At 60.5% G+C, this 45,720-nt stretch carries 32 protein-coding genes; 15 read left to right on the plus strand and 17 right to left on the minus strand.

Going from position 1 to position 45,720, the window contains the following annotated elements; genetic code table 11:
- Positions 1-113 precede the first annotated feature (113 nt).
- Entirely contained in the window at positions 114-1,784 is a 1,671-nt protein-coding gene (gene ggt, locus NPS29_RS22800; protein ID WP_274135306.1) for a gamma-glutamyltransferase, read from the plus strand.
- Positions 1,785-1,980: 196 nt separating this feature from the next.
- Here ggt and NPS29_RS22805 read toward each other — a convergent pair whose 3' ends face one another.
- Positions 1,981-3,564, minus strand: coding sequence for a peptide chain release factor 3 (locus tag NPS29_RS22805; protein ID WP_274135308.1), 1,584 nt, complete (start codon positions 3,562-3,564; stop codon positions 1,981-1,983).
- A 333-nt stretch (positions 3,565-3,897) separates the two neighbouring features.
- On the opposite strand from NPS29_RS22805, the gene NPS29_RS22810 reads away from it, so the two are divergent.
- The 5 genes from NPS29_RS22810 (at position 3,898) to NPS29_RS22830 (ending at position 9,081) form a co-directional block, all read left to right on the plus strand.
- Complete coding sequence (locus NPS29_RS22810) at positions 3,898-4,611, plus strand: ABC transporter permease (RefSeq protein WP_274135310.1); 714 nt, start codon at positions 3,898-3,900, stop codon at positions 4,609-4,611.
- 24 nt (positions 4,612-4,635) lie between these two features.
- Positions 4,636-5,604, plus strand: coding sequence for a glycine betaine ABC transporter substrate-binding protein (locus NPS29_RS22815; RefSeq protein ID WP_274135312.1), 969 nt, complete (start codon positions 4,636-4,638; stop codon positions 5,602-5,604).
- Positions 5,601-6,254: an ABC transporter permease gene (locus NPS29_RS22820; protein ID WP_274135314.1), complete on the plus strand. Its 654-nt coding sequence runs from the start codon at positions 5,601-5,603 to the stop codon at positions 6,252-6,254. The genes NPS29_RS22815 and NPS29_RS22820 overlap by 4 nt, the downstream gene beginning before the upstream one ends.
- Before the next feature lie 11 nt (positions 6,255-6,265).
- The gene (locus tag NPS29_RS22825; protein WP_274135351.1) at positions 6,266-7,435 is read left to right on the plus strand and encodes a betaine/proline/choline family ABC transporter ATP-binding protein; all 1,170 of its coding nucleotides are present in this window, start codon (positions 6,266-6,268) and stop codon (positions 7,433-7,435) included.
- A gap of 482 nt (positions 7,436-7,917) precedes the next feature.
- A complete protein-coding gene (locus tag NPS29_RS22830) occupies positions 7,918-9,081 on the plus strand; it encodes a type III PLP-dependent enzyme (protein ID WP_274135315.1) in 1,164 nt (387 codons plus the stop codon).
- 66 nt (positions 9,082-9,147) lie between these two features.
- On the opposite strand, the gene NPS29_RS22835 is transcribed toward NPS29_RS22830, so the two are convergent.
- From NPS29_RS22835 to NPS29_RS22855, 5 genes are all read right to left on the minus strand, one after another.
- Positions 9,148-9,954 (minus strand): hypothetical protein, encoded by an 807-nt coding sequence (locus NPS29_RS22835; protein WP_274135316.1) that lies wholly within the window; start codon positions 9,952-9,954, stop codon positions 9,148-9,150.
- 93 nt (positions 9,955-10,047) lie between these two features.
- Positions 10,048-11,046: an alpha-xenorhabdolysin family binary toxin subunit B gene (locus NPS29_RS22840; protein ID WP_274135318.1), complete on the minus strand. Its 999-nt coding sequence runs from the start codon at positions 11,044-11,046 to the stop codon at positions 10,048-10,050.
- Positions 11,046-12,239 carry an alpha-xenorhabdolysin family binary toxin subunit A gene (locus NPS29_RS22845; RefSeq protein WP_274135320.1) on the minus strand — a complete coding sequence of 398 codons (1,194 nt, stop codon included), beginning with the start codon at positions 12,237-12,239 and terminating at the stop codon, positions 11,046-11,048. The genes NPS29_RS22840 and NPS29_RS22845 overlap by 1 nt, the downstream gene beginning before the upstream one ends.
- A gap of 272 nt (positions 12,240-12,511) precedes the next feature.
- The gene (locus NPS29_RS22850; protein ID WP_274135321.1) at positions 12,512-13,309 is read right to left on the minus strand and encodes a tetratricopeptide repeat protein; all 798 of its coding nucleotides are present in this window, start codon (positions 13,307-13,309) and stop codon (positions 12,512-12,514) included.
- A 3-nt stretch (positions 13,310-13,312) separates the two neighbouring features.
- Positions 13,313-13,993: a Fe2+-dependent dioxygenase gene (locus tag NPS29_RS22855; RefSeq protein ID WP_274135322.1), complete on the minus strand. Its 681-nt coding sequence runs from the start codon at positions 13,991-13,993 to the stop codon at positions 13,313-13,315.
- 199 nt (positions 13,994-14,192) lie between these two features.
- Between NPS29_RS22855 and NPS29_RS22860 the strand changes: the two genes are divergently transcribed.
- Together NPS29_RS22860 and NPS29_RS22865 are read left to right on the plus strand one after the other, a co-directional pair.
- Positions 14,193-16,523 (plus strand): TonB-dependent receptor, encoded by a 2,331-nt coding sequence (locus tag NPS29_RS22860; RefSeq protein WP_274135324.1) that lies wholly within the window; start codon positions 14,193-14,195, stop codon positions 16,521-16,523.
- A 383-nt stretch (positions 16,524-16,906) separates the two neighbouring features.
- A complete protein-coding gene (locus NPS29_RS22865) occupies positions 16,907-19,471 on the plus strand; it encodes a sulfite reductase flavoprotein subunit alpha (RefSeq protein ID WP_274135352.1) in 2,565 nt (854 codons plus the stop codon).
- 611 nt (positions 19,472-20,082) lie between these two features.
- On the opposite strand, the gene NPS29_RS22870 is transcribed toward NPS29_RS22865, so the two are convergent.
- The 11 genes from NPS29_RS22870 to NPS29_RS22920 form a co-directional block, all read right to left on the minus strand.
- Positions 20,083-21,057, minus strand: coding sequence for a peptide ABC transporter ATP-binding protein (locus NPS29_RS22870; RefSeq protein ID WP_274135326.1), 975 nt, complete (start codon positions 21,055-21,057; stop codon positions 20,083-20,085).
- Entirely contained in the window at positions 21,057-22,025 is a 969-nt protein-coding gene (locus NPS29_RS22875) for an ABC transporter ATP-binding protein (protein ID WP_274135328.1), read from the minus strand. The genes NPS29_RS22870 and NPS29_RS22875 overlap by 1 nt, the downstream gene beginning before the upstream one ends.
- Before the next feature lie 10 nt (positions 22,026-22,035).
- Positions 22,036-22,947 (minus strand): ABC transporter permease subunit, encoded by a 912-nt coding sequence (locus NPS29_RS22880; protein ID WP_274135330.1) that lies wholly within the window; start codon positions 22,945-22,947, stop codon positions 22,036-22,038.
- A gap of 10 nt (positions 22,948-22,957) precedes the next feature.
- Positions 22,958-23,968: an ABC transporter permease subunit gene (locus NPS29_RS22885; protein WP_081565634.1), complete on the minus strand. Its 1,011-nt coding sequence runs from the start codon at positions 23,966-23,968 to the stop codon at positions 22,958-22,960.
- Between the two features lie 74 nt (positions 23,969-24,042).
- On the minus strand, positions 24,043-25,650 hold the full coding sequence (locus NPS29_RS22890; protein ID WP_274135333.1) for an ABC transporter substrate-binding protein: 1,608 nt from the start codon (positions 25,648-25,650) through the stop codon (positions 24,043-24,045).
- An 89-nt stretch (positions 25,651-25,739) separates the two neighbouring features.
- The gene (locus NPS29_RS22895; RefSeq protein WP_274135335.1) at positions 25,740-27,122 is read right to left on the minus strand and encodes an OprD family porin; all 1,383 of its coding nucleotides are present in this window, start codon (positions 27,120-27,122) and stop codon (positions 25,740-25,742) included.
- Positions 27,123-27,275: 153 nt separating this feature from the next.
- Entirely contained in the window at positions 27,276-28,874 is a 1,599-nt protein-coding gene (locus NPS29_RS22900) for an ABC transporter substrate-binding protein (RefSeq protein WP_274135337.1), read from the minus strand.
- 338 nt (positions 28,875-29,212) lie between these two features.
- Complete coding sequence (locus tag NPS29_RS22905) at positions 29,213-30,841, minus strand: ABC transporter substrate-binding protein (RefSeq protein WP_274135339.1); 1,629 nt, start codon at positions 30,839-30,841, stop codon at positions 29,213-29,215.
- Positions 30,842-31,125: 284 nt separating this feature from the next.
- A complete protein-coding gene (locus NPS29_RS22910) occupies positions 31,126-32,724 on the minus strand; it encodes an ABC transporter substrate-binding protein (protein WP_274135340.1) in 1,599 nt (532 codons plus the stop codon).
- Between the two features lie 113 nt (positions 32,725-32,837).
- Positions 32,838-35,021: an HET-C-related protein gene (locus NPS29_RS22915; RefSeq protein WP_274135342.1), complete on the minus strand. Its 2,184-nt coding sequence runs from the start codon at positions 35,019-35,021 to the stop codon at positions 32,838-32,840.
- A gap of 245 nt (positions 35,022-35,266) precedes the next feature.
- A complete protein-coding gene (locus NPS29_RS22920) occupies positions 35,267-35,983 on the minus strand; it encodes an SIMPL domain-containing protein (protein WP_274135343.1) in 717 nt (238 codons plus the stop codon).
- Between the two features lie 744 nt (positions 35,984-36,727).
- On the opposite strand from NPS29_RS22920, the gene NPS29_RS22925 reads away from it, so the two are divergent.
- The 7 genes from NPS29_RS22925 to garD all read left to right on the plus strand — a co-directional run bounded on the left by NPS29_RS22925 (position 36,728) and on the right by garD (position 45,644).
- Positions 36,728-37,987 (plus strand): ATP-binding protein, encoded by a 1,260-nt coding sequence (locus NPS29_RS22925; protein WP_274135344.1) that lies wholly within the window; start codon positions 36,728-36,730, stop codon positions 37,985-37,987.
- Complete coding sequence (locus NPS29_RS22930; RefSeq protein ID WP_274135345.1) at positions 37,984-38,544, plus strand: response regulator transcription factor; 561 nt, start codon at positions 37,984-37,986, stop codon at positions 38,542-38,544. The genes NPS29_RS22925 and NPS29_RS22930 overlap by 4 nt, the downstream gene beginning before the upstream one ends.
- Positions 38,545-38,688: 144 nt before the next feature.
- Positions 38,689-40,425, plus strand: coding sequence for an ABC transporter ATP-binding protein/permease (locus tag NPS29_RS22935; RefSeq protein ID WP_274135346.1), 1,737 nt, complete (start codon positions 38,689-38,691; stop codon positions 40,423-40,425).
- 107 nt (positions 40,426-40,532) lie between these two features.
- The gene (locus tag NPS29_RS22940; protein WP_274135347.1) at positions 40,533-41,282 is read left to right on the plus strand and encodes a FadR/GntR family transcriptional regulator; all 750 of its coding nucleotides are present in this window, start codon (positions 40,533-40,535) and stop codon (positions 41,280-41,282) included.
- A 239-nt stretch (positions 41,283-41,521) separates the two neighbouring features.
- Positions 41,522-42,433: a 5-dehydro-4-deoxyglucarate dehydratase gene (kdgD, locus tag NPS29_RS22945; RefSeq protein ID WP_274135348.1), complete on the plus strand. Its 912-nt coding sequence runs from the start codon at positions 41,522-41,524 to the stop codon at positions 42,431-42,433.
- Between the two features lie 256 nt (positions 42,434-42,689).
- On the plus strand, positions 42,690-44,063 hold the full coding sequence (locus NPS29_RS22950; RefSeq protein WP_274135349.1) for an MFS transporter: 1,374 nt from the start codon (positions 42,690-42,692) through the stop codon (positions 44,061-44,063).
- A 27-nt stretch (positions 44,064-44,090) separates the two neighbouring features.
- A complete protein-coding gene (gene garD / locus NPS29_RS22955; RefSeq protein ID WP_274135350.1) occupies positions 44,091-45,644 on the plus strand; it encodes a galactarate dehydratase in 1,554 nt (517 codons plus the stop codon).
- Positions 45,645-45,720 lie beyond the last annotated feature (76 nt).

The raw sequence follows: 45,720 nt of genomic DNA on the forward strand, positions 1-45,720 counted from the left end.
CACATTTCTCGATACACAGCGGCCACCTTCGGGTGGCCGTTTGCGTTAGTCTCGTCAGCATTCAGACAGCCTCCACAGACCAGTCTATTGCATCCCGCAATCAAGGAAGCCCTATGCGCGTCGTGACCCTCAAGACCCTCGCCTTATCGGTAGTCTTTGCCGTCAGTTCCCCGGTTTACGCGGCCATCGTCCTGGAAGGCGGCGCCGTTGCAGCGCCCGATCAGTACGGCGCGCAGGTCGCTGCGCAAATCCTCAAGAAAGGCGGTAACGCTGTCGATGCCGCCGTGGCTACCGCCTTCACCCTGGCCGTGACGTACCCGGAGGCGGGCAATATCGGCGGTGGTGGCTTCATGACCCTATTCATGAACGGTCGGCCCTATTTCATCGACTACCGCGAAACCGCTCCCAAAGCCGCGACCCGCGACATGTACCTGGATGAGAAGGGCGAGGTGATTCCCGGCATGAGCCTGGTGGGCGCTCGCGCTTCGGGCGTGCCGGGCACGGTGCTGGGCTTGTGGGAGGCGCACCGCAAATTCGGCAAGTTGCCCTGGGCCGAACTGCTGACACCGGCCATCGGTTACGCGAAGAACGGTTTCAAGGTCGCCGACAAACAGAACATGTACGGCACCGAGGCCCTCAAGCAGCTCGAGGGCAAGACCAACTTCGCCGATTACTTCGGCACCATGAAAGCCGGCGAACTGTTCCGTCAGCCGGAGCTGGCCCAGACCCTGGAGCGCATCGCCGACAAAGGCGCCAGCGAGTTCTATCAGGGTCAGACTGCCGACCTGCTGGTGGCCCAGATGCAACACGACAACGGCTTGATCACCAAACAGGACCTGGCCGACTACAAGGCCGTGTGGCGCAAGCCGTTGCACGTGAACTTCAACGGCAACACCCTGTACACCGCACCGCTACCCAGTTCCGGCGGCGTGGCGCTGGCGCAACTGATCGGCATCAAGCAGCAACTGGCCGAGGATTTCAAAGGCGTGCCCCTGAACTCGGCGCGTTACGTGCACTTGCTCGCCGAGATCGAGAAGCGGGTGTTTGCCGATCGCGCCAACTATCTGGGCGATCCGGATTTCTCCAAGGCACCAGTGAGCGAACTGACCGATCAGGTCTACCTGGCCCAGCGCGCCCATGAGATAAACCCGACGGCGATTTCCCCGACCGAAAACATCAAGCCCGGGCTCGAATCGCACCAGACCACCCACTTCTCCATCGTCGATGCCAAGGGCAACGCGGTCAGCAACACCTACACCCTGAACTGGGACTACGGCAGTGGCGTGGTGGTCAAGGGCGCGGGCTTCTTGATGAACGACGAGATGGATGACTTCAGTTCCAAACCCGGCGTGGCCAACGCCTTTGGTGTAGTGGGAGGCGATGCCAATGCCATCCAGCCGGGCAAGCGAATGCTTTCATCCATGAGCCCAAGCCTTGTGACCCGCGACGGCGCGGTGACGCTGGTGCTGGGCACGCCGGGTGGCTCGCGGATTTTCACCACGGTGTTTCAGGTGCTCAACAATCTGTATGACTTCAACATGCCGCTCAAGGACGCGGTGGCGGCGCAGCGCGTGCATCACCAGTTGCTGCCCAAGGACACGATCTTCACCGAGCGCTTCGCGCCGATGTCTGCGCAGGTAGCCGACGAGTTGAAGGCGATGGGCTACACGATCAAGGATCAGAACTGGGCGATGGGCAATGTGCAGGCGATCAGGATCAACGGCACGAAGGTCGAAACCGCAGCGGATCCGCGGGGGAGGGGTGTGGGGATGGTGGTGAAGTAACTATCGTTTCGCCTTGAGGGCAACGGCGTTGGTCACCCATTTTGTGACACTAGCCTGGTACCTGTAGGAGTGAGCTTGCTCGCGATGGCGTCCGTTCAGGCAAATTGATGTCGACTGATACACCGCAATCGCGAGCAAGCTCACTCCTACAGGATTGTGTTCGCCGCAAGTTGGCGGCGAACAGCACTAACGCATCTTAATGATGCTCACGCGTCGCGCGGAATTTGATGTCCGGCCAGCGTTCTTCCATCAGGCTCAGGTTCACCCGCGTAGGCGCCAGGTAGGTCAGGTGACCGCCGCCGTCCACTGCCAGGTTTTCCACGGCCTTGTTCTCGAATTCCTCGAGCTTCTTCTTGTCCGCCGAGTCGATCCAGCGGGCAGACCACACGGTGATCGGCTCGTAGGCGCATTCGACCTTGTACTCTTCCTTCAGGCGGCTGGCGACCACATCGAACTGCAGCACACCGACGGCGCCCAGGATGATGTCGTTGCTGCGCTGCGGGAAGAACACCTGGGTGGCGCCTTCTTCGGCCAGCTGTTGCAGGCCCTGACGCAGCTGTTTGGACTTGAGCGGGTCCTTCAGGCGCACGCGACGGAACAGTTCCGGCGCAAAGTGCGGAATGCCGGTGAAACCCAGGGCTTCGCCTTCGGTGAAGGTGTCGCCGATCTGGATCGTGCCGTGGTTGTGCAGGCCGATGATGTCGCCGGCGTAGGCTTCTTCCAGTTGCTCGCGCTCGCTGGAGAAGAACGTCAGGGCGTCACCGATGCGCACGTCCTTGCCGGTGCGCACATGGCGCATCTTCATGCCTTTTTCGTACTTGCCCGAGCAGATGCGCATGAACGCGATACGGTCGCGGTGCTTGGGGTCCATGTTCGCCTGGATCTTGAAGATGAAGCCCGAGAACTTCTCTTCCACCGGCTCCACGCTGCGCTCGTGGGTGGCGCGTGCCAGCGGCAGCGGCGCCCAGTCGACGACGGCGTCGAGTACATGGTCGACCCCGAAGTTGCCCAGTGCGGTACCGAAGAACACCGGGGTCATCTGGCCGTCGAGGAATTCCTGCTGGTTGAATTCATGGCAGGCGCCCTGCACCAGTTCGAGCTGGTCGATGAAGCGATCGTACTCGTCACCCAGGTGGGCGCGGGCTTCGTCGGAATCCAGCTTCTGGATGATCTTGGTTTCGGTGCGCTCGTGACCGTGCCCCGGGGTGTAGACGATGATGTAGTCGCCTGCCAGGTGGTACACGCCTTTGAAGTCGCGGTAGCAGCCGATGGGCCAGGTGATCGGCGCGGCCTTGATCTTGAGCACCGCTTCGATTTCGTCGAGCAGTTCGATCGGGTCGCGAATGTCGCGGTCCAGCTTGTTGATGAAGCTGACGATCGGCGTGTCGCGCAGGCGGCAGACGTCCATCAGGGCGATGGTCCGCGGCTCGACGCCCTTACCACCGTCGAGGACCATCAGCGCCGAGTCGACCGCAGTCAGGGTGCGGTAGGTGTCTTCGGAGAAGTCTTCGTGGCCCGGGGTGTCGAGCAGGTTGATCATGTGTTCGCGATAGGGGAACTGCATGACCGACGTGGTAATGGAAATACCACGCTGCTTCTCCATCTCCATCCAGTCGGACGTCGCATGGCGGTCGGATTTGCGGGATTTCACCGTGCCGGCCACGGAAATGGCCTTGCCCATGAGCAAGAGCTTTTCGGTGATGGTGGTCTTACCGGCGTCGGGGTGAGAAATAATGGCGAAAGTGCGGCGTTTCGCGACTTCGGCGGCCTGTCTGGTCATGGGAAATCGCCTGAGAGGTGATTCAAAAAAGGGCGGCGATTATAGCCCAAACCAATCCAATATCCGAACCGTTCAGTCGATCAAGGGTGGCCAAATACCATCTTACGTGGGAACCTTTGCGGTTGTGGAGACGTCCACTTCCTGGCAATGCAAACTGCCAAGGGTTGCAAAATCAGCAAGTTAGCTTGACGAAGCTGCGCTCATGGCTCGTGAAATCGCCCAGGTTAACCCTTAACCGGCGACCCACCCGCTGCTCTTCGCGAACGCTGGCAGATGGCCTGAAAAGGACCGTCACGTGCCAGACGTACGCCGACTGAAATAAGGAGTCCGCCCGTGGCTAATCGCTATGGCAAGGGGCTGATGGGAGGTGTGATCGTCATCGCACTCCTGGCCCTGCTGGTCCAATGGATCGGCATCGACACGCTCAAGCAGTATCAGGATGATCTGCTGTTTTATCTGCAAGCCCACGTGATGCTGGTACTGGCATCGATGCTGGCGGCACTGGTGGTCGGAATCCCGACCGGCATTGTGCTCAGCCGACCGAACATGGTTGGCCGCGCCGAACGCTTCATGCAGATCTTCAATATCGGTAACACCGTTCCTCCTCTCGCGGTACTGGCCATTGCTCTGGGCGTCCTGGGCATCGGCAGTGGGCCTGCGATCTTCGCTTTGTTCCTCGCCTCTCTGTTGCCCATCGTGCGCAACACCTACGAAGGCCTCAAAAACGTTCAGGGTTCCCTCAAGGAAGCTGCCACGGGCATCGGCATGACACCGCGTCAGGTGTTGTGGCGCGTCGAGCTGCCCAATGCCGTGCCGATCATGATCGGCGGCGTGCGGGTGGCGCTGGCGATCAACGTCGGCACCGCGCCGCTGGCCTTCCTGATCGGCGCCAACAGCCTTGGCAGCCTGATCTTCCCTGGCATCGCCCTGAACAATCAGCCTCAGCTTGTGCTGGGTGCCGCGTGTACCGCGCTGCTGGCCCTGTTGCTCGATGGCGCCGTGACCCTGGCGAGTCGTGTCTGGCTGGAACGTGGCCTGGCTCGCTAACGGGCCGCAGAGAAAGGAATTCAGATGAAAAAGTTATGCACATTAATACTGGGCGCAGGCCTGATGTTGTCTGGCGTTGTCCAGGCGGCTGACGCTGCGGCCGAGCGCCCGGTGCTGCGAATCGGCGCACGGGTCTTTACCGAACAGACGATTCTGGCCGAGCTGACCGCGCAATACCTGCGCGACAAGGGCTATCAGGTACAGATCACTGGCGGCCTGGGCAGCAACCTGGCACGCAGCGCCCAGGAATCCGGCCAACTGGACATGCTCTGGGAATACACCGGGGTGTCGCTGGTGGCCTACAACCATGTCGACGAAAAACTCGACAGCGACCAGACCTACCAGCGGGTCAAGGAGCTGGACGCGAAGAAGGGCCTGGTCTGGCTGTCGCCGTCCAAATTCAACAACACCTATGCGCTGGCGGTGCCGGACAACGTCGCGAAGAAATACCCGCAGATCAACAACGTCTCCGACCTGACAACCTTGCTCAAGGATGAGGCCAAGGAGGGTCATATCGTCGCGCTCGACACCGAGTTCGCCAACCGTTCGGACGGTCTGGTGGGCATGGTCAAGCACTACGACATGAACCTGAGCCGTGAAAACACTCGTCAGATGGACGCAGGGCTGGTCTACACCGCACTGCGCAACGGGCAGGTCTTCGCAGGGCTGGTGTACACCACCGACGGCCGCCTGAACGCTTTCAAACTCAAGGTGCTGGCCGACGACAAGCACTACTTCCCGGACTACACCGCAGCGCCGGTGGTTCGCAAGGAGTACCTGGACAAGCACCCGCAACTGGCCGAGCAACTCAAGCCACTGGCCGCGCTGCTGGATAACCAGACCATGATCGACCTGAATGCGCGCATCGACGTCAATCATGAAAGTCCTACCGTCGTGGCGGCAGATTTCCTGCGCAGCCATCCGATCAATCCTTCCGCCGAGAGCGTGCCGATCAAGCAGACGCCGGTGGAGAAACAGGAGGAGAAACTATGAGCTTCTTGAGCGCTTTCTCCCATCTGGACTGGAACCAGGTCTTTCACCTGACCCTGCAACACATCACGCTGGTGGGCATCGCGGTGTCGCTGGCGATTCTGATTGGCGTGCCGCTGGGCATCTTCATGACGCGCTTCCCGGCGCTCGCAGGTCCCCTGCAGGCCAGCGCCACCGTGCTGCTGACCATCCCGTCGATTGCCCTGTTCGGGTTGCTGCTGCCGTTCTACTCCAAATTCGGCCAGGGCCTTGGGCCGCTGCCGGCAATCACCGCGGTGTTTCTGTATTCGCTGCTGCCGATCATGCGTAACACCTACCTGGCGTTGACCGGTGTCGAGCCCGGCATTCGTGAAGCGGCCCGTGGCATCGGCATGACCTTCGGCCAGCGCCTGCGCATGGTCGAGTTGCCGATTGCCGTGCCGGTGATCCTCGCCGGTGTTCGTACCGCCGTGGTCATGAACATCGGCGTCATGACCATCGCCGCCACCATTGGTGCCGGTGGCCTCGGTGTGCTCATCCTCGCTTCCATCAGCCGCAGCGACATGTCGATGCTGATCGTCGGCGCCGTACTGGTCAGCATCCTGGCCATCTTCGCCGACCTGCTTCTGCAATGGCTGCAACGCTCGCTGACTCCAAAAGGACTGCTCAAATGACTGGCAAAACCATGATCGAACTGCAAGACCTCACCAAGACTTTCCAGAGCAACGGCAAGGAAGTGAAGGCCGTCGATTCCGTGAGCCTGACCGTGAATGAAGGCGAAATCTGCGTGTTCCTGGGACCATCGGGTTGCGGCAAGAGCACCACGCTGAAAATGATCAACCGCCTGATCATGCCGACCTCGGGCAAGGTGCTGATCAACGGTGAAGACACCACGCAACTGGACGAAGTGACCCTGCGCCGCAACATCGGCTACGTGATCCAGCAGATCGGCCTGTTCCCCAACATGACCATCGAGGAAAACATCGTCGTGGTGCCCAAGCTGCTGGGCTGGGACAAGAAGCGCTGCCACGACCGGGCCCGCGAGCTGATGAGCATGATCAAGCTCGAGCCCAAGCAGTACCTGCATCGCTACCCGCGCGAGCTGTCCGGTGGGCAGCAACAGCGCATTGGGGTGATTCGTGCGCTGGCCGCCGAGGCGCCGTTGCTGTTGATGGATGAGCCTTTCGGCGCGGTGGACCCGATCAACCGCGAGATGATCCAGAACGAGTTCTTCGAGATGCAGCGGGCGCTGAACAAGACCGTGATCATGGTCAGCCACGACATCGACGAGGCCATCAAACTGGGCGACAAGATCGCGATCTTCCGCGCCGGCAAACTGTTGCAGATCGACCACCCGGACACCCTGCTGGCCCATCCGGCGGACGAGTTCGTCAGCAACTTCGTCGGCCAGGACAGCACCCTCAAGCGCCTGTTGCTGGTCAAGGCCGAAGACGCCGCCGACAACGCGCCGTCGGTCAGCCCCGAAACCCCGGTGGCCGATGCGCTGGAAGTGATGGACGAAAACGACCGCCGCTACGTGGTTGTCACCGACGCCGACAACAAGGCCAAAGGCTACGTGCGCCGCCGCGACCTGCACCGCCAGAGCGGCACCTGCGAGCAGTACCTGCGCCCGTTCAACGCCACCGCCGCCTACGACGAACACCTGCGCATCCTGCTGTCGCGGATGTACGAGTTCAACCGCGCCTGGCTGCCGGTGCTCGATGCCGAGAATGTGTTCCTGGGCGAGGTGACGCAGGAGTCGATTGCGGCTTACCTGAGTTCCGGGCAGTCGCGGGGCAAGAAGACCAGTATCGTTTCGCCAGCGGAAGTGGCGGAGCAGGCGGCTTCGGTTTGAACTGACGGAAGGAAACAGGCCCCTGTGGGAGTGAGCTTGCTCACGAAGGCTGATTGTCAGACCTATACATCTGATTCGGATGTACTGGCCTCTTCGTGAGCAAGCTCACTCCCACAGGACTGTGCGTCTCTAACAGAACGCATATCCTGATCCAGGGGAACATCGTCCTGTCACATCGGTCGGTTACTACAGGGTGATTGAACAGATGCTGATGCCCGTCTGGAAAAAACGGGCAGAAAAGCGACATTTTTTGTTGATCTTGAACCCCTCAGGTCCTACAGTTCGCGCCGAACGTCCATGCTGGAAACGATCCATCCGGCTCAAGTACTGACGACGAGACAGCAAGGCCAAGGGAACCCGCGTCCCATGGCCTTTTTGCTTTCGGTCAACGGCCTTGGGAAGTAGGCGAACCAAAGTGGGGATACGGAGGACGTTCATTTGCACCCATTGTTTTTTACCGTTTGCCAACAGGAGTCCCCCGCATGTCGATTCAGGTCGAAGACTATTTCGAGAAAAACACCTTCGCTAAAATGAAGGCGTTCGCCGACAAGCAAGAAACCCCGTTCGTGCTCATCGACACCGCGATGATCAGCCAGGCCTACGATGACCTGCGCGCAGGTTTCGAATTCGCCAAGGTGTACTACGCGGTCAAGGCCAACCCGGCCGTCGAAATCATCGACCTGCTCAAGGAAAAAGGCTCGAGCTTCGACATCGCCTCGATCTACGAGCTGGACAAGGTGCTGGGCCGTGGCGTTGGCCCGGATCGCATCAGCTACGGCAACACCATCAAGAAATCCAAGGACATCCGTTACTTCTTCGACAAGGGCGTGCGTCTGTACGCGACCGACTCCGAAGCCGACCTGCGCAACATCGCCAAGGCCGCGCCGGGCTCGAAAGTCTACGTGCGTATCCTCACCGAAGGCTCGACCACGGCTGACTGGCCTCTGTCGCGCAAATTCGGCTGCCAGACCGACATGGCCATGGACCTGCTGATCCTGGCCCGTGACCTGGGCCTGGTGCCTTACGGCATCTCCTTCCACGTAGGTTCGCAACAGCGCGACATCTCCGTGTGGGACGCCGCGATCGCCAAAGTGAAGGTGATTTTCGAGCGCCTGAAGGAAGAAGACGGCATCGAACTCAAGCTGATCAACATGGGTGGCGGCTTCCCGGCCAACTACATCACCCGTACCAACAGCCTTGAAACCTACGCCGAGGAAATCATCCGCTTCCTCAAGGAAGACTTCGGTGACGACTTGCCGGAAATCATTCTGGAGCCGGGCCGTTCGTTGATCGCCAACGCCGGTATTCTGGTCAGCGAAGTGGTACTGGTTGCGCGCAAGTCCCGCACCGCCGTCGAGCGTTGGGTGTACACCGACGTGGGCAAATTCTCCGGCCTGATCGAAACCATGGACGAAGCCATCAAGTTCCCGATCTGGACCGAGAAGAAAGGCGAAGTGGAAGAAGTCGTGATTGCAGGTCCAACCTGCGACAGCGCCGACATCATGTACGAGAACTACAAGTACGGCCTGCCATTGAACCTGGCCATCGGTGACCGCCTGTACTGGCTGTCCACCGGCGCGTACACCACCAGCTACAGCGCCGTTGAATTCAATGGCTTCCCGCCGCTGAAGTCGTTCTACGTGTAATACGCTGTTGCATCATGAGAAACCCGCGAGAGATCGCGGGTTTTTTATTGGGTGGCTTGCGGGGTGTCATGGGCGTCGCAGCGCCAGAATTTCAGCGCAATAGCGTTGAGCCTGTGTTGCCTGGAGTTGTATCACTTCCAGATCCGCCCTGAATCGGCGAAGCGTTCCAAGATCGAGCAACAAATTGAAATGTTGATTGATCCCGCCAACCAGCGTACTGATCCTGCTCTGTTGGGCCATGAGATTGGCCATGCCATTCATGCCAAAGGTGTAATGACGATGGGCCTCTGTCCGCATATCGCGAGCGGTCTTCAACCGATTCGCCGGAAGATTCAAGCGTTCGGCAATCTGCAATTGCGCTGACATGAAGTCGAGAATCCGGGGCAGGACCTGGCCAAAGCTTTTGCGCGTAGCATTGAAAAGCGCCCGGTTGAAGACGGCGTAAGTTGCCCCCTGGCCCATCATTCTGACGTGGTAGTCGTACGCTTGCAGACAATGGGTAATCGGACGCAGGGCAGAGGCAGGCGGTGGCCCAGGTGGTGCTGGAATTCTGCTCAACGTTGCTGCAAGCCCGTCCGGATCTGCCGTTGACGGCGGTTGGATCTGTGGGATCAGGTAGTCGAAGAAGTACAGTGCATCGACCAGTATTTGATGAAGTTGCCGATAGCTAACCTCGTAATATCCCCCCCTCCATACCGCCATCTGCCGCTGCCCCTCCAGCATGTCCGATAAGGGGGCGGCCGGTTTTAGAAAGTCTGGAAGTGTGAACAGTGCAGCGTTGAACTGTTTGACTCTGTCTGGGGCATCCGCCAGGAACGAAACACAATCTTCAATTTCGTCGAACTGCTCCTGTGTAATAAAGGTTGCGCTCATATCTCCTCCTTGAGATGTGGCGAAGCCAGAACGATGCACGAGTCATCGTTCTGGCAAGTATCGAAGTGATACCCTGAAGCTAACGTGCAGGTGTCAGCCGAAGACCTTCACATGCTTGGCCAAGGCCTCGACATCAACGATAAACTGATTCACAGCGTCGTCGTTCTCTGCCGCAACCTTTTTATGGACGCTGAGAAACGACCGGCTCGACTGCATGATCTTTTCAAACTCGCCGACGTAGTCCACCCGGTGCTCATCGAACGTATGGCTGGCGTTGATCAACTCCTCTTTCTGGTGAATCAAGCGCAGCTTGTCCATTTTATCCATGCCGCACTTGACCAGGTCGTCGATCTGCTTACGGACGACATTGCGTGCTTCCACCAGATCGAGGAAGTTCAGGAACGACTCGAGTTGCTTCAGGATGTCCTGTGCCATCTCGATGGCTTTTTCCAGGGCGGCAGCTTCAGGGCCGCCTTTGGCAAGGGCGGCAAGCGCCTTGGCATCCAGCAGAGTCTCCTTGCCGACTTCGACAAAGTCCTTGGACTCGATCAACGCAATCGCTTCGCTCAGATCACGGCGTTTCTGCTCAAGCTCCGCCTGGCGCTCCTCAATGCCCTGGATTTCACCAGGCAGACGCTCCTTGTCTTCTGCCAGTTGAACAAGATGTCTGGTCGTGACACTACGGTCCACGGTTTCACCCAAAGGCGAAAACAGAGTGTTCAGAACGGTCTGGTGTTTGCTGACGATGTCGACAATCACATTGATTCGTTGATCGATGTCTTCCAGGATTTCCTCTCGATCAGAGTCTGGGGCGCCGTCGAGTTCCTTTTGATAACCCCGCAGTGTTCGAACGTTGACGCCGACTTTGGTATCCAGAGTCTGGACCGCTTCGCGCAGTTTGAAATCCGCATCGCGCAGGGCGTTGTCGACACGCACCACGCCTGCATGCAGCATGGGCAGGTAGTCGGTCTGGATAAAAAGGCGTTTGACATCGATGGTCGAGTTGTTCGCATGCTGGGATGCCAGGCGCAGCGCGGTAACATCCAGTTCGGGGTAATCGACGTTGGAGGGAAAGTAGGTAATATTGCTCATCATTGATCTCCGTATTCTTCTCTGAATTCCCGGTCTGCCTGTGCAAACACGTCCAGTAACTTTTGGGCGTCCACTTCAATGGTTTCCCAAGGCTTCACTACCAGTTCGAACTGATTCTTGAATCGGCGCATGGACAGGCCGTCGTTGATGCCATCGACTTCACTGACAGACTCGGCAATGAACGTGCCCAGCTTGTTCCAGACAGTGATCAGGTTCTTGGTAGCGATATCGGCGTCGATAACGATCAGGTCCAGGTCCTGCATGTCCATGCGAACCCGGCCCAGGGATGCCAGAATCCGGTTTTTCGTTTCCATGCGTGCAATGTCGGCTTCCTGATCCTTGCGCATCTTGTTGCGCTCCTTGCGGATCTTTTCGGCTTCGACACTGGAATAGATCATCACAATCAGATTGCCCTGGCCCGCCGCTTCAAGGGCCTTGTTGACCATCTTTTTGTATTCTTCGGTTTTTTCCTGAATATCCTTGGCGCGGTTATCAATCTTTGTTTGCAGTGCCCTGATTTCGACATCCAGATTGTTATTGTCGATGCACGCCAGTCTGAGCTTGACTTCCGGGGCGACGCGATTGGCCAACTGGTACCCGAATGCGTCCAGGCGCGCCTTGATGCCCAGCGCTTCTGCCTCGCGCTCGCGCACCTTGTCCAGAATCTTGTCCAGGTAATAACCCAGGTCGTCTTTGTCTGCCGGGTCTATGCCTGGAAACTTGATGCCCAGTTCAAGTTCAACCCTGCGCAAGTCTTCCAGGGTTTTGATGTCGTATTTCTCGACGAGCCCAAGCGCTTTGATATCGTCGAGCACTTCACCCATGCTCTTGCCATACACTTGCATGGAGCCTGCAAACACCACCAGTTTGTCACTGACGGTCAGCAGGTCCGTGCGCAGTGGGTTCCACAGGCTGGCGTGGCCATGAATGAGTTTGAACGAGCCCTGGAAGTCCACGGCTTCCAGTCCGTTGCCTGCGCCGCTTTCATAACCCAGGTAGTTGATGACATCTTTCAACTGGGTAGGAAGTGCAAGGCCTTTGAGCTCGTAGCGTTTGAGGTTGATAAGTTGATCTTTGGTCAGAATCAGACCACTGTCCCGGGTTTCGCTGTCCGCTGTTCCCACCGACTGGCTGAAGAACATTGCCGGATCAGCGGCGGCATCGTCCACGATGCGTTGAATCGATTGAGGCATGATCATTAATCCTTTAATGACGGTTGTTGAGTTGCCTGGTGTGCAGTCATGAGTTGCTGTGTGAAGTTGCCTGCACGCTTGAAGACTAAGTTGTCATTCGATTAACGTCAAAGTGAAAACGTATTCTTACTTTGTAGGAATTTTCGGGTGCGAAAAGTTACAAATAGCCAGAGCCTTGATTGGCAAGGCTGGAAGGAAGTTTTGAAACATCTACTTGTGCAATTGGAAAAGACGTCGCTCTATAACATTAAGTTTCGAGCGACTGTTTTACTCTATTGATCAGTCTCTGAAAGCCGGGCAAATTCTGCCTTGTCGCTGCCATCGCCCAATTGCGCAGCGCGCTCGTGATACCTGATTGCCATTGCACGAACATCAGGATGGGCAGCGTCCAGCAGCGCCTTGCGGCTGACGCGAAGAAAATTCAGGTTGCCGATGCGCAAGGCGGTTTCCAGCCAGATGAGCGCCTGTTCGATCCGGCCCTGATCCACCAGCACGGCGGCGTGACTGAACTGCCCACGAAAATCCCCGCCTTCGGCTGCGCGTCGATACCAGTCGTGGGCCGCTGGCAGGTCGCGCTCGCAACACACACCCTCTTCCAGATAGCGGCCCAGCATGTTCATCGACTTGGCGTGGCCCAGGTGCGCCGCCCTGGTGTAGCAGGCCAGTGCCCGGGCCTGATCCTTGTTGACCCCGCGGCCGGTGGCCAGCAGGTTGCCGTAGTTGTAGAAGCCCCAGTCCAGCTCGGCTTCTGCGGCCTGGCGGTAGAATTCGGCGGCCCTGGCGGCGTCCGGTTCGCAGCCCCAGCCATGTTCATGGCAGCGCCCGGCCATGTTGGTGGCCATGGCATGGCCGTTGCGCGCGGCGATCTGGAACCAGGTCAGGGCCAGTGCGGCGTCCTGTTCGATGCCGGTGCCGTCCAGCAGGATCTGTCCGAGCAGGGCCTGGGCGTCGGGAAGGTTCCGTTGCGCCGCCATGAGGATTGCCTTGGCGGCACTGGCGGGGTTGTCCTGCAGCATGGCGCGCAGTTGGTCGCCATCGAGCACATCGTCACGTCGCAGCGTCCAGTTCATCGATCAGACCTCGACCCATTGGCGCAGCAGGTTGTGGTAGGTGCCGGTGAGCTGGATCAGCGAGGGGTGGTCGGGCACGTCGCGGCTCAGTTGCTGGATGGCACTGTCCATTTCAAACAGCAGCGTGCGGTGGCCGTCGTCGCGCACCAGGCTCTGGGTCCAGAAAAACGAAGCGTAACGCGCACCACGGGTCACGGCGTTGACCTTGTGCAGGCTGGTGGCGGGGTAGAGCAGCAAATCGCCGGCGGGCAGTTTGACCTGGCGGGTGCCGAAGGTGTCCTGGATCACCAGTTCGCCGCCGTCGTAATCGTCGGGGTCGCTGAAGAACAGCGTCGACGACAGGTCGGTACGCACCCGTTCGATGTTGCCCCTGGCCTGGCGCACGGCGTTGTCGATGTGGAAGTCGAAGCTGCCGCCGCCGGTGTAGCAGTTGAGCAGGGGCGGGAAGACCTTGTGCGGCAGCGCGGCCGACATGAACAGCGGGTTCTGCCACAAGCGTTCGAGCATCGCCGCGCCGATTTCCTTGGCCAGCGGATGGCCTTCGGGCAGCTGCAGATTGTGCTTGGCCTTTGCCGACTGGTGGCCGGCGGTGATCTTGCCGTCGGCCCAGTCGGTCTGCTCCAGCGCCTGACGGATGCGCAGCACTTCCTCGCGGGTAAACAGGCCAGGGATGTGCAGGAGCATGAAGACGCCACTCATTATCGAAAAAGGTAGCGAATGGTAGTGATTCTTATTGGATGTGTAAAACCCGCGCGGACGCGTGGACGAACGAGGGTGAAAAATCCGTAAAGCGAAATTGTAAAGAATGTAAGTTATCTGCAAATACAAATTACTCTCATCTATATTCCGCGACCTCTACATTCCTTGGGGAAGGAAAATCACGATGTCGCGCCTCTCGCTCCAACCGTCTGTCAGTTCACCACGGCTTCTCGTTTCGGCGATTGGCATGGCCGTCACCGCAATGTCCGCGTCGCAGATGGCCCATGCCGCCGACGAAGCCGAGAACGCCAAGGGCGGTGCCATCTCGCTGGGCGCGACCAGCATCACCGGCGAAGCCCAGGAATCGAAGGACTACAAGACCGAGAAGAGCGCGTCGCAGAAATACACCGCACCGCTGTCGGACACGCCACGTTCGGTCACTGTGATTCCTCAGCAGGTACTGAAGGACACCGCAGCCACTTCGCTGCAGGACGCGCTGCGTACCGTGCCGGGCATCACCTTCGGTGCCGGTGAAGGCGGTAACCCGCAGGGCGACCGTCCGTTCATTCGCGGCTTCGACGCCCAGGGCGACACCTATATCGACGGCGTGCGTGACACCGGTGCCCAGAGCCGCGAAATCTTCGACATCGAATCGATCGAAGTGAGCAAGGGCCCGAACTCGGCCTTTGGCGGACGCGGCTCGGCGGGCGGCAGCATCAACCTGGTCAGCAAGTTGCCCAAGGCCAACGACTTCACCGAAGGCAGCTTCACCTACGGCACCGACCAGACCCGCCGCTACACCCTGGACGTGAACCGCAAGTTCCTCGACACCGCAGCGTTCCGCCTGAACCTGATGAGCCACGAGCAGAACGTCGCCGGTCGTGACGCCATCAACTACGACCGTTGGGGCGTAGCGCCGTCGGTGACCTTCGGCTTGGGCACTGAAAACCGCCTGAACCTCAGCTACTACCATGTGGAAGGCAACGACCTGCCGGATTCGGGCATTCCCTACGGTTACGGTTCGACCTCGGCCACCGCTGTGCATGTGCACGACAAACCCACCGACGGCGGCAACAGCAACAACTTCTATGGCCTGAAGGACCGTGACTTCCGCAAGACACGCAGCGACATCTCGACCATCAGCTTCGAGCATGACTTCAACGAAGACATGACGCTGAAAAACACCTTCCGCCACGGCAACGTCGGCCAGGACTACATCCTGACCCAGCCGGACGACAGCCAGCACAACGTCAACACCCGTGGCACCGTCTGGCGCCGTGCCAACGCCCGGGTCAGCACCACTGAAACCACCACCAACCAGACCGACCTGTTCGGCCAGTTCCAGTTGCTTGGCCTGAAGAACAGCTACTCCACCGGTATCGAACTGACCCGTGAAGTGAGCAAGGTCAGCGGCTACACCTTCGCCAACCCGGCCAACACCAACCCGACCGCAGCTTCGCCTGGCGGCGTGGGCTGCCAGGTGGGTGAAGTCTACGGCGGCACCTGTACTTCGCTGGCCAATCCGAACCCCGATGACGATTACACCGGCACCATCGCGCGCAACTACAAAGGCACCAACACCATCGGCTTCACCCGTTCGGTGTATGCCTTCGACACCATCGAGCTGAGCCCGCAGTGGCAGGTCAACCTGGGCACGCGTTTCGACAGCTTCGACACCAAGGCCAAGACCGACAGCCTCACTGCCGCGACCACCCGCAGCAAGAACACCAGCAATTTCTGGAACTGGCAGGCCGGTGTGGTCTACAAGCCGGTTGAAAACGGCAGCATCTATACCTCGTTCGCCACCTCGGCCACTCCGCCGGGCGGCATGCTCAACGAAGGTATCGACGGCAACGGACTGGTGGCTGACGGCAGCATCGTGAGCAGCGACCTGGAACCGGAAACCACCAAGAACTACGAGCTGGGCACCAAGTGGGACTTCCTCAATGATCGCCTGTCGCTGACCGCGGCGGTGTTCCGCACCGAGAAGACCAACACCCGTGTGCTGGTGAGCAACAACACCTACGCCAACGCCGGCGAGAGCCGTGTCGATGGTGTGGAACTGTCGGCCAGCGGCAAGATCACCGATCAGTGGCAGGTCTTCGCCGGCTACAGCTACCTGGACAGCGAACTGGTCGATCCGGGCGCCAACGGCAACACCCGCACCAATACCGTGATCGCCGGCGCCAACCCGAACAAGGGCAACGAGCTGCCTAACACGGCCAAGCACAGCGCCAGCCTGTGGACCACCTACGACATCACGCCGAAGCTGACCGTTGGCGGTGGCGCGTTCTACGTCGGTGAAGTCTGGGGTGATACGGCCAACACCGTTTACGTACCGTCCTACACCCGTTACGACGCCATGGCTTCGTACAAGCTGACCAAGAACGTCGATCTGCAACTGAACGTGCAGAACCTGACCGACAAGACCTACTACGACAAGGCCTACGCGGCGCACTTCGCCAACCAGGCAGCCGGTCGCACGGCGTTGCTGACCACCAGCTTCCACTTCTAAGCAGCATGAGTGGAAAAGCCCCGCTTGCCATTGGTGAGCGGGGCTTTTGCGTGAAGAGCATGGTTACGCTTTTGATTCTGGCCGAAGGCCGTAGGAGCTGGCTTGCCTGCGATCTGCTGCGCAGCAGCAGTAAAACCGGATAGCTCGGTGTGTCAGGCAGGCTGCGTGTACAGGACTTGCTGGCGCTTCGCGCCAGATCGCAGGCAAGCCAGCTCCTACGGGCTTCGCCCAGAATCAAAAACAGAGCGTGTGCCCTGCGGGCAGAATCAAGAGTGTGTTTGTGTCCGGTCTGTGACCGAACAAAGAATCAGCCACGGATGAGAATGCATTCCGTTTGTGCGCATAATGCGCGTCGCTGCGGGTTATCGAGGTGATCGAGGGTGTTGAAGAAAGTCCTGTTTCAAGTGCATTGGTTCTTCGGGATCACGGCGGGTCTGGTGCTGGCCCTGATGGGCATCACGGGTGCGCTGTATTCGTTCGAAGACGAAATCATGGATGCGCTCAACCCCGATGCGCTGTTCGTCCAGCCTGGCGAGCGTCAGTTGTCGCTCACGGAAATGGTCAGCAAGCTCGAAGCCCAAGGCAATGACACCGTTTCGATGTTCCGCATCGAGGTCGGTGGCGACCGGGCCGCGCAGGTCTGGTTCAAGCCTGCGCCAGGTGAGCGTCGTGGCCAGATGCACAACTTCGACCCCTACACCGGCGAGTTCAAGCCGGACGCCACAGGCCAGGATTTCTTCGGCTTCATGCTCAACCTGCACCGCTTCCTTGCCGCCGGTGAATACGGCAAGCAGGTAACGGCCGCCTGTACCCTGATCCTGGTGTTCTTCTGCCTGTCGGGCCTGTACCTGCGCTGGCCGCGTCAGGCCTTGAACTGGCGCGTGTGGCTGACCCTGGACTGGGCGAAGAAGGGACGCAGTTTCAACTGGGACCTGCATTCGGTGTTCGGTACCTGGTGCCTGATCGTTTACCTGTTGCTGGCCGTCACCGGGCTGATGTGGTCCTACGACTGGTTCAACAATGGCATGAACAAGCTGATCGGCGATCCACCCGTACCTGGCGAACAGCGCCGTGGCGGCGGTGGCCCGCGCCCGGGAGCCGGTCCGCGTGACGCCGCGCCCGAGCAACCTCTGGTTGCCGACTATGCCGCGATTTGGGACACGATCCAGAAAGCCGCAGGCGCCGACCTCAAGAGCTACAACCTGCGCATGCCGCAGGCAGCGGGCCAGATGGCGACGGTGTACTACATCCTCAAGGACTCGCCACACCCGCGCGCACTCAACCAGATCACCCTCGACCCGGCCAACGGCAAGCTCAAGGCAGTATCGCGCTACGCCGACAAGGGCTATGGCGCGCAGCTGCTGGTCAGTAACTACTCGCTGCACACCGGCAGCTACTGGGGCCTCACCGGCCGCATCGTGATTACCGTCGCCGCGCTGTTGATGCCGCTGTTTTTCATTACCGGCTGGTTGCTGTATCTGGATCGCCGTCGCAAGAAGCGCGAAATCCGCAACGCCCGTGGCGAAGTCGCCGTTTCGCCTTCCAGCGCCTATGGCAGCCAAGGCCCGGCGTGGCTGATCGGCTTTGCCAGCCAGAGCGGTTTTGCCGAGCAACTGGCCTGGCAGACGGCCGGACAATTGCAGTCGGCGGGTTTGCCGGTGCGCGTGCAGCGTCTGGCGGACATGACCGAGCAGGACCTGAACCAGAGCCGCAACGCGCTGTTCGTCGTCAGCACCTTTGGCGACGGCGAAGCGCCTGACAGCGCCCGTGGTTTCGAGCGCAAGCTGCTGGGCCAACCGCTGTCCCTGCAAAACCTCAATTACGCGGTGTTGGGGCTGGGGGATCGTCAGTATCAGCACTTCTGCGGATTCGCCCAGCGTCTGCACGGCTGGCTGGCCGAGCGCGGAGGCAGCACGCTGTTCGCGCCAGTCGAAGTGGACAGCGGTGACGCTGGCGCGGTGCAACACTGGCAACAGCAATTGAGCGAAGTCACCGGATCGACACCGGCGGCGGCATGGACTGCGCCCGAATACGAGAACTGGGTGCTGGCTCAGCGCGACTGGCTGAACCCTGACAGCGCTGGCTCGAAGGTGTTTCTGCTGGGGTTGATATCGGCCTCCGACACGTCGTGGGAGGCGGGCGATCTGGTCGAAGTGCTGCCGCGCAACCCTGCGTTTGCCGTGGAGCAGTTCCTTGCCGGCCTGGGCATTGATGCCGACACGCAAGTCACTGTCGACGGCCTGAACGAAAGCCTCGCACAGGCACTGGGCAGCCGCCAGTTGCCCGCCAACCGTAGCCACCTGGTCGGGTTGCATGCGCAAGCGCTGGTCGATGCGTTGGTGCCGCTGGCGATGCGTGAGTATTCCATTGCCTCGATGCCACAGGACGGTTCGCTGCAACTGATCGTGCGCCAGGAACTGCACCCCGACGGCAGCCTCGGCCTGGGTTCCGGCTGGCTGACCGAGCATGCTTCGCTGGGCGGCGCGATCAGCCTGCGGGTTCGGCGCAACAGCAGCTTCCACCTGCCGAGCGAGCCGGCGCCGATGATCCTGATCGGTAACGGCACGGGACTGGCAGGCTTGCGTAGCCTGCTCAAGGCACGCATCGCCCAGGGCGAGCAGCGCAACTGGCTGTTGTTCGGCGAACGCAACGCCGCCCATGACTTCCACTGCGGGAATGAGCTGCAAAGCTGGCTGGCCTCCGCTGACCTGGCGCGACTGGACCTGGCGTTCTCCCGGGATCAGGCGCAGAAAGTCTACGTACAGGATCGCCTGCGCGAAGCCGCCGACGAACTGCACCGCTGGCTGGCCGATGGCGCCGTCATCTACATCTGCGGCAGCCTCGAAGGAATGGCCGCCGGGGTGGATGCCGTGCTGGTTGAGCTGCTGGGCGAAAAGGGCGTAGAACGCCTCATCGAACAAGGCCGCTACCGCCGCGACGTGTACTGACCACCCGTAGCAGCACGGCTTGCCGGCGGGAGCGATTTTGAGGACGCCGTCGTCCGAATGCGGCCCAGACCAAGCGCGCTCCTACAGGATCGGGGACGTTTTCGAGATCGCTCCCGCCGGCAAGCCGTGCTGCTACGGGTCGGTGGTGTATTTTAGATTTTGATTTTGATCTTACTGCGCGATGGCACAGGCGCCGCAGAGCGCGACGTCAAGGCGCCAAGCCGAGCGCAGGTGTCGTGGAGGGGGATGAGCGGCAGGAAGCCGCGAAAGCCGTGCGGGCCATGGATGGCCCATCATGGCGTGCCCCCGGAACGGCGCCGGAGTCGAGGGAAGTCCGAAGGACCCCAGCCTGTCGCACAGACCTTTTGGTTACTTTTGGCTGGGCCGGCATTCCGGGCGAATGCCAAAAGTGACCCGCCGTAAGGGCGGAAAGGTGAATTAGCAACACCATCGGGAACGGATATAGACGCAACGTCAGCGTCTCAAGCTGACGCGGAGCGTCGCACGAGGCATTCCCACGCGGAGCGTGGGAACGATCAGCACGGCTTGCCGGCGGGGGCGATTTCAAAGACGCCCCCGCCGGCAAGCCGTGCTGCTACGTCACCCATCAATCACGCCACAAACTGCTCCGCATAGTGGCAAGCCACCTGACGATTATCCACAGTCCTGAGCTCCGGGATCTCCGCACTGCAACGCTCCGTCGCATACGGACAACGCTTGTGGAAAGCACACCCCGAAGGCGGATTCAGCGGGTTAGGCAACTCCCCGACAATCTTGATCTTCGGCTTCAGCGGATCCGGATGGATCGCCGGCGTCGCCGACAGCAGCGCCTGGGTGTACGGGTGCAACGGACGGCTATAGATCTCCTCCTTGGGACCCATCTCCGCCGGGCGGCCCAGATACATCACCAGCACCGTATCGGCCACATGCCGCACCACCGCCAGGTTGTGCGAGATGAACACATAACCGGTGTTGAACTCCTCCTGCATGTCCATGAACAGGTTCAGCACCTGCGCCTGGATCGACACGTCCAGTGCCGAAGTCGGCTCGTCCGCCACCAGCACCTTGGGTTGCAGCATCATTGCGCGCGCCAGGGCGATACGCTGACGCTGGCCACCGGAGAACATGTGCGGGTAGCGCTGGTAGTGCTCGGGACGCAGGCCGACCTGACGGATCATCGCCTGGACCTTCTCCCGGCGCTCGGCCGCGGACAGGCTGGTGTTGATCAGCAGCGGCTCGGCCAACTGGTCGCCGATCTTCTGGCGCGGGTTGAGCGAGGCGTACGGGCTCTGGAACACCATCTGCACGTCTTTGCGCAGTTGCTTGCGCTGGGCCTTGGTCGCGCCAGTCACTTCCTGGCCGGCGATTTTCAGCGAGCCCGAAGACGGCTCTTCGATCAAGGTCAGGGCGCGGGCCAGTGTGGACTTGCCACAACCGGACTCACCCACCACTGCCAGCGTCTTGCCGGCTTCCAGTTCGAAGGACACGCCGTTGAGCGCGCGCACGGTAGCAGTCGGCTTGAACAAGCCACGGGATACATCGTAGTGACGGGTAAGGTCACGGGCGGTCAGTACGATATCGCTCATCACGCCACCTCCTGATTAAGCGGATAGAAGCAGCGCACCAGGCCGTGGACCTGCGGGTCCAGGGTCGGGCGTTGCTGGCGGCATTTTTCCTGGACGTACGGGCAGCGCGGCGACAGCAGGCAGCCAGTAGGCCGGTCATAGCGACCGGGGACGATACCTGGCAGCGTGGCCAGGCGCTCGGCGCCCATGCTGTGCTCGGGGATCGCCGCCAGCAGTGCTTCGCTGTACGGGTGCGCCGGGACGTCGAACAGGCCGGGAACCTGGCCGACTTCAACGGCCTGGCCTGCGTACATCACGCACACGCGCTGGGCGGTCTCGGCCACTACCGCGAGGTCGTGGGTAATGAGAACCAGCGCCATGTCCTGCTCTTTCTGCAGGGCCAGCAGCAGGTCCATGATCTGCGCCTGAATGGTCACGTCCAGTGCAGTGGTCGGCTCGTCGGCGATCAGCAGTTTCGGCTCGCCGGCAATGGCCATGGCGATTGCGACGCGCTGGCTCATGCCGCCGGAGAGCTGGTGCGGATAGGCGTCCAGACGCTGTGCGGCGCCCGGAATCTCGACCTTCTGCAGCAATTCCAGGGCCCGCTGGTGCGCAGCCTTGCCCTTGAGGCCCAGGTGTTGCTTGAGCACTTCCTTGATCTGGAAGCCCACGGTGTAGCTGGGGTTCAGGGCGGTCATCGGGTCCTGGAAAACCATCGACAGATCCTTGCCGACGATCTTGCGACGTTCCCGTGCGCCAAGCTTGAGCATGTCCTTGCCGTCGAAGCTCAGGGAGTCGGCGGTGACGATGCCGGGGTGATCGATCAGGCCCATCAGCGCCATCATGGTCACGGATTTGCCCGAGCCCGACTCGCCAACGATTGCCAGTACTTCGCCCTTTTCCACGCGCAGGTCCAGGCCATCGACCACCGGGGTGGCGTTGGCGTCGCCGAAGCGCACGTTGAGGTTTTTCATTTCTAACAAAGGCATTGGGTCGTCCTCAGGCGGCGTTCTTGAGTTTCGGGTCCAGCGCATCGCGCAGGCCGTCGCCCATCAGGTTGATTGCCAGCACGCTGAGCAGGATGGTCAGGCCAGGGAGGCTCACCACCCACCAGGCGCGTTCGATGTAGTCGCGGGCCGAAGCGAGCATGGTGCCCCACTCAGGCGTTGGCGGTTGTACACCCAGACCCAGGAAGCCCAGCGCCGCGGCGTCGAGGATTGCCGAGGAGAAACTCAAGGTTGCCTGCACGATCAGCGGCGCCATGCAGTTGGGCAGCACGGTGATGAACATCAGGCGCGGCAGGGTGGCGCCGGCCAGACGGGCAGCGGTCACGTAGTCGCGGTTCAGTTCGCCCATCACGGCGGCGCGGGTCAGGCGCACGTAGGAGGGCAGGGACACGATGGCGATGGCGATCACGGTGTTGATCAGGCCAGGGCCGAGGATCGCGACGATGGCGACAGCCAGCAGCAGCGACGGCAGGGCCAGCATGATGTCCATCAGGCGCATGATGGTCGGGCCCAGGACCTTGGGGAAGAAGCCCGCCAGCAGGCCCATGAGGATGCCCGGAATCAGCGACATCACCACAGACGACAGGCCGATCAGCAGCGACAGCCGCGAACCCTGGATCAGGCGCGACAGCAGATCGCGGCCCAGTTCGTCGGTGCCCAGCAGGAACTGCCACTGGCCGCCTTCAAGCCAGACTGGCGGGGTCAGCAGGAAGTCGCGGTATTGCTCGCTCGGGTCGTGAGGTGCGACCCACGGGGCGAAGATGGCGCAGAAGACCACCAGCGCCATGAAGGCCAGACCGGCCACGGCGCCTTTGTTCTTGGCGAAGTGCTGCCAGAATTCTTTGTAGACGGAGGGGTAAAGCAGGCTTTGATCGACTGCTACCACAGGAGTAGGTGTATTCATGGTCGTGATCTCAGCGCTGGTGACGGATGCGTGGGTTGGCAAAGCCGTAGAGGATGTCCACCACGAAGTTGACCAGGATCACCAGGCAGGCGATTAACAGGATGCCGTTCTGCACGACAGGGTAGTCACGGGCGCCGATGGCTTCGATCAGCCATTTACCGATACCCGGCCACGAGAAGATGGTCTCGGTCAGGACGGCACCGGCGAGCAGCGTGCCCACTTGCAGGCCGAACACGGTCAGCACCGGGATCAGCGCGTTGCGCAGGCCGTGGACGAACACCACGCGAGCCGGCGACAGGCCTTTGGCCCGGGCGGTGCGAACGTAGTCTTCACGCAGCACTTCGAGCATCGAGGAGCGGGTCATCCGGGCGATAACCGCCAGCGGAATGGTGCCCAGCACGATGGCCGGCAGGATCAGGTGACGCAGGGCGTCGATGAACGAGCCTTCTTCATCGCTGAGCAGCGTGTCGATCAGCATGAAGCCGGTTTTCGGCGGGATGTCGTACAGCAGGTCGATACGTCCCGACACCGGGGTCCAGCCCAGGGACACCGAGAAGAACATGATGAGAATCAGGCCCCACCAGAAGATCGGCATCGAATAGCCCGCAAGGGAGATGCCCATCACGCCATGGTCGAACAGGGACCCTCGCCTGAGGGCCGCGATGACCCCGGCCAGAAGCCCGAGAATGCCTGCGAAGATCAGCGCCGCAATCGACAGTTCCAGAGTGGCCGGGAACAGCGAAGTGAATTCGGTCCACACGCTAGTGCGCGTACGCAGCGACTCGCCCAGATCGCCATGGGCGAGCTTGCCGACGTAGTCGATGTATTGCGCATACAGGGGTTTGTTCAGGCCAAGACGTTCCATGGCTTGGGCGTGCATTTCCGGATCGACCCGGCGTTCACCCATCATGACTTCGACCGGGTCGCCCGGAATCAGGCGGATCAATGCGAAGGTCAGCAAGGTGATGCCGAAGAAGGTGGGTATGAGCAACCCCACTCGGCGAGCGATAAAACTAAACATCTTCTCGTGTACCTCATCAGCCGGTTAGGCGTGTGCCCGGCGGGGCCCTTGTGTGAGCCCGCCGGATTGTTCTTCTACTTCACTTGGGTGGTAGCGAAGTTATTCGTGGTGAGGGGGCTAATGTGATAACCCTCTACGTTCTTGCGCATTGCAGTGAACATTTTAGTGTGCGCCATGCTGATCCATGGCTGATCCTGATTGAAGATCACCTGTGCCTGCTCATAGAGCGCGGCACGTTCGGCCGGGTCGGTTTTTTCCCGGGCCTGATCGATCAACGTCTGGAACTTCTGATTGCACCAGCGCGCGTAGTTTTCGCCGTTCTTGGCGGCTTCGCAGCTCAGGTTCGGGGTCAGGAAGTTATCAGGGTCGCCATTGTCGCCTGCCCAGCCCGCCGACACCATGTCGTGTTCGCCGTTTTTGGCCCGTTTGAGCATTTCGCCCCATTCCATGACGCGAATATCTAACTTAATGCCGACTTTCGCCAAGTCGGCCTGCATCATCTGCGCGCCGAGCAGCGGGTTAGGGTTGGTCTGGCCGCCACCGTTGCGGGTGAACAGGGTCAGCACGGTGCCGTCCGGAACGCCTGCTTCCTTAAGCAAGGCACGTGCCTTGTCCAGGTCGTGGGCCGGGTTTTTCAGCTCCTTGTTGTAGCCGAGCAGCGTGTCCGGGTACGGGTTGACGCCCACCGTCGCGTTGCCTTTGCCAAACAGCGCGTTGACGTAGGCTTCCTTGTCGAAGGCGATGTCGATGGCTTTGCGCACCCGCACGTCGCTCATGTACTTGTGGGTGGTGTTCATGGCGATGTAGGCGGTGGTCATCGAGTTGAGCTCGTCGACCTTCAGGTTCGCATCCTTGCGGATGCTCGGGATGTCGTCAGGCTTGGGATACAGCGCGACCTGGCATTCGTTGGCCTTGAGCTTCTGCAGGCGCACGTTGTTGTCGGTGGAGATGGCCAGAATCAGTGCATCGGCTGGCGGCTTGCCACGGAAGTAGTCCGGGTTGGCCTTGAAGCGCACCTGGGCATCCTTGGCGTAACGCTGGAAGACGAACGGGCCGGTGCCGACAGGCTGGCTGTTGAGGTTGTCGGTCTTGCCTGCCTTGAGCAACTGATCGGCGTATTCAGCCGAGTAGATCGAGGAGAAAGCCATGGCCACGTCGGCCAGGAACGGTGCTTCGCGGCGGGTCAGGGTGAACTTGACGGTGTTGTCGTCCAGCTTCTCGACGCTTTTGAGCAGTTCTTTGAAGCCCATGCTTTCAAAGTACGGGAAACCCACGGTCGATTGCTTGTGCCACGGGTGGTTCGGGTCCAGTTGACGCTGGAAGCTCCAGACCACGTCGTCGGCGTTCATGTCGCGGGTCGGTTTGAAGTATTCGGTGGTGTGGAACTTGACGCCCTTGCGCAGGTGGAAGGTGTAATTGAGGCCGTCTTCACTGATGTCCCACGATTCGGCCAGAGCTGGCTCGATGTCCGTGGTGCCCGGCTTGAAATCCACCAGCCGGTTGAAAATGGTTTCCGCTGCCGCGTCGGCGGTGACGGCGGTGGTGTACAGCGCGGTGTCGAAACCTTCGGGGCTGGCTTCGGTGCAGACCACCAGCGGCTTGGCCGAAACGCCGACCGCGACGCTGAAAAGGGCAAGTGCTACCGCGTTGCGCAATGTTGCGAGTTTGAATGTCGATTTCAAGTAAACGCCCTCGGCAAAGTGATGAAGCCAATACTGAGTGGGTGTTTCGGGCTATTAAGTTCTAGCCCGAAACGCTTCCATCTGCTGTATCAGAGGATGTTGAACGGAATGGTGGTCACCAGGCGGAACTCGTTGATGTTGCCATCAGCCTGGTTGGCACTCGCGCGGTGGGTGGTGTAGGTCCCGCGCATGGTCGAGGCCTTCAGCGGGCCGGACTGCATGGTGTACGTGGCGCCTACGCCGTATTCGTAATGGGTTTCGCCGTCCATGCCGCGCACGTCGTAGGCGGTGCCCTTGTAGTGAGTACCGTCGATGTCGAAGCCGCGCGCCTGGTAGATGTTGAACTTCAGGCCCGGCACGCCGTAGTCGGCCATGTTCAGCAGGTAGCTCAGTTGCACCGACTTCTCGTTCGGTCCGTTGAAGTCCGAAAGCAGGGAGTTGGCCAGGAAGATGGCGTTGCTGTCGTGGACGTAGTCGAAGTAGGTGTCGCCTTCCACTTCCTGGTACGCAATGCTGAAGCTGTGCGCCTTGTGGGTCGCGGTCAACGACAGGGAGTAGGTGTCGTTGTCGATCGGGCCCATTTTCTTGGCGCCCGAATCCTTGGTCTTGTAGTAGTTCAGGTTGGTCGACAGTCCCAGCACGTCGGTGTCGCCCATCTCGTGCAGGAACGAGAAGTAATACTGGTGCCAGAAGTCTTCGACGTTGGAGGCGTAGAAGCTGGTGGTCAGGCTCTTGAACGGCTTGTAGTCGACGCCGGCCATGTCCACGCGATCGGCTTCGATGTTGGCGTTGGCGGTGTACTCGGAGCGGAACTTGGTCAGGCTCTGCTCGGAACGTGGCGAGACGCGGTCGAAGCTGCCGGCAGTGAACGACAGGTTGTTGAATTCTTCGCTCAGGATACTCACACCTTCGAAGCTCGAAGGCAGGGCGCGGTTACCGATATAAGCCAGCACCGGGGTGTTGAGCGACTGACGGCCTGCGGTCAGGGTGGTGTTGGAGATGCGTGCCTTGATGTTGCCCAGGCCCAGCTTGCTCCACTGGCCTACCGCGTCACCGTTGTTCTTGGTGAGGGTGCGGTTGGCGCCGCCCATCAGGTCGTCCTTGTCGCGGTCCAGCGCGACGGCGTTGTAGATCGCCATCTCGGTGGCGAAACCGACCGTGCCCTGTGTGAAGCCCGAGCTGTAGTTGACGATGGTGCCTTGCACCCAGTTGATCCGACGCGGATCACTGTCGACGATCACGCCGTTCTCCCTGCGGGAGAATTCGCCGCCGCGACGCAGCAGTTCGTTGGCGTACCAGTTCTTGGTGGAACCTGTGATCTTCGAGTCTTCCAGAAAGCCCTTGGCTTCGCTCTGGGCGTTGGAAGTAGCCAGGGTGGTCGGAACGAATTCCTGGCTGGTTGGCTCTGCCTGTGCGGCCATGCTCAGGCTGAGCATGGACAAGGCGAATACAGCGGTGCTGGCTTTTTTCACGTTTTGAAGCTCCCGTTTACTGCTTTTTTTAAAGGCCGGCTTTTATAGGTCGCCGGCTTGGTACGGCCTTATGAGCCATGGTTTCTGCTGGGTCCGCGGTATGCGGATAAAGCGGTGCCGCGGACGCAAGCGCCCTTGGCACGGTGGTTCGGATCAATCGGCGACGGTCACGCCTGAGAAGTTGTTGCGCCCGAAGGGGCTCACCTGGAAGCCCTCGACCTCGGCCCGCAGCGGCTGGCTGACGGTGGAGTGGGCAATCGGGGTGATGGGCACCTGTTCTTTGAGGTAGTGCTGGGCCTGTTTGTACAGGTCGATGCGTTTTTCTTTGTCTGCGGTGGCGACGGCGGCCTTGACCAGCGCGTCGTATTTTTCGTCGCACCACATCGAGTAGTTGTTGCCGCCGATGGAGGCGCAGCTGTACAGCGTGCCGAGCCAGTTGTCGGGGTCACCGTTGTCGCCGGTCCAGCCGATCAGCGAGATGTCGTGTTCGCCGTTCTTGCTGCGCTTGAGGTATTCACCCCATTCGTAACTGACGATGTTGACCTTGATCCCGACCTTGGCCCAGTCCGACTGGAGCATCTGCGCCATGAGCTTGGCGTTCGGGTTGTACGGGCGCTGCACCGGCATCGCCCAGAGGTTGAGCACGGTGCCTTCCTTGACCCCGGCGGCACGCAGCAGCTCCTTGGCCTTTTCCGGGTTGTAGGGCGCATCCTTCACGGTGTCGTCGTAGGACCACTGGGTCGGTGGCATGGCGTTCTGGGCCAGTTGGCCGGCGCCCTGGTACACCGCCTTGATGATTTCCGGCTTGTTGACTGCCATGTCCAGCGCCTGGCGAACCTGCAGGTTGTCCAGTGGCGCGTGGCGCACGTTGTAGGAGATGTAGCCGAGGTTGAACCCGGGCTCCTGCATGACCTTGAGCTGCTTGTCGGCCTTGAGCGCATCGACGTCCGCCGGACGCGGGTTGAGCGTGACCTGGCATTCGTTGCGCTTGAGTTTCTGCGCGCGCACCGAGGCGTCGGTGATGATGGCGAAGATCAACTGATCGACCTTGATGCGGCTCGGGTCCCAGAACTCTTTGTTGGCCACATAACGGATTTGCGAGTCTTTCTGATAACGGCCAAAGGCGAACGGGCCGGTGCCGATGGGCGCCTGATTGATATCCTGCAGATTGCCGGATGCCATCAATTGGTCAGCATATTCAGCTGAAAGAATCGAGGCGAAGTTCATCGCAATGTTTTGAATGAATGCTGCATCAACTTTATTGAGTGTAAATACAACAACCATTGGTCCGGTTTTTTCAACGGACTTGATATTCTTGTCCAGGCCCATACTGGTGAAGTAGGGGAATTCTGTCGGATAAGCGACGCGGAACGGATGATCCTTGTGCAGCATGCGGTTGAACGTGAACAGCACGTCATCGGCATTGAAGTCGCGGCTGGGTTTGAACGCCTTGTTGCTGTGGAACTTCACGCCTTCGCGCAGATGAAAGGTGTAGGTCAGGCCATCCGGGGATACATCCCAACGGGTTGCCAACGCAGGCACCACGCCGGTTCCACCCTGTTCGAACTCGGCCAGGCGGTTGTAGATCGGCTCGGCGGCGTCGTTGTCGGTGCCGGAGGTGTACTGGCCGATATCAAAACCCGCCGGGCTGCCTTCTGAGCAGAACACCAGGCTCTTTGAAGCGGCGTAGGACGGGGAGGCGGCCAGAAGACCCGCCGCCAATAGTGATGGCAAAACAATATTCTTATTCATGACAATCCTTATCGTCTTGGGCGTGAATGAATCCTGTAACGGACTGAAACTCTTTTTCGCAATCGTTTGCGCAAATGAAGTTTCCACCGACGGAAATCCCGACCGGACAGATAGACAGCACATATCGAGTGCGGGATCTCAAACGGTATGTCCGTCGAGATGCACAGTAAATAGTTCTAGGCGCAGCTGTGTATGTAGGAAAAATGACTATTGTTAGTAGGCAATCTCTTTCGAAGTTCTACTCGTCTAACAATATTCATTTTCATGCATGAATCGCGCACGCGACGACACAGTCGCATTACCCGCAGGTAATGCGACTGTGAAGCCATTTGGGGGTTTTACTTGCCGCTGACGCTGACGCCGTAGAACGAGTTCAGACCGAACGGGCTGATCTTGAAGTCCTGAACCTCTTTGCGCATCGGCTGGTACACAGTCGAGTGGGCAATCGGGGTCATCGGGACTGCGTCCTTGAGCAAGTGCTGAGCCTGTTTGTACAGCTCGGTGCGCTTGGCCTGGTCGGTGGTTTCCTTGGCCTGGTGGATCAAGGTGTCGAACGGCTTGTCACACCACTTGGCAAAGTTGTTGCCGTTGATGGCGTCGCAACCGAACAGGGTGCCCAGCCAGTTGTCCGGGTCACCGTTGTCGCCGCTCCAGCCAATCAGCATCGCGCCGTTTTCGCCGTTCTTCGCACGCTTGATGTACTCGCCCCACTCGTAGGAAACGATCTTGGCGTTGATACCGATCTTCTTCCAGTCGTTCTGGAGCATTTCGGCCATCAGCTTGGCGTTCGGGTTGTACGGACGCTGAACCGGCATCGCCCACAGGGTGATCTCGGTGCCTTCGGCCACGCCTGCCTTCTTCAGCAGCTCCTTGGCCTTGGCGACGTCGTACGGCGCATCCTTGATGGTGGTGTCATAGGACCACTGGGTCGGCGGCATGGCGTTGACGGCCAACTGGCCTGCGCCCTGGTACACCGCGCCGATAATGGCTTTCTTGTCCACAGCCATGTCCAGCGCCTGACGCACTTCCAGCTTGGCCAGCGGGTTAGGCTTGGTTTCGCCCTTGATGGTCGGCATCACGTTGTAGGCAATGTATCCCAGGTTGAAACCTGCCTGGTCGGGCATCTTCAGCGCAGGGTCGGCCTTGAGTGGCTCAAGGTCAGCCGGACGTGGGTAGGCGGTGATCTGGCACTCGCCTTTCTTGAGCTTCTGCGCACGGACCGAGGCGTCGGTGGTGATGGCGAAGATCAGGTTGTCGACCTTGACGTCTTCAGGCTTCCAGTAGTCCTTGTTGCCGGTGAAACGGATGTTGGAGTCTTTCTGGTAGCTCTTGAACACGAACGGGCCGGTGCCGATCGGCTTCTGGTTGATGTCTTCTGCCTTGCCTTCCTTGAGCAACTGGGCGGCGTATTCAGCGGACTGAATGGAGGCGAAGCTCATGGCCAGGTTCTGGATGAATGCCGCATCGACAGTACCGAGGGTCATCTTGACGGTGTGATCGTCGACCTTCTCGATATTCTTGATATTGGTATCCATCGCCATATCGGTGAAATACGGGAATTCGGTCGGGTACGCCTTACGGAACGGATCGTCCTTGTTGATCATGCGGTTGAACGTGAACAGCACGTCATCGGCATTGAAGGTACGGGTCGGCTTGAAGTACGGCGTGGTGTGGAACTTGACACCTTCACGCAGGTGGAAGGTGTAGGTCAGGCCGTCCGGGGACACGTCCCAGCTGGTGGCAAGACCTGGAATAACGGCGGTGCCGCCACGTTCGAACTGGCTCAGACGGTTGAAGACGGTCTCGGCCGAAGCGTCGAAGTCGGTGCCGGTGGTGTACTGACCTGGGTCGAAACCAGCGGGGCTGCCTTCGGAGCAGAACACCAGGTTCGATGCTGCTTGAGCGAAGGGAGCGCTGGCGATCAAACCTGCGCCGAGAAGAAACGGAATGACCGCTTTTTTGAGCATGGTGGCCTCAGTTGTTGTCATTTTTTAATTGAGGGAAACGACCTTTTGAGTCGGTCCCGCGGATACTTATGCAGGCGCCATACCCAAAGCAAGATGCTGGCGCCAATCAAGTGACAAAGAGTGGCACGAACGTACACGAATGTCGCAAAACTATAATTTCTGACGCGGTTGAACGTTTGCGTGTCGCATATCGGTACGTTTAGTGCGCAATTTTGGTGCACTGCATCGTTGCGAATGCACCCGTTTGTGTCTCAAGTGTTACTTCGCTGTTGAAATATCGTGGGTCATTTCGACAGGCTCACCCCATAGAACGGCGTCAGGCCGAACGGGCTGAGCTTGAAGTCCTGCACCTCCTTGCGCATCGGCTGGAACACTTTGGAGTTGGCGATCGGCGTGATCGGCACGTCGTTCTTCAGGATAGTCTGCGCCTGCTGGTACAGCTTGATGCGCTCGTTCCTGTCGCTGGTCAATCTGGCCTGGGTCACCAGCTTGTCGTAGCCGGTGTTGCACCATTTGGCGTAGTTGCTGCCCTTGACCGCCGCGCAGCTGTAGAGCACGCCGAGCCAGTTGTCAGGGTCGCCGTTGTCACCTGTCCAACCATAGATCATCGCGTCGTGTTCGCCAGCCTTGGCGCGCTTGATGTACTCGCCCCACTCGAAGCTGACGATGTTGGCCTTGATGCCGATCTTCGCCCAGTCGGACTGAATCATCTGCGCCGACATGCGCGCATTCGGGTTGGAAGCGCGCTGGACGGTCATGGCCCACAGGTTGATCTGGGTGCCCGGCGCGACGCCCGCTTCCTTGAGCAACTGTTTCGCTTTCTCGATATCGTGGGGCGCGTCCTTGATGTTCGGGTCATAGCCCCATTGCGCAGGTGGCAGGGCGTTCTGCGCCAGTTGGCCTGCGCCCTGATACACCGCCTTGATGATGGCCGGCTTGTCGATGGCCATGTCCAGCGCCTGGCGCACCTTGAGCTGGTCCAGCGGCGGGTGGGTCACGTTGTAGGCCAGAAAGCCCAGGTTGAAACCTGCCTGGCTCAGCACCTTGAGGTTCGGATCCTTCTGCGCTTCTTCGATGTCCTGCGGGCGCGGGTAGCCGCTGACCTGGCATTCGCCAGCCTTGAGTTTCTGCAGGCGGGTAGCGGCATCGGTGTTGATCGAGAAGATCAGGTTGTCGAGCTTCACGTCCTCAGGCTTCCAGTACTGGGTGTTGCCGACATAACGGATCTGCGCGTCCTTCTGATAACGCTTGAACACGAACGGACCGGTGCCGACCGGCTTCTGGTTGATGTCGGCGGCCTTGCCTTCCTTGAGCAACTGGGCGGCGTATTCGGCCGACTGGATCGAGGCGAAGCTCATCGCCAGGTTCTGCACGAACGCGGCATCGATGTTGTTCAGGTGAAACCTGACGGTCTGCTCGTCGACCTTTTCCACCTGTTTGATGGTGGTGTTCATGTCCATGTCGTTGAAATAGGGTGACTCGGACGGATACGCCTTGCGGAAGGGGTCATCGGGGTTGAGCAGGCGATTGAAGGTGAACAGCACGTCATCGGCGTTGAAGTCGCGTGTCGGCTTGAAGTAGTCGGTGGTGTGGAACTTGACGCCGGGCCGCAGGTGGAAGGTGTAGGTCAGGCCGTCATCGGACACTTCCCATTTCGTGGCCAGGCCCGCTTCGACCTCGGTGCCGCCGCGCTTGAACTGGGTCAGGCGGTTGAAGACGGTTTCGGCCGAGGCGTCGAATTCGGTACCGCTGGTGTACTGGCTGGGATCGAAGCCTGCCGGGCTCGCTTCCGAGCAATACACCAGGGTGCTGGCGGCGTGAACCGCTGGTGCGCAGAGCGCCAGCGCGGTCGCCAGGAACAGGGGCTTTAAGGTGTTTTCCATGTGGACCTCGAACAAAGCGGCATTCGTGCCTGGGGTCATCGGCTGATGACTGACAGGTGAGAATGCCGCAGTGCCTCGAAGGTTCACAAGGGGCTCGCGAGAGAGCGCCCGGGCTATTTGGCCAGGTTCCGCAGCTCCTTGAACCAGCTTGTGTTGCCCACCGCTTTCATGAACACCTTTTCAAGAAAGCTCCATGCGGACGATGGCACTTCCTCGTTGCTGAAAACGTATCGAATATAGGCATTGCTGTCGGCCAGCAATTGGCGGTGCACATTCTGCAACTGGCGGATCGACTGCTGATGCACTTCATCCAGATCCGATCTGGATTGCGCTCGCTGCACTTGGTCAGGATTGTCGTTGGCCCAGGTTTTGACGAGCGTCTGGTGCCATTGCGTGTCGTCGGGATGACAGAAGAAGGCCGTCGCCACGGCGATCGGGTCCGCGTCCTGCTTGCCGTTCCAGTGATCGACCATGGCCTGGGCCACCTGACTGACAGCGATGTTGGCGAGCCGCGCGCTGAGGTCGTGCAGAGGATGCTCGGGGTGATCCTTGGAGAGCTGCGAATGGCTGGGCTCGACTGACGAATCGAGGTTCGGATCGCTGCCCAGCGCCAGTTGGGCATCGGCGACGCTATTGCCGATCCAGGTCAGTAAGCCCTGCGCCGCACTGTTGTAAGCGTTGAGCAGGATCGCGGCAGGGGTGTTCATGAGCCAGCGGTAAAACCGCAGTGTATCCACACCGGCTTTTCGAGCCAGGCCGACCAGACCGTCTCTTGCCTTGAGCAGCGCTTCGAATGCCCTGAGGAAGTTCTGATTGGGGTGCTCGCCCAGCAGGATCAGCATCACTTTATCCCGTTCGGAGCGATAACCCGGCTGGGACAGCTCGAACTCCAGCTCCTGGGTAGAGAACAGGATCTTGCCCAGCGGCGCGGCGAGGCTGGCGATCACGTCGCTACCGCCAAAGGTGCCGGTGACCAAGGGCAGATTGCGCTTGACGTTTGCCGGGGTGGTCCAGGGCAAAACCCGAGTGTGGCCGGCGGAAATCAGGCTGAGCTCGGCGAAGTTGGAGTGGGCGAACAGGTCTTCCAGCACGTGGAGCCCCGCGCCGAAACTACGCATCCCGGAGAGCGTACGGCCGCCGGTCATTGCCAGCCTCAACTGCCGTTGCATGTACTCGACCGCCCCGGTCATGTAGCGCTTCATCGACGTGACGGGCTCAGCTGTCAGCACTGGGTCGCCAGGAAGAATCCAGGGCGCGAAGTCGGGGTCACGCACTGTCGGATCCGGGAAGGCCGGGTCGATGGCCATGGGATTGTCGATGTGCTCGTTGGGCAGGTAAACCCCGAGTTTGTCGAGCGTCACTCGCATGTCCTGCGGGTAGCGCATCCGCAGGTCGGGGAATTTCTTGACTGCAAGGATATCCACCAGGTCGGTCCACGCTTGCCGGGACACGTACGCGGGAAACTCCTTGGGCATGTCGACGCTGCGGGTGATCTTGGGGTCGACGATCTGCGAGTAATCGCGCAGCCAGTTGCCGAAGTAGACGGCGTCTGCCTCGGCGCGGGTGAAACCAGCCTCGGCCAGTGACCAGCCGATGGTCTGGTGAGTATGACCCTGGGCATCTGCGCTGCCTGCCTCGAAGGCTTCACGGTCAGGATTGGCGTGTGCCGTATCGATTCGGTCATCGACGTTCGCCTGGAACGCCAGCACGTGCATGAGCGCCTCATGCCAGTCGACGCTGTAATCCACAGGCTCGCGCTCGTGTGCCGTCGAGTAGCTTGCGAGCTGGATGCGGTCCTGCGCAGGTTCCGCCTGTGCAGCGATCCAGGCAGTAAAGCGATGGCCTTCCTCGAAGGGGGCATCGTGGGCCAGCAGGGAAGTGCCATCGGGCGCACGGTCGCCGAGATCCTGACGCAGTACGTTGTCGACGTGATGGCCGAACTCATGCAGCAATGCCGACAGCAGCCAGGCGTGGTGCGGAGTGTCCCGCGTCGCGAATGAAAAGAAGTCCCGGTCAATGCGGATGGCCCGTTCACGGTTGTCGTAATCCGCGTCGTAGCCCAGGAATTCGGTCAGGATGATCGGTGGGTTGCCAAGCTCGCCCAGTATCAGGCGGGTCCACAGCGCGCCGAAGGTGTGATCTGGAATATCGTCGCCGAAGACATCGCGCATTTGCGTCTTGAAGTCGTTTTCGCCCAGGCGCTGGGCGACATCTGTAAGCATGTCGAGCGCAGTGGTGGTGTGCAGGTTCTCGTCAGGCAGGTCTGTTGGCGAGCGCAGGGTGTTTGTGAAAGCCATTTTGAATTCTTCCTTGAATGTTTGAGTGGCGCCTTGTTGCCTCTGTTCGGGCAATCCGTGCGCCGCCGCAATGGGATGTTGCGAATCCGATTCTATGGATTGTGGTGAGGGTGAAAATCAGCGAGGTCGCTCAAAGGTGTAGGAGCGAGCGAATGCGCGGAAGAGGAAACGGCGATAGAACGCGAGGGGGGGGAGCCGGGGGCATGAGAGAAACCGCGGCAACCCTGGGCTGCCGCGGCGTTGCATCAAGGAATGGCGACTTCGATCACGCCGTCTGCGGTGACGCTGACCTGGCTGGTGCCGGCTTCGACATCGGGTGTCGGAGCGGCATCGGCGCGGGCGGCTTTCATCATCATGACCGGCGCGTGCATGTAGGGCTGTGGATAACCCGAGGTGTTGAGGTTGAGATTGACCAGCTTGTAGCCGCTGCCACCCAGGGCGTCGGTGACCAGTTGGGCGCGGGCCTTGAACGCGGTGACGGCGCTCTTGAGCAGGGTGTCTTCGCTGGCCTTGCGCGCAGGGTCGGAGATGGAGAAGTCCATGCCGCCCATTTTCATGTCGCTGCCCAGCAGTTCACCGGTAAGGCCGGAGAGGGCGGCGAAGTCCGGGCTTTCCAGACGCAGTTCGGCACGCTCGCGCCAGCCGGTGATTTTCTGGCCCTTGTCGTCGTAGATCGGATAGCTGTTGCGACTGCCCTGGCGAATGGTCACGTCCTTGACCTGCCGAGCCTGGCCCAGCGCCTTGTTCAGAGTGTTGGTGACTTCGGCGGCGAGTTTCGCAGGGTCTGAGTTCTGCGATTCGGTGTAGACGGTGACTGTCATCAGGTCGCGCTGGACTTCCTGGTTGACCTCGGCACGGACCGACACCTGGTTGTAATGAACGTCATCGGCCAGGGCCGGGGCGCTCGCCAGCGCGAGGGTGCTCAGGGCGAACAGGGTAGCGGTGGGACGAAGGCTGAACATGAAAAACTCCTTGTTGGGCAGGCCGTCTGTGGCGCATTCCAGTATGGCCCGTCGGACGGATGCCCATGAGACTGAAAATCCGGGATCTTGTTCCGAACCTCGTTTTCACGAAGCCCCGCATCGCCCCGTAGCAGCACGGCTTGCCGGCGGGGGCGTACTCAAGATCGCTCCCGCCGGCAAGCCGTGCTGCTACGGGTGGTGGGCATGATCTCGAGCACTGTAGGAGCGCGCTTGCCCGCGACGGCGTCGTGTCAGCCAACCCATCCGGCGCTGACGCATCGCTCCCGCCGGCAAGCCGTGCTGCTACGGGTGGTGGGCATGATCACACGCACTGTAGGAGCGCGCTTGCCCGCGACACGTCGTGTCAGCCAACCCATCCGGCGCTGACGCATCGCTCCCGCCGGCAAGCCGTGCTGCTACGGGTGGTGGGCATATCACACGCACTGTAGGAGCGCGCTTGCCCGCGACGGCGTCGTGTCAGCCAACCTATCCGGCGCTGACGCACCGCGCCCGCCGGCAAGCCGTGCTGCTACGGGTGGTGGGCATGATCACGCGCACTGTAGGAGCGCGCTTGCCCGCGACGGCGTCGTGTCAGCCAATCCATCCGGCGCTGACGCATCGTGGTCGCGGGCAAGCGCGCTCCTACGGATGCGCGATGTGTGGCGCTTTGACGCACTTTCAAGGAAAGCGCTGCTTCATTGGTTATACTCCTTGCGATTCGCCAGGAGCGCATCAGGAGAGCTCATGCTCGCCCCCGTCCAAGTACTTTCCGCCACGCGCCAGAACCTCTGGCGACTGACTTTCGTCCGCATTCTGGTGCTCGGTGCCCAAGCCGGCTCGGTGGGCTTCGCCTACCTGTTCAATCTGTTGCCCTTACCCTGGCTGCAACTGGACATCACCCTGGGCTTCTCGGCCATCGTCTGTCTGCTCACGGCCATTCGCCTGCGCACCTCGTGGCCGGTGACCGAACTCGAATACGCCGTGCAACTGGCCTTCGACCTGTTTATCCACAGCGCGCTGCTGTTCTACTCCGGTGGCTCGACCAACCCGTTCGTGTCGTATTACCTGGTGCCGCTGACCATCGCTGCGGTGACTCTGCCCTGGCGCTATTCGCTGATCCTGTCCGGCATCGCCCTGGCGCTGTACACCTTGATGCTGGCCAACTTCTATCCCATCGATACCGTCGCCTTCGCCCGCGAGAAACTGCAGATCTACGGCATGTGGCTGAGCTTTGCGCTCGCGGCGGGGGTCATCACCTTCTTTGCTGCACGCATGGCCGAGGAACTGCGCCGCCAGGAGCAGATGCGTGCCTTGCGCCGCGAAGAAGGCGCGCGGGACCAGCAACTGCTCGCCGTGGCCACCGAAGCCGCCGGCGCGGCCCATGAACTGGGCACGCCACTGGCGACCATGAGCGTATTGCTCAAGGAGATGCAGCAGGACCACAAGGATCCGGCGCTGCAAGAGGACCTGTCGGTGCTGCAGGACCAGGTCAAGCTGTGCAAGGAGACGCTGCAGCAACTGGTGCGCGCCGCCGAGGCCAATCGCAGGCTCGCTGTGCAGGAACAGACGGTCACCCACTGGCTGGACCAGGCGCTGAACCGCTGGCACCTGATGCGTCCCGAATCGACCTATCGCTTCCAGCGGCTGGGGCAGGGCGAGGTACCGACGGTCGCGCCGCCTCCCGACCTGACCCAGGCACTGCTGAACTTGCTCAATAACGCCGCCGACGCCTGCCCCGAAGGGTTGGAGGTGAGTCTGGACTGGACCCCGCTGGAGATTCGCATCAGCATCCGTGATCACGGTGCTGGCGTGCCGCTGGCGGTGGCCGAACAGATCGGCAAACCCTTTTTCACCACCAAGGGCAAAGGCTTCGGCCTGGGCCTGTTCCTGAGCAAGGCCAGCGTGACTCGCGCAGGCGGCTCGGTAAAACTCTATCCTCACGAGGAAGGCGGCACGCTCACCGAGCTGCGCCTGCCCCGTCAAGCACCAGGAGAAGAAGCATGACTGACGAAATCCAGGTCGAAGGCGAAGAACTGCCGCACCTGTTGCTGGTGGACGACGACGCCACCTTTACCCGCGTGATGGCCCGCGCCATGGCTCGCCGTGGTTTCCGCGTCAGCACCGCAGGTTCCGCCGAAGAAGGCCTTATCCTGGCCCAGCAGGACCTGCCGGACTACGCCACGGTCGACCTCAAGATGGAAGGCGACTCGGGGCTGGTCCTGTTGCCACGCTTGCTGGAACTGGACCCGGAAATGCGGGTCCTGATACTGACCGGTTATTCGAGCATTGCCACGGCGGTCGAGGCGATCAAGCGCGGCGCCTGCAACTACCTGTGCAAGCCGGCCGACGCCGACGACGTGCTCGCAGCGCTGCTGTCCGAACACGCCGACCTCGACACCCTGGTGCCGGACAACCCCATGTCGGTGGACCGCCTGCAGTGGGAGCACATCCAGCGTGTGCTGACCGAGCATGAGGGCAATATTTCGGCTACCGCGCGGGCGCTGGGCATGCATCGCCGCACGCTGCAAAGGAAATTGCAGAAGCGTCCCGTGCGCCGCTAAGGGCCATCCCGGAGGTTGGTCGAGCAGGCTCGAAGACCGATCCGAAGCACGCAGGGACAGTTAACATTTTCTTCATGGAAGATCTCGTGTGGCGTCTGGCACATTGGGGCTGACGCCACTTAATGCCTGCCATCGAGTTATCACATGAATCAAAACGCCGAATACTCTGCGGCCAACGATACGTCCCGTGGCCAGTTCTTCAAGAAAGTCTGGCACCTGATCACCCCCTACTGGCGCAGCGAGGAAAAGGGCATCGCCTGGCTGCTGCTGGTGGTGGTGATTGCGCTGGTGCTGTTCGATGTGGCTGTGTCGGTCTGGGTCAACAGCTGGTACCGCGACTTCTACAACTCCCTGCAACAGAAGGACCTGGCAGCCTTCACCCACCTGATGCTGTATTTCTGCGGGATTGCCGCGGTGTCGATCCTGGCGGCGGTGTATCGGCTGTACCTGACACAGATGCTGACGATTCGCTGGCGGACGTGGCTCACCGAGAAACACTTTGCCCGCTGGCTGGATCACAAGAACTACTATCGCCTGGAGCAGGGCGGCTACACCGACAACCCTGATCAGCGCTTGAGCGAAGACCTCAACAGCTTCACCTCCACCACCCTGAGTCTGGTGCTGGGGCTGATCAGCACGGTCGTCAGCCTGGTGTCTTTTTCGGTCATCCTGTGGGGCGTGTCCGGCAGCATCGAACTGTTCGGTATGGAAATTCCGGGTTACATGTTCTGGTGTGCGCTGCTGTATGCGGGCATCGGCAGCTGGCTGGCCCACCTCATCGGGCGACGCCTGATCGGCCTGAGCAACAAACAGCAACGTTACGAAGCCGACCTGCGTTTTGCCATGGTGCGCATTCGCGAGAACGCCGAGAGCATCGCCCTGTATGACGGCGAGGCCAACGAGAACCGCCGCCTGACGTCACGCTTCAAGCTGGTCTGGAGCAACTTCTGGGACATCATGGGCGTGCAGAAACGCCTGAAGTTCTTCACCACCGGCTACGGCCAGATCGCGATCATCTTCCCCTTCGTGGTCGCCGCGCCGCGGTATTTCGCCGGCAAGATCGAACTGGGCGAACTGATGCAGATCAACTCGGCCTTTGGCAGCGTTCAGGAAAACTTCAGTTGGTTCATCGATGCCTACGTGTCGCTGGCGGGCTGGCGCGCGACTTCCGACCGTCTGCTGGCTTTCCGTCAGGCCATGACCGAAAACGAAGAACGCCACAGCGCGATCAAGCTCAACCGGGAAGGGCATGAGCTCAAGCTCGAACAGCTCAGCCTGGACTTGGTGGGCGATCGCCAACTGCTCGATCACGCCAACGCGAAAATCGCGGCGGGCGATCACGTGATGCTCAGCGGTCGCTCCGGCAGCGGCAAGAGCACGCTGTTGCGGGCGATGGGTGGTCTGTGGAGCGACGGCTCCGGGACCATGGACCTGCCGGCCGGTCGTTACCTGTTCCTGCCGCAGAAACCCTATCTGCCCATTGGCACGCTGCGCGAGGCCCTGAGTTATCCACAACCGCCAGACGTCTACCCGGCCGAGCGCTTTGCCCAGGTGCTGGAAACCTGCCGGCTGGGCCATCTGGTGTCACGTCTGGACGAAAGCAACCACTGGCAACGCATGCTGTCCCCCGGGGAACAGCAGCGCGTGGCCTTTGCTCGGGCACTGCTGTATGCACCGGACTGGCTGTATCTGGACGAAGCCACCTCGGCCATGGACGAAGAAGACGAAGCGGCGCTGTATCAGGCGCTGCTCGATGAGCTGCCAGGTGTGACGCTGCTGAGCATCGGCCACCGCAGCAGTCTCAAGCGTTTCCATCGTCGTCATCTGCGCATCGAGGGCGGTCAATTGCGCGAGCAACCCCACGCTGAAACGGTGATTTAGCAGCACCATGCCGCAAAAACCTACGAACTCGCCGGGTTTGTTATGTGATCGTACAACCCGGTGAGCTATGATTAGACTTTCACCGTATTTAGAGACGCATGTTGGATATGGAAAATCAGAGTGCTCCGCCTCGCGCACGTAGAAAGCACCGCAGCCTCGCCCAGGAGTTGGTTACTGAACTCTCGGAGCGTATTCGCACCGGCGCCCTGAAGCGTGGCGACAAATTGCCCACCGAATCCGCGATCATGGAAGAGCAGGGGGTCAGCCGCACCGTCGTACGCGAAGCCATTTCCCGTCTGCAGGCCTCGGGGTTGGTGGAAACCCGCCACGGTATCGGTACCTTCGTGCTCGACACGCCGAGCCCCAGCGGTTTTCGCGTCGATCCTGCGACCATCGTCACCCTGCGTGACGTGATGGCGATCCTCGAGTTGCGCATCAGCCTGGAAGTCGAATCGGCGGGCCTGGCTGCCCAGCGTCGCAGCCCCGAGCAACTGGCCGACATGCGCGCCGCACTCGATGCCCTCAATGAAAGCGCGGCCCATGCCAGCGATGCGGTAGGTGCCGACTTCCAGTTCCACATGGCCATAGCGCTGTCCACGGGCAACCGCTACTTCACCGACATCATGAATCACCTGGGCACCAGCATCATTCCGCGTACCCGCCTGAATTCCGCGCGCCTGGCCCATGACGACCAACAGCACTACATGAGCCGCCTGAGCCGCGAGCACGAGGAGATCTACGAGGCCATCGCCCGCCAGGACTCCGACGCCGCCCGCGCTGCCATGCGCCTGCACCTGACCAACAGCCGCGAACGCCTGCGCCACGCCCATGAAGAGGCGGAGTCGCAGCGCGCCTGAGGTCGTATGACCTGACATACATGACCCCCGTAGCAGCACGGCTTGCCGGCGGGGGCGATTTCAATGACGACCCGCCGGCAAGCCGTGCTGCTACGGGGATGTCACCGCTCATCTCCTTCCCCTAGAAATAATTCGTCCCCCCTATTGAGAGATGTCATTCCTAGTTGTACGATGACTTACGACATCAGCGCAGGTCTGGTGATCCATTCACACAATTAGCTTCCCAGGGTGTTCGAATAATGAATCCACAAGAACTGAAGTCCATCCTCTCCCACGGTCTGCTGTCTTTCCCGGTCACCGATTTCAATGCCCAGGGCGACTTCCATCGCGCGGGTTACATCAAGCGTCTGGAGTGGCTGGCCCCTTACGGCGCCTCCGCGCTGTTCGCCGCTGGCGGTACAGGTGAGTTCTTCTCCCTGACCGGCGACGAATACTCCCAAATCATCAAGACTGCCGTCGACACCTGCGAAAAGACTGTGCCAATCCTGGCCGGTGTAGGTGGCCCGACCCGTCAGGCGATCCAGCAGGCTCAAGAAGCCGAGCGTCTGGGTGCCAAAGGCCTGCTGCTGCTGCCTCACTACCTGACCGAAGCCAGCCAGGACGGCGTTGCCGCCCACGTTGAAGCGGTCTGCAAATCGGTCAAGATCGGCGTTGTCGTCTACAACCGTAACGTTTGCCGCCTGACCGCGCCGCTGCTGGAAAAACTGGCCGAGCGCTGCCCTAACCTGATCGGCTACAAAGACGGCCTGGGCGATATCGAACTGATGGTTTCGATCCGTCGTCGCCTGGGCGACCGCTTCTCCTACCTGGGCGGCCTGCCGACCGCTGAAGTCTACGCCGCTGCCTACAAGGCGCTGGGCGTACCGGTCTACTCCTCGGCGGTGTTCAACTTCGTACCGAAACTGGCGATGGACTTCTACCACGCGATCGCCAAAGACGATCACGCCACTGTCGGCAAGCTGATCGACGACTTCTTCCTGCCGTACCTGGACATCCGTAACCGCAAAGCCGGCTACGCCGTCAGCATCGTCAAGGCAGGCGCGAAAATCGCCGGTTACGACGCAGGTCCGGTCCGCGCTCCGCTGACCGACCTGACTGCAGAAGAGTTCGAAATGCTCGCTGCACTGATGGACAAGCAAGGCAAGCAGTAACAGCCACCTGCCGGGAAACCGCTGAGCGATCAGCGGTTTTTTGCCGTCAGGGCACTGTTTATCAAAACGCTGCACAGCGCAGCGTTTCGCGCCGGCAAGGCTGCCGATCGCGTGAGTTCTACCCCAGGCGTCACCGTGGCCGCATCTTGAAATAACGCTTCAATCGCATCTGGTTTTTAGGGGCAGAGGCGAGCGACACACACACATAAGATCGTTGTTTACCCGCGCAAAAAAATAATTAGTGGGAGTTTCGAACATGCAAAAAACCAAGCCGACTCACGTCCGCTATTTGATCCTGCTCATGCTGTTTCTGGTGACCACGATCAACTATGCCGACCGTGCCACCATCGCCATTGCCGGTTCCAGCCTGCAAAAGAGCCTTGGCATCGACGCCGTCACCCTCGGATACATCTTCTCTGCCTTTGGCTGGGCCTACGTGGCCGGTCAGATCCCCGGCGGCTGGCTGCTGGATCGCTTCGGTTCGAAGAAGATCTACGCACTGAGCATTTTCACCTGGTCGCTGTTCACCGTGCTGCAAGGCTATGTCGGTGAATTCGGCCTTTCCACCGCCATCGTAGCGCTGTTCATGCTGCGCTTCCTGGTGGGTCTGGCAGAAGCGCCATCCTTCCCTGGCAACGCGCGCATCGTTGCGGCCTGGTTCCCGACCTCCGAGCGCGGCACCGCCTCGGCGATCTTCAACTCGGCGCAATACTTCGCAACCGTTCTGTTCGCCCCGATCATGGGCTGGATCGTCTTCACCTTCGGCTGGCAGCACGTGTTCGTGGTGATGGGCGGTATCGGCATCGTGTTTTCGCTGATCTGGCTGAAAGTCATCCACAGCCCGCGCAACCACCCGATGATCAACAAGGCAGAACTCGATCACATCGCCAACAACGGCGGCATGGTCGATATGGACAACGACAAGGGCAAAGGCAAGAGCGGCGGCCCGAAATGGGACTACGTCAAGCAACTGCTGACCAACCGCATGATGCTGGGTATCTACTTGGCGCAGTACTGCATCAACGGCATCACCTACTTCTTCCTGACCTGGTTCCCGGTGTACCTGGTGCAGGAACGCGGCATGACCATCCTCAAGGCCGGTTTCATCGCCTCGTTGCCCGCGATCTGCGGCTTCGTCGGCGGCGTGCTGGGCGGGATCATCTCCGACTGGCTGCTGCGTCGCGGCAAATCCCTGACCTTCGCCCGCAAGGCGCCGATCATCGGCGGACTGCTGCTCTCGACCTCCATCGTCACCTGCAACTACGTCGATATCGAATGGGTCGTGGTGGGCTTCATGGCACTGGCCTTCTTCGGCAAGGGCGTGGGCGCACTGGGCTGGGCGGTGATGTCCGACGCTTCGCCGAAACAAATCGCCGGTCTGAGCGGCGGTCTGTTCAACATGTTCGGTAACATCGCGTCGATCACCACCCCGATTGTCATCGGCTACATCATCAGCTCCACCGGCTCGTTCAAATGGGCTCTGGTATTCGTTGGCGCCAACGCGCTGGTGGCGGTGATCAGCTACGTGTTCATCGTGGGCGAGATCAAACGCGTGGAATTGAAAGACACCCCAACGCAGGGTGATTTGCGGGCCAGCGACGTCGGCGAAATTTCCCAGGCCAAGAGCTGAGTCCAAGAAAAATCGAGGAAGACCGTGATGAACTTGATCCAACATGCCGACTCGCCACGTTACATCCGCCTGCATGAGCGCGATAACGTTGTCGTCGTGGTCAATGACCAGGGCGTACCGGCGGGGACTGAATTCGACAATGGCCTGGTGACCATCGACAACGTGCCCCAGAGCCACAAGGTCAACACCGTGGACATCCCCGAGGGTGGCGAAGTGATTCGCTACGGGCAGACCATCGGTTATGCCCTCAAGCCGATCCCGCGCGGCAGTTGGGTCAAGGAAGATCAACTGCGCATGCCGAGCGCGCCGCCGCTGGACAGCCTGCCGCTGTCCACCGAAGTACCTGGTCGGGGCGAGCCGCTGGAAGGCTTCACCTTCGAAGGCTACCGCAACGCCGACGGGACGGTCGGCACGCGCAACATCCTCGGCATCACCACCACCGTGCAGTGCGTCACCGGCGTGCTGGACTTTGCGGTCAAGCGCATCCGCGAGGAAGTGCTGCCCAAGTACCCGAACGTCGATGACGTGGTGGCCATCACCCACACCTATGGCTGTGGCGTGGCGATCACCGCCAAGGATGCGTACATCCCGATCCGCACCGTGCGCAATCTGGCGCGCAATCCGAACCTGGGTGGCGAAGCGCTGGTGATCGGTCTGGGCTGCGAGAAATTGCAGGCCGAGCAGGTGATGCATCAGAACGATCCCTCGGTCGATCTGAGCGATGAGTGGATGTATCGCCTGCAGGATTCGAAACACGGCTTCAACGAAATGATCGAGCAGATCATGGAGCTGGCCGAAGTGCGGTTGAAGAAGCTCGATCAGCGCCGTCGCGAAACCGTGCCAGCGTCCGAGCTGATCCTGGGCATGCAGTGCGGCGGCAGCGATGCGTTTTCCGGCATCACCGCCAACCCGGCGCTGGGCTACGCCTCGGACCTGTTGCTGCGCGCAGGCGCGACCGTGATGTTCTCGGAAGTGACCGAAGTGCGTGACGCCATCTACCTGCTCACCTCCCGCGCTGAAACCACGGAAGTGGCCGAAGAGCTGGTGCGCGAGATGGACTGGTACGACCGTTATCTGGCCAAGGGCGAAGCAGACCGCAGCGCCAACACTACGCCAGGCAACAAGAAAGGCGGGTTGTCGAACATTGTCGAGAAGTCCCTGGGATCGATCGTCAAATCCGGCAACAGCGCGATCAACGGCGTGCTTGGCCCTGGCGAGCGGGTCAACCGCAAGGGGCTGATCTTCTGCGCAACGCCGGCCAGTGATTTCGTCTGCGGCACGCTGCAACTGGCGGCTGGCATGAACCTGCACGTGTTCACCACCGGGCGCGGCACGCCGTATGGCCTGGCGATGTCACCGGTGGTGAAGGTGTCTACCCGCACTGAACTGGCCCAGCGCTGGCCGGACCTGATCGACATTGACGCAGGCCGCATAGCGACCGGGCGCGCCAGCATCGAGGAGTTGGGTTGGGAGCTGTTCCATTTCTATCTCGATGTCGCCAGCGGCAAGAAGAAGACCTGGACCGAGCATTATCGTCTGCACAACGACATCACCCTGTTCAACCCGGCGCCGATTACCTGATTGCGTTGGATCTGTTGGCGATGTACCCGTAGCAGCACGGCTTGCCGGCGGGGGCGATTTTGAGGACGCCCCCGCC

Source organism: Pseudomonas putida (genome assembly GCF_028682175.1).
Classification (GTDB): Bacteria; Pseudomonadota; Gammaproteobacteria; order Pseudomonadales; family Pseudomonadaceae; genus Aquipseudomonas; species Aquipseudomonas putida_AD.

Bases quoted from the DNA above. Each gene is read 5' to 3' on its own strand.
- ggt (WP_274135306.1), top strand. From the start codon at position 114: ATGCGCGTCGTGACCCTCAAGACCCTCGCCTTATCGGTAGTCTTTGCC.
- NPS29_RS22805 (WP_274135308.1), bottom strand. From the start codon at position 3,564: ATGACCAGACAGGCCGCCGAAGTCGCGAAACGCCGCACTTTCGCCATT.
- NPS29_RS22815 (WP_274135312.1), top strand. From the start codon at position 4,636: ATGAAAAAGTTATGCACATTAATACTGGGCGCAGGCCTGATGTTGTCT.
- NPS29_RS22820 (WP_274135314.1), top strand. From the start codon at position 5,601: ATGAGCTTCTTGAGCGCTTTCTCCCATCTGGACTGGAACCAGGTCTTT.
- NPS29_RS22825 (WP_274135351.1), top strand. From the start codon at position 6,266: ATGATCGAACTGCAAGACCTCACCAAGACTTTCCAGAGCAACGGCAAG.
- NPS29_RS22830 (WP_274135315.1), top strand. From the start codon at position 7,918: ATGTCGATTCAGGTCGAAGACTATTTCGAGAAAAACACCTTCGCTAAA.
- NPS29_RS22835 (WP_274135316.1), bottom strand. From the start codon at position 9,954: ATGAGCGCAACCTTTATTACACAGGAGCAGTTCGACGAAATTGAAGAT.
- NPS29_RS22840 (WP_274135318.1), bottom strand. From the start codon at position 11,046: ATGAGCAATATTACCTACTTTCCCTCCAACGTCGATTACCCCGAACTG.
- NPS29_RS22845 (WP_274135320.1), bottom strand. From the start codon at position 12,239: ATGCCTCAATCGATTCAACGCATCGTGGACGATGCCGCCGCTGATCCG.
- NPS29_RS22850 (WP_274135321.1), bottom strand. From the start codon at position 13,309: ATGAACTGGACGCTGCGACGTGACGATGTGCTCGATGGCGACCAACTG.
- NPS29_RS22855 (WP_274135322.1), bottom strand. From the start codon at position 13,993: ATGCTCCTGCACATCCCTGGCCTGTTTACCCGCGAGGAAGTGCTGCGC.
- NPS29_RS22860 (WP_274135324.1), top strand. From the start codon at position 14,193: ATGTCGCGCCTCTCGCTCCAACCGTCTGTCAGTTCACCACGGCTTCTC.
- NPS29_RS22870 (WP_274135326.1), bottom strand. From the start codon at position 21,057: ATGAGCGATATCGTACTGACCGCCCGTGACCTTACCCGTCACTACGAT.
- NPS29_RS22875 (WP_274135328.1), bottom strand. From the start codon at position 22,025: ATGCCTTTGTTAGAAATGAAAAACCTCAACGTGCGCTTCGGCGACGCC.
- NPS29_RS22880 (WP_274135330.1), bottom strand. From the start codon at position 22,947: ATGAATACACCTACTCCTGTGGTAGCAGTCGATCAAAGCCTGCTTTAC.
- NPS29_RS22885 (WP_081565634.1), bottom strand. From the start codon at position 23,968: ATGTTTAGTTTTATCGCTCGCCGAGTGGGGTTGCTCATACCCACCTTC.
- NPS29_RS22900 (WP_274135337.1), bottom strand. From the start codon at position 28,874: ATGAATAAGAATATTGTTTTGCCATCACTATTGGCGGCGGGTCTTCTG.
- NPS29_RS22905 (WP_274135339.1), bottom strand. From the start codon at position 30,841: ATGCTCAAAAAAGCGGTCATTCCGTTTCTTCTCGGCGCAGGTTTGATC.
- NPS29_RS22910 (WP_274135340.1), bottom strand. From the start codon at position 32,724: ATGGAAAACACCTTAAAGCCCCTGTTCCTGGCGACCGCGCTGGCGCTC.
- NPS29_RS22915 (WP_274135342.1), bottom strand. From the start codon at position 35,021: ATGGCTTTCACAAACACCCTGCGCTCGCCAACAGACCTGCCTGACGAG.
- NPS29_RS22920 (WP_274135343.1), bottom strand. From the start codon at position 35,983: ATGTTCAGCCTTCGTCCCACCGCTACCCTGTTCGCCCTGAGCACCCTC.
- NPS29_RS22925 (WP_274135344.1), top strand. From the start codon at position 36,728: ATGCTCGCCCCCGTCCAAGTACTTTCCGCCACGCGCCAGAACCTCTGG.
- NPS29_RS22930 (WP_274135345.1), top strand. From the start codon at position 37,984: ATGACTGACGAAATCCAGGTCGAAGGCGAAGAACTGCCGCACCTGTTG.
- NPS29_RS22935 (WP_274135346.1), top strand. From the start codon at position 38,689: ATGAATCAAAACGCCGAATACTCTGCGGCCAACGATACGTCCCGTGGC.
- NPS29_RS22940 (WP_274135347.1), top strand. From the start codon at position 40,533: ATGGAAAATCAGAGTGCTCCGCCTCGCGCACGTAGAAAGCACCGCAGC.
- kdgD (WP_274135348.1), top strand. From the start codon at position 41,522: ATGAATCCACAAGAACTGAAGTCCATCCTCTCCCACGGTCTGCTGTCT.
- NPS29_RS22950 (WP_274135349.1), top strand. From the start codon at position 42,690: ATGCAAAAAACCAAGCCGACTCACGTCCGCTATTTGATCCTGCTCATG.
- garD (WP_274135350.1), top strand. From the start codon at position 44,091: ATGAACTTGATCCAACATGCCGACTCGCCACGTTACATCCGCCTGCAT.